The sequence below is a fragment of the Streptomyces albiflavescens genome, from assembly GCF_014645835.1.
GTDB classification, from domain to species: Bacteria; Actinomycetota; Actinomycetes; order Streptomycetales; family Streptomycetaceae; genus Streptomyces; species Streptomyces albiflavescens.
Map to the genome: position 1 here is coordinate 210,907 of NZ_BMMM01000007.1, position 50,266 is coordinate 261,172.

A 50,266-nucleotide genomic window follows, 5' to 3' on the forward strand; every position below is an offset into this window, starting at 1 on the left:
GCCACTCTGCGCTGGGCGCACGCCGATCTGCGGACGCATCGCGGTGAGGCGCTGTTCATCGTGCTGGCCACCGCCGGGATCGTCGCCTCGCTGCTGCTGGCCACGGCGCTCTTCGGGTACGCGACCAACCCCTGGCAACGCGACTTCACCCAGTCGCACGGTGCGCATGCATGGATCCACACCGGCCCGTCGGCCGATGCGCCGAGGCTCGCCGATCTGGACGGAGTCGAGTCCGTGGCGGGCCCGTACCCCACCACCGCCGCCACCGTCGAATCGCGCGGCACCCGCGCCTCCGTGGAACTGCGCGGCGCCGTCGAACCCCCCTCGATGGGTCGCCCACTGCTGACCTCCGGCCGCTGGCTCGACCCCGCGTCGCCGAACGGCGTGGTCCTGGAGAGCAGCCTCGCCCGCGCGCTGTGGGCCGAGCCGGGCGACACCCTCACCGTGCCCGGCACCGCACGGACCCTGACCGTCCTGGGCGTCGCCGACAGCGCCGAGCCGCGCTACAGCCCCGGCGAGCGCTCGGGCCTCGTATGGGCGCTCCCGTCCACCGTGCAGCACACCGCCGGGCGCGCCGGCCAGGTGATCGGGCTGCGGCTGACCGATCCCGACGACACCGACTATGCCGTCCAGCGGGCCGTCACCCTCCTCGGCGCCGGAACGGTCACCGAGGTCTCCAAATGGCAGCAGGCACGGGCCGAGGCACAGGGCGACAACCGGCTGCTGGGGCAGGTGCTGGGTCTGTTCGGCCTCGGCGCGCTGCTCGCCGCCGCGCTCGCCGTGCACGGCGCCATCGGCACCCGTATCCGCGGCCATCTGCGGGACATCTCGGTGCTGAAGGCGATCGGTTTCACCCCCGGCCAGGTGGTGCGCATCTTCCTGCTCCAGCACGTGGCGTTCGCGCTGCTGGGCGCTGTGCTCGCCGCCGCGCTCTGCGAGACGCTGGGCAGCCGGATTCCGGGACGTCTCGGCGACGCGGTCGGCGTATGGCAAGGGCTGCCGGGGCACACCGCGGCCCTCGTCGCGATACCCGTGGGCGCGATGCTGTTCATCGCCGCGACGACCGGACTCGCCGCGTGGCGCGCCGGACGGGTGCCGCCGGTGCCGGCGCTGCGGGCCGCCGCGCCGATCGGCGGGAGGCTGTCGGGCCTGGCGCGCGGGGCACTCGGGCTGCGGCTGCCGTCCGCGCTGGTCCTGGGCTGGCACAAGGCGTTCACGCGACGGCCGCGCTCGCTGGCCACGGTCGCCCGCCTCGCCCTGCCGCTGCTGCTCATCGTGGTGGCCATGAGCGCGTGGACCACCATCGACCGCTTCCACAGCAGGCCCGAGCAGATCGGTCTGACGTCGGCGCTCACAGTGCGGGCCGACGAGACCCTGAGCGATCCCGGCGTACGGGCCCTGCTGGCCCAGAACCCGCAGGTCACCGCCGTCCACCCGGGCGTCGAGGTGGCCGCGCTCGTCCCCGGCCAGACGGGCACGATCGCTCTGCGCGGCCTCGGCACCCGCCAGGATCCCTACCCCTTCTCGCTGGCCGAGGGCCGCCCCGCGCGCGGACGCGACGAGGCGGTGGCCGGTCAGGGACTGCTCGATCTGCTGGACGCGCGGGTCGGCGACTGGGTGCGGATAACGGTGGGCGCTCAGCCGCAGATCCTGCACATCGTGGGCCGCAGCATCGTGCCGGAGAACGGCGGCCGGGTCATCTCGACCTCGCTCGACACCCTCCGCGAGAACGACCCCGACCTCCGGCCGACCCTCTACCAGCTCCAGCTGCGTCCCGGCGCCGACCCGCACAAGGTGGCCACCGAGCTGGCCACGGCCGCGCACGGACGCTTCGACGTGCACACCGTGACCAACCCCGCCGACGGGCTCTCGCCACTGCGCGGCGTCGTCGTCGGGCTGATCGCCGTGCTGGCCCTGATCGGGCTCATCGAACTGCTCACCGCGATCGGCGGCACCGTGCGCGAGGGCGAGCGGGATCTGCTGGCGCTGAAGGCGATCGGGCTGACTCCGCGGCAGATCACCGCGGTCACCGTGACGGCGACAGGGTGCACGGCCTCGGCAGCGGTCGTCGTCGGGACGGCGCTGGGGGTGCCCCTCGCGCACTGGCTGATCGACGCCCAGGGCAGATCGAGCGGCATCGGCGCCGGCATCGCCCAGGGGCCGTCCCCCGCGCTGCTTCTGCTGTTCGGCTCGGCCGCCGTGCTGGGCGCCGCCGGACTCGCCGCCCTGCCCGCGGCGCGAGCGGCCCGACGGCGACTGGCGGACACCCTGAGCGCGGTGGCCTGAGCCCGGTCAGGACCCGTACGGTCCTTGGCCGTAGGGGTACGGGGGCGGGTTCTGCGGCGTCCCCGGCCCATAGGGGTTGCCCGGCGGGTTCGGGGCGTACGGATGTCCCTGTGGCGGGTACGGGGCGTACGGGTTCCCGGGCGGATACGGATTCCCCTGCGGCGGCACGAACCCGTTGGGCGGCGGGTACGCCGGCGGTTGCGCCGGGCGCGGCGCCGGCAGTGTCGCGGGATGGGCGCCCAGCCGGATCCCGTACCGGCGGCGGAGCCGGTTCATCTCCAGGGCTGCTATGGCCGTGACCGTCACCGGCGCACCCAGGATGAAGACGATGCCCAACGTGAAGCTGAGCCCGTGCAGGTCGCCCGTGAGCAGATCCGGCAGCGCCATGAGCCATGTCGTCACCGTGGCGAGCAGCGGCGGCAGGCACCGGTGGACGGCGGCCGTACCGAAGAAGTTCCCGGACACCTGCACCGCTCCGTAGGCCACCATGCCCAACAGCCAGAGCGCGATCATACCGAGCACCACAATCCCGGCGGCCGGGAGCGAGGTCGACCACAGCAAAAGGGACACCGTCCCGACGGCCGAGCCGATGAAGAACAGCAGCAGCTTGAGCGAATTGACGAGGGGCACCCGCAGCTGGCGGACGGTCCCGGTGCGCCGCCACACGAAGAGCATCACGGCGACCGTCAGTGGAGTGATGAGCAGCACGACGGCGCACGCCGTCAGCATGTTCTCCAGCACTTCCTCGAAGTCGAACTTGCGCTGCACGAAGGTGTACACGCCGAAGGCCGCGACCGCTCCGGCGATGATGCGCGCCTTCTTGAGCCGATCCACGGACGGATCGACCGATTCCGGGATCCACGCCGGGTGGTACAACGCCTGCGCCACCTGTTTCGGCTGCAGGATCGAGCGCAGCGTCAGCCTGTCACTCATCCAGTTTCCGCGCATACCGGCCAACTTCCACTCCCCCGAGTCGCCGCTGCGTGACCGACGGGGAGTCTACGGGAAGCGGACGGACTCCCGCCGCCCGCTTCCCACACCCCGGTTGGCCTACCGGCCGCGCAGCTCACGGTACTTGGCGACCAGCGCCTTGGTGGACTCGTCCAGCCCGGGCACCTCCGCGCCCTCGGTCAGGGCCGGCTCGACGCGCTTGGCGAGGACCTTGCCGAGCTCGACGCCCCACTGGTCGAAGGAGTCGATGTTCCAGATCGCGCCCTGGACGAACACCTTGTGCTCGTAGAGGGCGACCAACTGGCCCAGGACCGACGGGGTCAGCTCACGCGCGAGGATCGTCGTCGTCGGGTGGTTGCCCTTGAACGTCTTGTGCGGGACCAGCTCCTCGGCCACCCCCTCGGCGCGCACCTCCTCCGGCGCCTTGCCGAAGGCCAGCGCCTGCGTCTGCGCGAAGAAGTTCGCCATCAACAGGTCGTGCTGGGCGACCAGACCCGGCAGCAGATCGGCGACGGGCTCGGCGAAGCCGATGAAGTCGGCGGGGATCAGCTTCGTGCCCTGGTGGATGAGTTGGTAGTAGGCGTGCTGCCCATTGGTGCCCGGCGTGCCCCACACCACAGGGCCCGTCTGCCACTCCACCTCACGCCCGTCGCGGTCCACCGACTTGCCGTTGGACTCCATGTCCAGCTGCTGCAAGTACGCGGTGAACTTGGACAGGTAGTGCGAGTACGGCAGCACGGCGTGCGACTGGGCGTCGAAGAAATTGCCGTACCAGACGCCCAACAGGCCCAGCAGCAAGGGCACATTGGATTCGGCGGGCGCGGTGCGGAAGTGCTCGTCGACGAGATGGAACCCGTCGAGCATCTCCCGGAAGCGGTCCGGACCGATGGCGATCATCAGCGACAGACCGATCGCCGAGTCGTACGAGTACCGCCCGCCGACCCAGTCCCAGAACTCGAACATGTTGGCCGTGTCGATGCCGAAGTCCGACACCTTCTCGGCGTTGGTCGACAGCGCCACGAAGTGCTTGGCGACGGCCTCCTGACCGGCCTTCAGCTCGGTCAGCAGCCAGTTGCGCGCGGAGGTCGCGTTGGTGATCGTCTCGATGGTGGTGAACGTCTTCGACGCGATGATGAACAGCGTCTCGGCCGCGTCCAGGTCGCGCACCGCCTCGTGCAGGTCGGCGCCGTCCACGTTCGACACGAAGCGGACCGTCAGATCGCGGTCGGTGAAGGAGCGCAGCACCTCGTACGCCATGGCCGGACCGAGGTCGGAGCCGCCGATGCCGACATTGACAACGTTCTTGATGCGCTTGCCGGTGTGCCCGGTCCACTCACCCGAGCGGACGCGCTGGGCGAAGTCGGCCATCTTGTCGAGCACGGCGTGCACCGCCGGGACGACGTTCTCGCCGTCGACCTCGATCACCGCGTCGCGCGGGGCGCGCAGCGCGGTGTGCAGCACCGCCCGGTCCTCGGTGACATTGATCTTCTCGCCGCGGAACATGGCGTCCCGCAGCCCGAAGACGTCGGTCGCCGCGGCGAGGTCGCGCAGCAGCCGCAGCGTCTCGTCGGTGACCAGGTGCTTGGAGTAGTCGACGTGCAGATCGCCGACCTGGAGTGTGTAGCCGGAGCCGCGCCCGGGATCGGTCGCGAACAGGTCCCGCAGACGGGTGTCCCCGAACTCCTCGCGGTGCTTGGCCAGAGCGGTCCACTCGGGCGTCTGGTTGAGCCTGGTACGGCTTTCTGCGTTCATCTCGGACTTCCGCCTCTTTCCTGCGTGTGCTGCGTACCTTGCCCCGCTGCCGGTCCCAACCTAATTGATCAGGGCTTGACGTGAGCTGTCGTCGCGCCGTCGTCCGGCTCAACAACAGATACGTCCGGCTTGAGCGCAGGTATCAGCGAGCTGACGGCAAGGACGAAGAGCGCGGCCGCGCACAGTGCCGGACCGTTCAGCCCGTACGCCGCCGCCACCGTGCCGCCGAGCAGGGCGCCGAGCGGGGCCCCCGAGGTCGAGGCCGTGCGGAACGCGGAGCTGACGCGGCCCACCATGGATTCCGGGCTGCGCTGCTGCATCAGCGTGACCTGGTTGACGTTCCACACCATGTTCATCACGCCGAGCAGCATCATGCCCACAAGGAGAGCGCCCAGATGGCGGACGGTGCCCATGAGCACCAGGGACGCCGTCTGGACGCACCCCGCCAGGAGCAGGCTGCGGGCCCGCCCGATCCGGTGGGCGACACGCTGGGCGACGAAGCCGCCACAGAAGCTGCCCGCGGAGTACGCCGTCATCGCGGCCGCGTATCCCGCGTTCCCCGTGTGCAGCCAGCGCGTCACGGATAGCCGCAGGCCGTCACGGAGGCGATGACGAGCGGATCGTCGGTGAGCCGCACGGCGAGCAGCGGCAGCGCGCAGGGCGTCCCCGAACCGCGACACCACGGCCGCGGTCCACAACCGCCCGAATCCCCCGCGCCACGCGGGTGCCCGCACGCCCGCCACGTCTGCCGTCGTCACAACGCCCCCTACGGTTCCGCCACTTCAAGAACCGTAGAGGGCACCACTGACAATCGGCCCCGGCGGATCCGGTCACGGACGGCCGCGCGCCGCGAGAACCGTACGAAACGGCTCCGGCCAGGCACCCACAGGTGCCCGGCCGGTTCTCAACTTCTAGATCTCGCCCCGCAGTTTGGCGAGCGCCTCGGCGAGGATCGCCTCGCCGTCCGCGTCGCTGCGTCGCTCCCGTACATACGCGAGGTGCGTCTTGTACGGCTCGGTGCGCGGCGGGTCCGGCGGGTTGTCCCGGTCCTGTCCGGCGGGGAAGCCGCAGCGCGGGCAGTCCCAGGTGTCGGGAACCTGCGCGTCGCTGGCGAAGCTGGGCTGCGTCTCGTGCCCGTTGGAGCACCAGAAGGAGATGCGCAGCCGGGGTGCGGACTCGCCGCGCTCGGCCTCGCCCATCGGCCCCGCCCCGACCCGGCTTCCTCGGATCGCGTTGCCACTTGCCACGGTCGTAACTCCCTGCGTGATGGTGCCGCGAAGCGAGTCGGCGTGACGCTTCGCTGCGAGCGCCTCAGTCTACGTAAGGCCCAACGCGCGTCCAGTGATTGGAGTTACACCCCCGCCTCTAGACGCAAGCCCCATGATAGGCCGCGCCCGAGGGCGTGCACCGGACATGGGGCCTTACGTGCGGAATGTGCTTGCTTAATGTGCAGTTGTGCTGCCGTACCGATGTCAGCCGGTGATCAGTTGTTGACCTTCATCAGGATGCCGAGCACGACAATGCACGCGAACCAGAGCAGACCGATCACCAGGGTGATGCGGTCGAGGTTACGCTCGGCGACCGAGGAGCCACCGACGGACGACTGCATGCCGCCACCGAACATGTCGGAGAGGCCGCCGCCCTTCCCCTTGTGCATCAGCACCAGCAGCATCAGCAGCAGGCTGAAGACGATCAGGGCGATCGAGAACCCCAAAACCACGGCTGGACCAACTTCCTCGGAACTGGATGGACGACGGGGGCCGGGTGGTACACCACCTGGCCCCCGCAAGGGTACGACGGATCGTCGCTAGCGCATACTCACTGCTCGGCTCACTGGTCGCGGAACCGGACGATCTTGACGAACTCGTCGGCGTCCAGCGAGGCACCGCCGACCAGGGCGCCGTCGATGTCGGGCTTCGCCATGATCTCGGCGACGTTCCCGGACTTCACCGAGCCGCCGTACTGGATGCGGACCTGGTCGGCCAGCTCCTGCGAGTACAGCTCGGCGAGCTTGCCGCGGATCGCCGCGCAGACCTCCTGGGCGTCATCGGCGCCGCAGACCTTGCCGGTGCCGATGGCCCAGACGGGCTCGTACGCGATCACGATCGACTCGGCCTGCTCGGCCGGGAGGCCCTTGAGACCGCCCTCGACCTGCGCGAGCGTGTGCGTGACGTGGTTGCCCGCCTCGCGGACGTCCAGCTCCTCGCCGACGCACAGGATCGGGGTCAGACCGTGCTTGTAGGCGGCCTTGACCTTGGCATTCACCAGCTCGTCGGTCTCGTGGTGGTACTGCCGGCGCTCGGAGTGCCCGATCGCGACGTACGTGCACTTCAGCTTGGCCAGCATCGCACCGGAGATCTCTCCGGTGTAGGCGCCGGAGTCGTGCGCCGAGAGGTCCTGGGCGCCGTACTTGATCTTGAGCTTGTCGCCGTCGACCAGGGTCTGCACGGAGCGCAGGTCGGTGAAGGGCGGCAGGACGGCGACCTCGCAGGCCTCGTAGTCCTTGTCGGCCAGGGCGAAGGCGAGCTTCTGGACGTGCGCGATGGCCTCGAGGTGGTTGAGGTTCATCTTCCAGTTGCCCGCCATCAGCGGCGTGCGCGTGCTCATTGGGGTCAGTCCTCCAGTGCGGCGAGGCCGGGGAGCGTCTTGCCCTCGAGGTATTCGAGGGAGGCGCCGCCGCCGGTCGAGATGTGGCCGAATGCCTTCTCGTCGAAGCCCAGGATGCGAACGGCCGCGGCGGAGTCGCCACCGCCGACGACCGTGAAGGCCGGGGAGTCGAGAAGGGCCTGGGCGACCGCCTTGGTGCCCTCGGCGTAGTCGGGGTGCTCGAAGACGCCCATGGGGCCGTTCCAGAAGACGGTGGCCGCGTCGGCGAGCTTCGAGGCGTACAGCTTGCGGGTCTCAGGACCGATGTCGAGACCCTCCTGGTCGGCCGGGATGGCGTCCGCGGCGACGGTCGTGGGGTTGGCCGGGGCCTTCGTCTTCAGGTCCGGGAACTCCGTGGAGACGAGGACGTCGACGGGGAGGACCAGCTCGACGCCGTTCTTCTCCGCGCGCTCCATGTACTCCTTGACGGCCGGGATCTGGTCCTCCTGGAGGAGGGAGATGCCGACCTCATGGCCCTGGGCCTTGAGGAAGGTGTACGCCATGCCACCGCCGATGAGCAGCCGGTCGGCCTTGCCGAGCAGCTGGTCGATCACGGCGAGCTTGTCGGAGACCTTGGCGCCGCCGAGCGCGACCACGTAGGGGCGCTGGACGTCCTCGGTGAGCTTCTTCAGGACGCCGACCTCGGTGGCGATGAGGTAGCCGGCGTAGTGCGGCAGGCGCGCCGGGAGGTCGTACACGGAGGCGTGCTTGCGGTGCACGGCGCCGAAACCGTCGCCTACGTAGACATCGGCCAGGGCAGCGAGCTGGTCGGCGAACTCGCCGCGCTCGGTGTCGTCCTTGGACGTCTCACCGGCGTTGAAGCGCAGGTTCTCGATGACCGCGACCTGGCCGGGCTCCAGACCGTTCACGGCGCCGTGCGCGGCGGGGCCGACGGTGTCCTGGGCGAACGCGACGGGCGCGCCGAGGAGTTCACCGAGGCGCTCGGCGGGCTGCAGCAGGGAGAAGGCCGGGTCCGGCGCGCCCTTGGGGCGGCCCAGGTGCGAGGCGACGACCACCTTGGCGCCCGCCTCCGCGAGGGCCTTGATGGTGGGCAGAACGGCGCGGATGCGGCCGTCGTCCGTGATGAGGCCGTCGGCCAGCGGCACGTTCAGGTCGGCGCGGACGAAGACCCGCTTGCCGTCCACGCCTTCGGCGAGAAGTTCGTCGATCGTCTTCATGAGTGGGCTCCTAGGAATGCTCTTGTGATCCGAGAGGGCTGATCGATCAGTACGTGGCACAGGGCCCGGACAGCGCGGCCTTGCGCTGCCCGAGCCCTGTGCTCACATCGAGGTGCCTGCTCTGGGACTTAGAGCTGGTTGCCGACGAAGACCGTGAGGTCGACGAGGCGGTTGGAGTAGCCCCACTCGTTGTCGTACCAGCCGAGAATCTTCACCGAGTTGCCCTCCTGGACCATGGTCAGGGAGGAGTCGAAGGTGCAGGAGGCCGGGTCGCCGACGATGTCCGAGGAGACGATCGGGTCCTCGGTGTACGACAGGTAACCCTTGAGGTCGCCGTCGTCGGAGGCCTTCTTGAACGCGGCGTTGACCTCGTCCTTGGTGACCTCGCGCTGCAGGGTCACGACCAGGTCGGTGGCCGAGCCGGTCGGGACCGGGACGCGCATGGCGATGCCGTCCAGCTTGCCCTTGAGCTGCGGGAGGACCAGGGCGGTGGCCTTGGCGGCACCGGTCGTGGTCGGGATGATGTTCTCGGCGGCGGCGCGGGCGCGACGCAGGTCCGAGTGCGGGAAGTCCAGGATGCGCTGGTCGTTCGTGTACGCGTGGACCGTCGTCATCAGGCCCTTGACGATGCCGAAGTTCTCGTCGAGCACCTTGGCCATCGGCGCCACACAGTTGGTGGTGCAGGAGGCGTTGGAGATGACGTGGTGGTTCGCCGCGTCGTACTTGTCCTGGTTGACGCCCATCACGATGGTGATGTCTTCGTCCTTGGCCGGAGCCGAGATCAGGACCTTCTTGGCGCCGCCGGCGATGTGCTTCTCGGCGTCGGCCTTCTTCGTGAAGATGCCGGTCGACTCGATGACGATGTCGACGCCCAGCTCGCCCCACGGGATGTCGGCGGGGTTGCGCTCGGACAGAACCTTGATGGTGTGGCCGTCGACGGTGATCGTGTCGGCGGTGTGCGACACCTCGGCCTTGAGACGGCCCAGGATGGTGTCGTACTTCAGCAGGTGAGCGGTGGTCGCGGTGTCACCCAGGTCGTTGACAGCCACGATCTCGATGTCAGCACCCTGCTCCAGCAGCGCGCGGAAGTAGTTACGACCGATGCGGCCAAAGCCGTTGATGCCTACGCGGATCGTCACGAACCGATCTCCTCGTTAGGTGCGCCGACTCAGACGCCGGCGAGTTGTATGGGATGTCCCCGACCGCCTACGACCCTACCTCCCTGAGGCGTCTGTGGTGACATCGAGATGCCCCATACACGGCACGGTGTTCCGTACCCACCGGTAGGGGTACGGAACACCTCCGTGTTGACGAGCTCGTCACTCAGGGTCAACGACTCAGGGCCGTGAGCGCCTTCTTGATGAGGGCCGCGCGGTCGGCCGCCGCGGTGACGTGTTCCAGGCCGAAGCCCCACAGCACGGTGTCGTCCGTGGTGACTCCTCCGTATGTCTTGAACAGCTCGCCGTAGCGCGCCCAGTCCTTGAGGACGGCCGGGCTGCCCGCGGGCGGTCCGGGGACGCTCCAGGGACCGAGCGAGGACTCGAAGCCCTCGGTCCCGGTGGCGGTGCCGCCGACGACGAGGGAGGCGTTGTCGACAAGGAGGCCGTGGCCGCCCGCGCTCGGGTCACTGATGTAGCTGAACGAGACCTCGATCGACTTGCCGGCGTACGCGCTCAGGTCGAAGTTGACCTGCTGCCAGCCACTGGAGGCGCCGGTGAAGCTGTTCCACGCACCGCTGGTGCCGGTGCTGGTGCAGCCCGCCGAGTTCACGGTCAGGTAGTGCTTGATCCAGGGGTGTTCCCTGGCGAGGAACAAGGCCTCGCACTCCGTGGGGACGGTGGAGCTGGTGGCTCCGCCCGCCTCGGGGAGTGTCGTCCAGTCGTCCGCCCCGGTCGTGTGGACCTCGACGATCGCGTGGTCGTAGCCGGGCTCGGTGTCCCACAGGAGCTGCGAGCGCAGCGTCGGCTTGTCGGCCGCACTGACACCGGTGAGATCGATGGTCCGGGTGAGGCGCTTGTAGGCGTCGTCGGTGTGGACCGCGGCCGCCATGGAAGAACCCTCGTAGGGCCCGTACGGGTTGACGGTCCCGGCGAACTGCCCCGCTCCCGCGCTCGACCCGAACTGCGGGTACTGCGCGGCGGGCAGCGAGTCCGAGGTGACGCCGTAGGTGCCCGCCGCGTTCAGCGGGTTGCCGGGCGCGTCGCCGAGCGTCCCCGTGACGCCGGCGAGCTTCCCGGAGCCGGTGTAGCCGGTGGCCCCCGGAGTCGACGTACGGGAGTAAGCGCCCAGGTAGTACTGGCTGAAGTCGTTCGAGAAGGTGCCGCCGCCGAGGTCGACGCTGCCGCCGGCCAGCTCGCCCGCCTCGATCAGCTTGCCGCCCTCGTTGAGGAAGGCGCGCAGCTGGAGCTGCGTGGCATTGCCCGGCCGTACGGCGCCCGTGTAGTGGACGACCGTCCTGAAGTGGTCGAGCACGCCGAGCGCGTCCGGCGCGCCCAGGGTCGCGACGTCCCAGACGAGGGGCTTCTTGCCGTTGGCCTTCAACGCGTCGACGTAGGCCTGCGCCTGTGTGGCGGTCGCGCCCTCTTCGGCGACCACGAGCGTGTCGGCACGCGGCCGTTCGGCCACGGTGTACGTGAAGTGCGTGCTGGAGGTGGGCTTCCCGCTCTTCGTCTCGCCGGTGAACCAGACCTCGACCTTGTCGCCCGGGTCGCCGTCCTGGACCTTGGCGCGGTACTCGTCGAAGTAGAGGTTGTCCTTGCCGCCGTAGGTCTCCCCGCCCTTCCAGGCCCCGAGCGCCATGTCCTGTGTACGGCCGCCGTTGACGCGGTACTTGAGCTCCTTGTCACGTACGGACTTGCGTGCGACGACGGAGACCTCCTGGTCGGCGCCGCGGGAGTACGACGTCGAGAAGGCGGCCGGGGTGAAGTCGGGGGCGTCGATGCCGACCGAGGAGGACGGCCGGTCGGGGTGGGCCGCGGTCTCGGCCACGGAGAGCGCGAACGGGATGTTCTTCTCGAACTCCTGCTCAATCAGCTTCTCGTCGTCCGGGAAGGTGAAGACCGAGGCGCAGTCGGCCGCGTTCCAGGCGTCGCCCGGGTCGAGGTTCGACGCGGTCTGGCAGGTCGACATCTCGGGGGTGAACATCGCCAAGCCGTTGACGTTGCCGGCGTGACCGTCCGCCTCGCCGTTGGTGGTGTAGAGCTCCGAGGAGACCTGCGGGTGGTAGCCCGGGATCGCCGAGTTCTCGGGCGTCCCGGCGAGCGACTTGTAGAGCACGTCGTCGGGTGTCGGCGTCGCCACCTGCCAGCCCACTCCGTACAGGAGCAGCTCGGCGGCCGAGTGGTAGTTGATGCCGTACGTGAAGCCGATGCGCTTCTCGAAGGCGTCGAGGGCCTTGGTCTCGGGCTCGGAGGCGGGGCTCGTGCCGCGGTAGGTCTCACTGGTGGGGTTGGGGGACGAACCCTCGTCGTCGTAGCCCCACTTGTAGGCGAAGTTGCGGTTGAGGTCGACGCCGTCGCCGGTGGAGATGGCACCGTCGCCGTTCACGTCCCGCAGGTTCTTGCGCCACTGGCGCTCGTCCGTGCCCTTGAACGTGTAGTCGTAGCCGTCCGGATTGGCCGACAGGACGAACCACAGCTCGGTGGAGTCGACGATCTTCTTGATGCGCTTGTTCGTCGAGTAGTTGTCCAAGTAATAGTGCATCAGACGCCGCGTCATCTCGGGCGTGATCCACTCGCGCGCGTGCTGGTTGGACATGTACAGCACCGACGGCTTGGCGCCGTCCTTGGTCCTCTTCGCGCCCTTGGTCAGCTTGAGCGCCAGGATGTCCTGGCCGTTGACGGTCTTGCCGATGGAGACGACCTTGGTGAGGCCGGGGTGGGCCTCGCCCGTCTTGACGATCTCCTCCTGGAGATTGCCCTTTCCGCTGTAGGGACGGAACACGCCCTGGGCCGCGTCCTCGACGCGGTCCTCGGCCTTGGCGGAGAGCGTGTGCTCGGTGAGCTCGACGCCCTGCTTCTCCAGCTTCTCGGCCTGCTGGTCGGTGACGTAGACCTCGACGGTGCTCTTGCCGTTCTTCCAGGTCGTGTCGCCGAGTTCGTGGCCGTCCTGTCCGGCCGCGAGCAGCAGGGGTATCTGCTGCTTCGTGACCTCGGCGCGGAACACCTTCACGGCGTTCGCGTCGGGCTTGGGTGAACTGCCGCTCTGCGCCTGGGCGATGGGCGCCATGCCCGCACCGCCCAGCAGGAGCGCGCCCGTAGCGAGGATCGCTCTCGCTCTTCGTCTCATGAGCCCCCCTTGCACTGGTCCGCCACAGCAGCGAACAGATGCCAGGCTCATGACACTTCATGATCGAGTCAAGGGTGCCTCACGGACTCGCAAACGCCGGTGCCGACGGTCCAAGTGGGCGTCGGCACCGGCGTGTTGACTTCTTGTGGTCAATCGGGGGATCAGCCTGCGAGGTTGTCCGCCATCTCCTCGGTGAGGTTCGACTCCGTACCGGGGATGCCGAGGTCCTGCGCCCGCTTGTCGGCCATGGCGAGCAGCCGACGGATACGGCCTGCCACGGCGTCCTTGGTCAGCGGCGGGTCGGCGAGCGCGCCCAGCTCCTCCAGGGAGGCCTGCTTGTGTTCCATGCGCAGCCGTCCGGCGGCCGCCAGGTGCTCCGGCACCTCGTCGGCGAGGATCTCCAGGGCGCGCTGCACCCGGGCCCCGGCGGCGACGGCGGCGCGGGCCGAGCGCCGCAGGTTGGCGTCGTCGAAGTTGGCCAGCCGGTTCGCCGTGGCGCGGACCTCGCGGCGCATCCGCCGCTCCTCCCAGGCCAGCACGGACTCATGCGCGCCGAGACGGGTGAGCAGAGCCCCGATCGCGTCTCCATCGCGTACGACGACACGGTCCACGGTGCGCACTTCGCGGGCCTTCGCCGCGATCGACAGGCGGCGGGCGGCGCCGACCAGCGCGAGCGCGGCCTCAGGGCCCGGGCAGGTCACCTCGAGGGAGGAGGAACGGCCAGGCTCGGTCAGCGAGCCGTGCGCCAGGAACGCCCCGCGCCAGGCCGCCTCGGCGTCGCAGGTGGCCCCCGAGACCACCTGCGGGGGCAGACCGCGGATCGGGCGGCCCCGGCCGTCGACGAGCCCGGTCTGGCGGGCCAGCTGGTCGCCGCCCGCGACGACGCGCACGACATAGCGGGAGCCGCGGCGCAGACCGCCGGGCGCCATCACGATCAGCTCGGAGCTGTGGCCGAAGATCTCCAGGATGTCCCGCTTCAGGCGGCGCGCCGCCATCGCGGTGTCCAGCTCCGCCTCGATCACGATCCTGCCGCTCACCAGGTGAAGGCCGCCCGCGAACCGCAGAATGGCGGAGACCTCCGCCTTTCTGCAGCAGGTCCGGGTGACGGGGAGCCGGGAGATCTCGTCCTTCACCGCTGCCGTCATCGCCATGGGCCGATCCTTCCATGCATCCGAAAAATACGGTCGTACGCGGCGGCCAACAGCTCCGGGTCGTGCCGCGGAGATCCATCGGTCCTGGCCACCGGCGCCAGCTCGACCGCGGCGCCGAACCGCTTGGCGGCGTCGGTGAGTGAGTCGCGGTCGGGCACGGCGGCCTCGTCGGCCAGCACCACGTCCAGGGCGAGTTTAGGGGCGTGTCGTCCCAAAACCTCCAAATGACGCTGCGGGGAGAAGCCTTCGGTTTCTCCGGGCTGCGGAGCGAGGTTCAGCGAGAGTACCCGGCGCGCCTTCGTCTGGATGAGGGCGTCGAGCAACTCGGGCACGAGCAGGTGCGGGATCACCGAGGAGAACCAGGAGCCGGGGCCGAGGACCACCCAGTCCGCGTCGAGCACGGCCGCCACGGCCTCGGGGACGGCCGGCGGGTGGTGCGGCACGACGTGCACGGACTGCACCTCACCGGGCGTGAGCGCCACCGTCGCCTGCCCTCGTACCGTCTCCACGTCGTCCGGCCGCTCCGGGTCGTGTCCCTTGACCAGGGCCTGGAGCTCCAGAGGTACGGCCGACATGGGCAGCACGCGGCCGTGCGCGCCCAGGAGCTTGCCGACCAGGTCCAGGGCCTGGACATGGTCGCCGAGCTGCTCCCACAGGGCGACGATCAGCAGATTGCCGACCGCGTGCTCATGCAGGGCGCCCTGGGACTGGAAGCGGTGCTGGATGACACGGGCCCAGGTCTGGCCCCAGTCGTCATCGCCGCACAGCGCGGCCAGGGCCTTGCGCAGGTCGCCGGGCGGCAGCACGCCCAGCTCGTCGCGCAAGCGCCCGCTGGAGCCGCCGTCGTCGGCCACGGTGACGACGGCGGTGAGGTCGCCGGTGATCCGGCGCAGCGCGGCGAGCGAGGCGGACAGACCCATGCCGCCGCCGAGGGCGACGACCTTGGGCTGGGTGCCCCGGCGGCGCGGCTTCGCACCGCGCGCCTCGGCGGGCTTGCCACCGCGCCCTTCGGGGGTGACGCGGCGCAGCCTGCTCAGCCGCGGAGCAGCACGTCCGGTCACTCGCGCCCCATGTCCCGGTGCACGACCACGGTCTCCACGCCCTGGGAGACGAGACGGGCGGCGAGCTTCTCGGAGGTGGCGACCGAGCGGTGCTTGCCGCCGGTGCAGCCGACGGCGATGGTCACATAGCGCTTGCCCTCACGCCGGTACCCCGCCGCGATGAGCTGGAGCAACTCGGCGTAGCGGTCGAGGAACTCCTTGGCGCCGGGCTGGTTGAAGACGTACGCCGCGACCTCCTCGTTCAGGCCGGTGAAGGGGCGCAGCTCGGGGACCCAGTGCGGGTTGGGCAGGAAACGCATGTCCACGACCAGGTCGGCGTCGACCGGCAGGCCGTACTTGAAGCCGAAGGACATGACCGTGGCCCGCAGCTCGGGCTCCTCCTCGCCGGCGAACTGGGCGTCCATCTTGGCGCGCAGCTCGTGCACATTCAGGCTGGAGGTGTCGATCACCAGGTCGGCGTCGCCGCGCAGCTCGCGCAGCAGCTCGCGCTCGGCGTCGATGCCGTCGACGATGCGGCCGTCGCCCTGGAGGGGGTGCGGGCGGCGCACGGACTCGAAGCGGCGCACCAGGGCCTCGTCGGAGGACTCCAGGAAGACGATCCGCCGCGTGACGTGCTTCGACTCCAGGTCGGCCAGGGACTCGCGGAGGTTGTCGAAGAAGCGACGGCCGCGGACATCGACGACGACCGCGATCCTGGCCACGTTGCCCTGGGAGCGGGCGCCGAGCTCCACCATGGTGGGGATCAGCGCGGGCGGCAGGTTGTCGACGACGAACCAGCCGAGGTCCTCCAGACACTTGGCGGCCGTCGACCGACCCGCTCCGGACATACCGGAGATGATCACCAGCTCGGGGATGGCCGCCTCGGGAACCCCGGCCGATTCGTTACCCGTACCCACCTGTGCTCCGTCTTCCTGGGGTGCTTCGTGCTCCAGGTGATCTTCGCCTGTTTCCTTGTGCGCTTCGTGTGCGTCCTGTACTTCCTGGCCCTGTGTCGGGCGTTCCTCTTGGCGCGCGTCGTTCTCGGTCATCTCTCCTGCCCCCGTCGCTCGTCCGAGGCGCCCGCGGTCACGGGCTCCTCTGAGGAGCCCGCCGTCGTTTCGGGCTCCCCGTCTTCCTCGTCTCCCATGATCTCTCCAGTCGCCGTGTTCACGGCGGGTGCGGCCGGGGCCGCCTGGGCGAGGGCCACGGCGATCGTCTCGGCCGTCTTGCGGCCTATGCCGGGAACCTCACAGATCTGGTCGATTGTCGCGGATCGCAGCTTTTTCACCGAGCCGAAGTGCTTGATCAACGCCTGCTTGCGCGTCTCGCCCAGGCCCGGCACCTCGTCCAGCGGGCTCGACCTGAAGCGCTTGGCCCGCTTGGTGCGCTGGTAGGTGATCGCGAAACGGTGGGCCTCGTCACGGACCCGCTGAAGCAGATACAGGCCCTCGCTGGTGCGCGGCAGGACCACCGGGTCGTCCTCGTCCGGCAGCCACACCTCCTCCAGGCGCTTGGCGAGGCCGCATACGGCGATGTCGTCGATGCCGAGCTCGTCGAGGGCCTTCTTGGCTGCCGCGACCTGGGGCTGACCGCCGTCGACCACGACGAGCTGCGGGGGGTAGGCGAAGCGCTTGGGGCGGCCGTCCTCCTCGGTGAGCCCGCTCTCGCCGTCGGCCCACTCCCCCGTCTTCTCCTTCTCGGCGAGGTAGCGTCTGAAGCGCCGGGTGATCACCTCATGCATGGAGCGGACGTCGTCCTGGCCCTCGAAGCCCTTGATCTGGAAACGCCGGTACTCGCTCTTGCGCTGGAGCCCGTCCTCGAAGACGACCATCGACGCCACGACATCGTCGCCCTGGAGGTGCGAGATGTCGTAGCACTCGATCCGCAGAGGTGCGCTGTCCAGGTCGAGTGCCTCGGCGATCTCCTCCAGGGCACGCGAGCGCGTGGTCAGGTCGGAGGCACGCTTGGTCTTGTGCAGCGCGAGCGACTGGAGAGCGTTGCGCTGCACGGTCTCCATGAGCGCCCTCTTGTCGCCGCGCTGCGGGATGCGCAGCGACACGTTCGACCCGCGGCGCTCGGTGAGCCACTCCTGGACGGGCTCCACCAGGTCGGGCAGCGCCGGGACGAGCACTTCCTTGGGGACGGAGTCGCCCGTCTCCTCCCCGTAGAGCTGCTGGAGCGCGTGCTCGACGAGGTCACCTGTGGTGACGGCCTCCACCTTGTCCGTGACCCAGCCGCGCTGGCCGCGCACACGACCGCCGCGTACGTGGAAGATCTGCACGGCCGCTTCCAGTTCGTCCTCGGCGACGGCCATCAGGTCGGCGTCGGTCGCGTCGGCGAGCACGACCGCGTTCTTCTCCATGGCCTTCTTCAGGGCCTCGATGTCGTCGCGCAGGCGGGCCGCGCGCTCGTACTCCATCTCCTCGGCCGCGTCCGTCATCTGCTTTTCGAGTCGGCGGATGTACGTCCCCGTACGCCCGGCCATGAAGTCGCAGAACTCCTCGGCCAGGTCGTGGTGTTCCTCGGCGGAGACGCGCTCGACGCAGGGTGCGGAGCACTTGCCGATGTAGCCGAGGAGGCAGGGGCGGCCGGTGCGGGCCGCGTTCTTGAAGACGCCGGCGGAGCAGGTGCGGACCGGGAAGACGCGCAGCAGCAGGTCCACGGTGTCGCGGATCGCCCACGCGTGCCCGTACGGACCGAAGTAGCGCACGCCCTTGCGCTTGTGGCCGCGCATCACCTGCACGCGCGGGAACTCCTCGTTCATCGTCACCGCGAGGTACGGATAGCTCTTGTCGTCGCGGTACTTGACGTTGAACCGGGGGTCGAACTCCTTGATCCAGGAGTACTCCAGCTGAAGCGCCTCGACCTCCGTGGACACGACCGTCCACTCCACCGACGCGGCCGTCGTGACCATGGTGCGGGTGCGGGGGTGCAGGTTCGCCAGGTCCTGGAAGTAGCTCGCCAGGCGCTGGCGCAGGCTCTTCGCCTTTCCGACGTAGATCACCCGGCGGTGCTCGTCGCGGAATTTGTACACCCCGGGAGAGTCCGGGATCTGTCCCGGCTTGGGGCGGTAGCTGGAGGGATCGGCCATGTCTCACACCCTACTGGCGAGGGCTGACAGCGCGGCGACCCTGTGGACAAGGCCCGGGGCCCTGCCTCAGCGCGACTCCGGGTAGGTCGACTCCGGGTAGGTCAGGGAGGCGAGGACACGACGGTGGTCGTCGGGCTCCTCCTGGAGGCGGAGTTTCCCCAGGATGCTGCGAACGTGCTTCTCGACGGTGCCCTCGGTGAACACAGGCGGCGGCCGATTCCCGCGTTGGACCGGCTCCGGCCATGAGGGCGAGGACCTCGTGCTCTCGGGAGCCCAGGAAGGACAGCGGATCGGCACGGCGCCGGGCGGAGACCAGCTCCTGCACCAGGGAGGGGTCCACGACCGAGCCGCCCTGGTGGATCCGGTCGAGTGTCTCGATGAACTCGTCCACGACGGTGATCCGGCTCTTGAGGAGGTATCCGACCTTGCGGCCGCCGGACAGCAGCTCCAGGGCGCCCTCGACCTCCACGTAGGCGGACAGGACCAGGATGCCGGTGGTGGGACGCTGCTCGGATCGCGGGCCGCCTTGAGCCCCTCGGTCGAGTGGGACGGCGGCATCCTTATGTCGATGATCGCCGGATCGGGGCGCTCGTCGGCGACCAGCTCCAGGAGCCGCGCGGCGTCGCCGGCCTGCCCGATCACCCCGTAGCCGACGCGCTCGCACAGGCTCGCCAGACCCTCCCTGAGAGGACGTCGTCGGCGGCGAGGACAAGCCGTCCCCGCCCGGGCTGCCGCGATGCGTCCGTGGTCCCGGCTCCCCTTGCCCGACCCGTCCGGTGCGCCCCAACAGCCTGCCGGACCCCCGAGGTTACGGCTGGCCGGAAGCCGAAAGGGGTGCCGGCCGTGACGACACGGGGACCTTCCGGCGGGATGCTCGAACCAGTGCGGACGCACGGACCGCCAGTGCAGACGCACCGTCCGCCAGCACGGACCGCCAGTGCAGACGCACGGACCGCGCAGTGCGGACGCAAGGGACGGCCGCCCCGGGCGAGGGGCGGCGGGTCGGACGGACGGTCAAAGGGCTGCGGGAGACATGGCGGACACGGACGGATCGAGAAACGACGGCGGTCGGTCCGTGCCCGCCGTGATCCTCATCTCGTCGCAGTCCCTGGAGGACTTCCAGGAACTCGTCGCGGCCAGTTCGGCCCGCGGCTTCCTCCACAAGTCGGCGCCTTCGGTACGGGCGATACAGGAGTTGCTGGGGCCTGGTCACCACTGCGACCACCGGGCGGAGCGGGGCGAGTCCGCCCGGCAGCAGACGGGGCGCCCAAGGCCGCGCAACGCGTCTCGTCTTCCCCGGTCGCCCTTCTGCTGGGCCCGCATGGTGCTGTTCAGGCGCTTGTACGCGAGGGCTGTCGCAGCCGAGGCCGTGGCGTCCGGACTCTGCGGTGAAGCATGTTGAGCATCAGGTGTTGTCGGGGCTTGGTCAACACGCTTCAATGCGGGGGAACTCGGGGCGTGAACGGCGGCAGACGCCTGTGAACGGACCGCGCGCGCCGGCCTGGCGACCCCGACGACCCCGCACGAACGGCCTGACCAGCCGTAGTGAACATTCACAGAAAGGCCCCTGCATGCGCCACGGCACACAGCACGCGGACGTCGCCACGGCGGAGCTGGAGACGGCTCTGCGGGGCGGCCCCTTCCATGTCGCGCTGCGCGCCGCGATCGCCGCCCGCGGGCTGCCGCTGCAGCGCGTACAGCACCATCTGTCGCGGTACGGGGTCAAGGTCGGGGTCACGAGTCTGAGCTACTGGCAGCAGGGCGCCCGGCGCCCACAGCGCCCCGAGTCGCTACGGGCTGTCCGCGCCCTGGAGGAGATCCTCCAGCTCCCCGACGAGTCACTGATCCGGCTGCTTGCCAAGGCGGACGAGCACTCCGGTCCGGAACGCCCCGCGGGCCGTTCGTACCGCTCCTTCGTGGAGGCCTCCGGGGTCCTGGAGCGGCTCCTGGCCGAATTGGAGTCCCCCCTCGACGGCGGGCTGCACACCCTCGGTCACCACGAACGCGTACGGATCGGCGCGCACCGTGAGCTGCTGGGCCGCGAGTCGCACCACATAGTGCGCGCCCACCGGGACGGCGTGGACCGCTATGTGGCCATCCACCACGGAGACCCGGGATGCGCTCCGGAGCGGATGGCGATACGCGCCCTGGAGAACTGCCGTACGGGACGGGTGCGCTGGCACCACGACACCGGGGTGCTCGTGGCCGAGCTGCTCTTCGACACACGCCTGCGCGCCGGCGATACGTTCCTGTTCCGCTACGGCTTCGACGACGGTACGGCCGGTGCGTCCAGCGAGTACGTCCGCGGCTTCAGCTTCGCGGGCGGGCAGTACGCCCTCCAAGTGCGGTTCGCCGAGGAGGCACTGCCCGCACGTTGCCACCGGTTCACCCAGCACTCGGCGGCGGCTCCGCGCAGCGGCCGCCAGGAACTCATGCTGAGCGGTCGCCACCGCTCGGTGCATCTGGTCGAGGCGCGCGTGCGGTCGGGGATCCTGGGGATCGGGTGGGACTGGGAGTGACCGCTCCCGGGTCGGTGTTGCGCGGGCCTCTTCAGGCGCCCGGGCCCGCGACGATCTTCCCGTCCTTCGTCTCCACGGACAGCTCGTGCAGCGGCACGGTGGCCGGCGCCTGCAGCACCTTGCCCGTCGCGGCGTCGAACTCACTGCCGTGGCAGGGGCAGATGAGCGTCGTGCCCTGAAGCTTGTTGATGGCACACCCTGCGTGCGTGCAGATCGAGCTGAACGCCTTGAGCTCGCCGTTCTCGGTGCGGCTGACCACGACATTCCGATCCCGATACAGCTTGGCACCGCCCTTGGCGATCTCACTCTCCGCACCCAGCTCGACCGGCGCGGTCGGTGTCGCGGGTGTCCCGCCGCCGTCACCGCCACCGGAGCACGCGCTGAGGGCGAGTCCGGCGACCGGGGTGAGCGCCGCTCCCCGCAGGACGGTACGGCGGCTCGCTGACGGACGGCCGGACATGGCATCTCCACTGGTCGGGGGGTGGACACCGACACGGGTAGGGGCGGTGCACACCGACGATACCGGCGTGAATCATTCCGCTCGTGGCGGGGGGCCGCTCCACGATGCGCACGTAAACGCTTATGCAAACGTATGCGTAAACGTATGCGCAATCGCTTGCGCAGTCGCCTGCGTAAACGCTTACGCACGCATTGACGTAAGCGTTTACGTCTGCCGCCGGATGGGATACGTTCCCCTGCTAGCAACCGGTCCCAGGGGAGGCAGCGCCATGGCAACAATGGTCGACGTGGCCCAGCGGGCAGGCGTGTCCACCGCGACCGTCTCGCACGTGCTCAACGACACGCGCCCGGTGCTGCCCCGGACGCGCCAGGCAGTCCTCGACGCCATCGACGAGCTCGGGTACACGCCCAACACCCTGGCCCGTTCACTGGTCACCGCACGCACGCGGTCCATCGGGCTCGCGGTATCGGCTATCAGCAACCCGTACTTCACGGAGATCCTTCAGGGCGTCGAAGCCGGCGCCCTGAAGCACGGTTACAGCCTGCTGATCGCAGATCCGCACGACGATCCGCAGCACGAGCGGAAAGTCGTCCAGCTGCTGCACGAGCGACGTGTCGACGGCATGATCATCGCGCCCTCCGCGGCTCCGGCCGAGCTCCTCGGCTACCTGGAGCAGCACGACGTGCCCACCGTGTTCCTGGACCGACTCGTCGACTCCCCCGCCGAGGGCCCCCTCCGATTCGACCAGGTCTGCACCGAGAACACCGAGCCCATGACAAGGCTGGTCACCCACCTCGCCGAACTGGGCCATCAACGCATCGGGCTGGTCGCGGGCCTGCCCGGGCTCAGCACCACGACCGAGCGGATCACCGGCTACCGTCACGGCCTCGCCCACGCAGGACTCCCGTACGACGAGCGGCTCGTGGCACACGGCAACTCCCAGGCCGATGCCGCCGAGGAGGCCACCCACGCTCTGCTGTCCCTCGCCACGCGGCCCACCGCACTTGTCACCGCCAACAACGCCATGACCATCGGTGCGCTGCGGGCCGTGCGCGAGCGTGAACTGGCCGTGCCGGACGACCTGGCGCTGTGCTGCTTCGACGACTTCTCCTGGGCGGACCTGTTCACACCCCGGCTGACCGCGATCGCCCAGCCAAGCAAGGAGATCGGGGCCCAGGCCGTCCAACTGCTCCTGGAACGGCTGGCGTCGCCCGGCCGCGCGGGCCGTACCGTCCGGCTGCCCTCCGCCTTCGTCCATCGCACGTCGTGCGGCTGCCCCGAGAGCTCCAAGAGCCCCGAGAGGCCCGAGAGCCACAGGAAAGGACCCGAGTCGTGATCGTCGTCGCCGGTGAGGCCCTGATCGATCTGGTACCGCAGGGCGCGGGCGCCCTCGTGGGCCTGCTGCCGCGCCTGGGCGGCGGCCCCTACAACACGGCCGTGGCACTTGGCCGCCTCGGCTCGCCCACGGCCTTCTGCTCCCGGGTCTCGTACGACGCGTTCGGCGAGGCGCTCCTCGGCGGTCTCGGCGAGGCGGGCGTCGATGTGTCGTCCGTGCAGCGCGGAGGGGAGCCGACGACCCTGGCGGTCGCCTCGATCGGCACGGACGGCTCGGCCGCATACTCCTTCTACGTCGAGGGCACGGCGGACCGTCTCTTCTCCGCATCGGACCAACTCCCCGACGCCACCAGGGCGGTGTCCTTCGGCACCTGCTCGCTCGTCCTGGAGCCGGGCGCGAGCGCATACGAGGAACTGATGCGGACCGCCGCCACGCGCGGCGTGTTCACCGCGCTCGACCCGAACATCCGGGCCGGGCTGATCCCCGACGCGGACGCCTACCGGGCCCGATTCAAGAGCTGGCTCCCCTCGGTCTCGCTCCTCAAGCTCTCGGAGGAGGACGCCCGGTGGCTCGGGGGCACCCCACGCGACTGGTTGGCGTCCGGCCCTGCGGCCGTGGTGATCACCCAGGGTGGCGACGGCCTGACGGCGTTCACCCATGACGGGTCGGTCCACTCCGTACCCGGCGAACCGGTCGACGTGGTGGACACCATCGGCGCCGGCGACACGGTGAACGCGGCGCTGCTGCACGGCCTGGCCGCGCGAGACGCCCTGTCACCGGCGGCGATGGCAGCCCTCGGCACCGACGGCTGGACCCAGTTGCTGCGCTTCGCGGCCCGCGCGGCGGCGATCACCTGCTCACGCGCGGGAGCCGAACCGCCGTACGCCTCCGAGCTCGGTGACGTGTAGCGGGACGCTCGGCTCTCCTGGACGTGCAGTGCGACGAGCACAGGGCGGGGGACTGTGCCACGCGCGGCGCCCCACGGGGAGTTCCCGTGGGGCGCCGTATTTCTTGGACTTGTCAGGCCGTGCGCGGTCGTCCGATGGGGACCCTGAAGGCCTGTTCGAGTCAGGCCTTGCGCGCCCGCGTGGTCTTCTTCGCGGGGGTCGCCTTCTTGGTGGCCGTCTTCTTCGTGGCCGCGGCCGCCTTCTTGGTGGCCGTGTTGTTGACGGCCTTCGTGGTCGTCTTCTTCGCCGTCGCCTTGGCCGCCACCACCTTCTTGGCGGCGGTCTTGCTTACTGCCTCTACTACGGGGGCCGCGTCGCTGATCCGGTCGGCGCCGAGGATCTCACGCAGGAACTTGCCGGTGTGGCTGGTCGGAACGCCGGCGACCTGCTCGGGCGTGCCCTCGGCGATCACGAGCCCACCGCCGTTGCCACCCTCGGGACCCATGTCGACAACCCAGTCCGCGGTCTTGATGACGTCGAGGTTGTGCTCGATGACGATGACCGTGTTGCCCTTGTCGACCAGGCCGGACAGCACCGCGATGAGCTTGCTGATGTCCTCGAAGTGCAGACCGGTGGTCGGCTCGTCGAGCACGTACACCGTGCGGCCCGTGGAACGCTTCTGCAGTTCGCTCGCGAGCTTGACGCGCTGCGCCTCGCCGCCGGACAGCGTCGGCGCGGACTGGCCGAGCCGGACATAGCCCAGGCCGACGTCGTTGAGCGTCCTCAGGTGGCGGGCGATCGCCGGGACAGCCTCGAAGAAGCCGAGGGCCTCCTCGATCGGCATGTCGAGGACCTCGGAGATGGACTTGCCCTTGTAGTGGACCTCCAGGGTCTCCCGGTTGTAGCGCGCCCCGTGGCAGACCTCGCAGGGGACGTACACGTCCGGCAGGAAGTTCATCTCGATCTTGATGGTGCCGTCGCCGGAGCAGTTCTCGCAGCGGCCGCCCTTGACGTTGAAGGAGAAGCGGCCGGGCAGATAGCCCCGCACCTTCGCCTCGGTCGTCTCCGCGAACAGCTTGCGGACATGGTCGAAGACTCCGGTGTACGTCGCCGGGTTCGACCGGGGTGTCCGGCCGATGGGCGACTGGTCGACGTGCACGACCTTGTCGACGAGGTCGTCGCCCTCCACACGCGTGTGCCGCCCCGGGACGTTCCTCGCGCCGTTCAGCTCGCGGGCCAGGTGCGTGTAAAGGATGTCGTTGACCAGCGTCGACTTGCCGGATCCTGAGACACCGGTGACGGCCGTGAGGACGCCCAGCGGGAAGGACACGTCGATGTCCTGGAGGTTGTTCTCCCGGGCGCCGTGCACCGTGAGCTTGCGGCTCGGGTCGGCGGGGCGGCGGATGTCCGGGGTCGCGATCTCCTTCTTGCGCGACAGGTACTGGCCGGTCATCGATTCGGCGTTGGTGAGCAACTCCTTCAAGGGGCCGCTGTGCACGACCTTGCCGCCGTGCTCGCCCGCGCCGGGGCCGATGTCGACGATCCAGTCGGCGACCTTGATGGTGTCCTCGTCGTGCTCGACGACGATGAGCGTGTTGCCCATGTCGCGCAGCCGGACCAGGGTCTCGATCAGCCGGTGGTTGTCGCGCTGGTGCAGACCGATGGAGGGCTCGTCGAGGACGTACAGGACGCCCACGAGTCCGGAGCCGATCTGGGTGGCCAGACGGATGCGCTGGGCCTCACCGCCGGAGAGGGTGCCGGCCGCGCGGTTCAGCGACAGGTAGTCGAGGCCGACGTCGACCAGGAAGCGCAGCCGTTCGTTGACCTCCTTCAGGACGCGCTCGGCGATCTTCTTGTCGCGGTCGTTGAGCTTCAGCTCGCCCAGGAAGTCCGCGCAGTCGCTGATGGACATCGCGGCGACCTCGGCGATCGACTTCTCCATGACGGTGACCGCGAGGACCAGCGGCTTCAGGCGGGTGCCCTCACAGGTGGGGCACGGCACCTCTCGCATGTAACCCTCGAAGCGCTCGCGGCTCGCGTCGCTCTCGGCGTCGCTGTGCCGGCGCTTCACGAAGTTCACGGCACCCTCGAAGGACGCCATGTACACGCGCTCGCGGCCGTACCGGTTGCGGTAGCGGATCTGGATCTGTGTCTTGTGGCCGTAGAGCAGGGCCTTCTTGGCGCGCTGCGGCAGGCCCGCGAAGGGGATGTCCGTCCGGAAGCCGAGTGCGTCCGCGAGGGCGCCGATCTGACGGTCGAAGTAGTCCTTGGTGTGCCCGTGCGACCAGGGGTGGATGGCGCCCTCGTCGAGGGACTTCTCCTCGTCCGGGACGATCAGCTCGGGGTCGACCTCCATGCGCGTACCGATACCGGTGCACTCGGGGCAGGCGCCGAAGGGCGAGTTGAAGGAGAAGGAGCGGGGCTCCAGCTCTTCGAAGGAGAGGTCGTCGTACGGGCAGTACAGGTGCTCCGAGTACATGCGCTCGCGCTCGGGGTCGTCCTCGGGGAGGTCGACGAAGTCGAGCACGACCATGCCGCCGGAGAGGCCGAGGGCGGTCTCCACGGAGTCGGTCAGGCGGCGCTTGGCGGAGTCCTTCACCGTGAGGCGGTCGACGACCACCTCGATGGTGTGCTTCTCCTGCTTCTTCAGCGTGGGCGGCTCGGTGAGCTGGATGGTCTCGCCGTCGACCCTGGCCCGGCTGTACCCCTTGGTCTGGAGATCGGCGAAGAGGTCGACGAACTCTCCCTTGCGCTCGCGCACCAGCGGCGACAGGACCTGGAAGCGGCTCCCCTCCGGCAGCTCCAGGACCTTGTCGACGATGGCCTGCGGCGACTGGCGCGTGATGGGGCGGCCGCACTCGGGACAGTGCGGCTTGCCGATGCGCGCGAAGAGCAGGCGCAGATAGTCGTAGACCTCGGTGATGGTGCCGACCGTCGAGCGCGGGTTGCGCGAGGTCGACTTCTGGTCGATGGAGACCGCCGGGGAGAGGCCCTCGATGAAGTCGACATCCGGCTTGTCCATCTGACCGAGGAACTGCCGGGCGTACGAGGAGAGCGACTCCACGTAGCGCCGCTGCCCCTCGGCGAAGATCGTGTCGAAGGCCAGCGAGGACTTGCCCGACCCCGACAGGCCCGTGAAGACGATGAGCGAGTCGCGCGGGAGGTCGAGCGAGACATTCTTGAGATTGTGCTCGCGCGCTCCACGGACGATGAGACGGTCGGCCACGCCGGTCCGCACCTTTCTTGAGAGAAGTGACAGGGGCGGGGCCCCCGTCCTTTTCAGACTAGGGGGAGCCACTGACAGCGCCGGTTGGTTTCCCTGCTTCACAACAATTCCGGGCCATCCAGCATGCCCGACGCCGCGCCCGAGCTTATAGCACGGGTATTCGATTTGCGGGGGTGGTCGACCACCTTCACCCAAACGTGTGGCGGGGCTAGGGTCGGCCTCATGATTGATCATGTGCGCGACCTGGCGTCTGTACGTGACGCGACCGAACGGCTGCTCACCGCAGCCGCCACATTGGACAACGCGTCCGTGGCCGAGCCGTCACGGCTTCCCGGCTGGAGCCGTGGCCACGTCCTCGCCCACCTCGCCCGCAACGCGGACGCTCTCGTGAACGTCCTCGAAGGGCGCCCCATGTACGTCTCCGGCGACGCCCGGGACATCGACATCGAGCGGGACGCGCCACGCCCGCTGGACGCACAGCTCGCGGACGTGCGCGAGAGCGCGGCCCGCTTCCAGGAGGCGGCGGACGCGCCCGCGGACTGGTCACGCACGGTGGAGCTGCGCAACGGGGTCACGGACTCGGCGTCCAGGGTGCCGTTCCGGCGGTGGGTCGAGGTGGACCTGCACCATGTGGATCTGGGGATCGGGTACGAGCTCGAAGATCTTCCGGAGGAGTTCGTGGAGCGGGAGATCGAGTTCCTTGCCGACCGTTTCGCCGACCATCCCGAAGTGCCGACCACGCGGATCACGGACGGCACGCGCGCGTGGAGCACGGGGCGCGACGCGGAGGGTGTCCCTGAGGTCACCGTGAGAGGCCCGGCGCCCGCGCTCCTCGGCTGGCTCGCGGGGCGCCGTGACGGGGCCGATCTGACGGTCGACGGCGGCCTGCTTCCCACCCTCCCCCCGCTATAGGCTGCCGTCATGACGTACAGCGGAGCGGTGAAGGTCGGCGGCCCTGCCGATGTGCATGAGCTGCAGAACCTGATGATCTCCAAGGTGGCCGTGGGCCCGATGGACAACAACGCCTATCTGCTGCGCTGCCGGGCCACCGACGAGCAGCTGCTGATCGACGCGGCGAACGATGCCTCGACGCTGCTCGCGTTCATCGGTGACGACGGCATCGCGTCCGTCGTGACCACCCATCAGCACGGTGACCACTGGCAGGCGCTCGCGGAGGTCGTGGCGGCCACCGGTGCCCGCACCTACGCGGGCCGGGACGACGCCGAAGGCATCCCGGTGCCGACCGACGTCCTCGTCGACGACGGCGACACGATCCGGGTGGGGAACGTGGAACTCACCGCGCGCCACCTGGTGGGGCACACGCCGGGCTCGATCGCGCTGGTCTACGACGACCCGCACGGGCATCCGCATGTGTTCACCGGGGACTGCCTGTTCCCGGGCGGTGTGGGCAACACGCGTAAGGACCCCAAGGCGTTCGCCAGCCTCATCCACGATGTCGAGACCAAGATCTTCGGCGTGCTGCCGGACGAGACCTGGGTCTACCCCGGGCATGGCAACGACACGACGCTGGGCGCGGAACGACCGCATCTGCCGGAGTGGCACGCGCGCGGCTGGTGAGCCCGAGCGTAGGGCGCGTGTCCCTTGGGCACGCGCCCCACGCCTCGCCCATTGGGAGCGCGCCCCCCGCCTTCCCATGAGCGAGCGCCGCGCATGACTCATGCGCCGGCGCCCCTCCGCGTCTCCCAGCCGCGGCCCGCGCATTCAGGTGCACGCGCGTGAAACACGCGCCCCGTGTGAACCGAGCGCACGCGCCGGTGTCACGCGCGCGCTCCCGGCGCAGGCACTGGTGCAGTCCACTGAAGGCAGCCCCGCACAGGATGACGGCTCCTGTGCGGCAACGGGCCGCCGGCCTTCGATCCCCGCCCTCGGCCGGCGGCCCCGGCAGAGCTTCTTGTCGAGCACACGGCTTTGCTTCTCGTGGAGTGTTCACGGGACTGCGACACCCGTTCCCGCGGTGCGGACATGTGCCCGTGTGACCTCGACGGAGTCCGTGTGTCCGCCGCCCACCCCTCCGTCAGGCGTCCGCCTGCCCCGTGCCTGCCAGCGCCGCGACCCGCTCCACCGCGAACGCGTACCCCTGCACACCACAGCCCGCGATGACCCCGTCGGCGCGGAGCGAGACGTACGAGTGGTGCCGGAACTCCTCCCGCTGATGGATGTTGGAGATGTGGACCTCAACCACAGGAAGGCCGTCACAGGTGTTGAGCGCATCCAGGATCGCAACGGAAGTGTGCGAATAGGCGGCCGGGTTGATCACAATTCCCGCGTGGTTCAGGCGCGCTTCGTGGATCCACTCCACCAGTTCGCCCTCGTGGTTGGACTGCCGGAAGTCCACCGTGCCACCGTGTGCGGCCGCCGCCTTGGCACACAGCGCCTCCACGTCCGCGAGCGTGTCCGAGCCGTAGATCTCCGGCTGGCGCTGCCCGAGGAGATTCAGATTGGGCCCGTTGAGAATCATGATCGGGGCGTCGGCGAGGGTGCGGGGCACGGTTCCTCCGGTCCTTCGGGTCTGCCGGTCCGTTGAGGACCGCTGCTCGGACCCGGTTTATCACGGTGCACGGGAGTGTTGGCCGCCCGTACCCTCCCGCCCATGACCACTCCCTCGTACCCTCCCAAGCCGTCGCCCGGCGACCGGATAGCGGTGATCTCGCCGTCCACGGCGCTGCCGGGCCTGCTCCCGCTTCCGTACGAACTGGGCTTGGAGCGGCTGCGCAAGGAGTACGGCCTCGAACCGGTCGAGTATCCGACGACCCGGAAGATGGGCTCGACGCCGCGGGAGCGGGCGGACGACATCCACGCGGCGTTCGCCGATCCCACGATCAAGGCCGTCATCGCGTCGATCGGCGGCGACGACCAGATCACCGTGCTGCCCCTGCTGGACCGGGAGTTGATCCGCGCCAACCCGAAGCCGTTCTTCGGTTACAGCGACAACACGAACCTCCTCGCATACCTGTGGAACGCCGGAATCGTCGGCTACCACGGTGGAACGGTGATGTGCGAGTTCGGCCGCCCCGGCGCCATGGATCCGCTGACCGCAAAGTCGCTGCGGGCCGCGCTGTTCACGTCCGGGCCGTACGAACTGCGCCCCGCCGACCGCTTCCGGGACGTCGACGGTCCCTGGGACGACCCGGCGACCTTCGACTCCGAGCCCCCGACGGAACCGGGCACCGGCTGGACCTGGCACCGTCCCGACCAAGTAGTAGAGGCCCCGTCCTGGGGCGGCAACATCGAGATCCTGTCCTGGCTGCTGATGGCCGACCGTGAGATCGCCCGTGATCCTTCGGTGTACGACGGACATGTGCTGTTCCTGGAGACCTCGGAGGACATGCCCAAGGCAAACGACGTCTTCTGGATCCTGCGCAGCATGGGCGAGCGTGGCCTGCTGCAACGCTTCCCGGCGCTGGTGATGGGTCGCCCGAAGGCATGGTCGTTCGAGCAGCCCAACGACGCGGAGGCCAGGGCCCGTTATGTGCGAGAGCAGCATGAGGCGGTGCTCCGGGCCGTCGACATATATGCCCCGGACATGATGGTCGTCTTCGACGTGGACCTTGGCCACACCGATCCGCAACTCGTCATCCCCTACGGAGGCACGATCCGCGTCGACGGTCCTGCCCGGCGCATTACCGTCACCTACTGAAGCGGACCTCACCACCACGCGCCCCCGTAACCGTTGGTCACCGTGGGTAGTTGACGCGGCATGCACGACGTACGCACCGTAAGGGCGCCTTCCATGCTGCGGCTCGCGGCCGCCTCGCTCGCCGGCACAGCCATCGAGTTCTACGACTTCTTCGTCTACGGGACCGCGGCCGCGCTGGTCCTCGGGCCACTGTTCTTCCCGACGTTCTCACCACTGGCGGGGACGCTGGCGGCCTTCGCGACGTTCGGCGTCGGGTTCGTCGCACGCCCTCTCGGCTCGGTGCTGTTCGGGCACATCGGGGACCGGCGCGGGCGGCGCCCCGTCCTGGTCGCCTCGCTGCTGCTGACCGGCGCGGCGACCGTCGCCGTCGGCTGCGTACCGACGTACGACAGCATCGGTGTGGCCGCTCCCGTGCTCCTCCTTGTGCTGCGTTTTCTGCAGGGGCTCGGACTGGGCGGGGAGTGGGGCGGGGCCGTTCTGCTGACCGCCGAGCACGCGCCCGCCGAGCGGCGCGGGCTGTGGTCGAGCTTCCCGCAGATCGGACCTTCGCTGGGGTTCGTGCTGGCCAACGGCGTGATGCTGGTGCTGTCGGCGACACTGACCGACGCGCAGTTCGCGGCGTGGGGGTGGCGGGTGCCGTTCTGGGCGGCGGGGGTGCTCGCGGCAGCGGGGCTGTGGCTGCGCGGCTCGCTCGCGGAGAGCCCGCGGTTCCTGGAGATGCGGGACCACGCGCGCGTGCCGCTCGCCGAGGTGGTGCGTGACCACTGGCGGCTCGTGCTGCTGACGGCCGGGGGGCTCGCGGTCGGATACGCCGTGTTCTACGCGGTGACGACCTGGGCACTCGCCTACGGTGTCGAGCGGCTCGGTGTGAGCCGCACCGTCATGCTCACCTGCATCATGGCCGCCGTGGTGGTGAAGGGCTCTCTGACGCCCCTGATCGCCCTGCTCGGCGACCGCTACGGGCGGCGGCCGCTGTGCCTGGCGGGCTGCGCGGGCGCCGCGCTGTGGATGTTCCCGATGGTCGGGCTGCTGGCCACCGGCGAGCCCCTTCTGATGTTCCTCGGTTTCCAGGTGGCGCTGATCGCGTTCATCACGATGTTCGCCGTCATCGCCGCGTATCTCCCGGAACTGTACGAGCCCCGGGTGCGCTGCACGGGCGCGGCGGTGGGCTACAACCTGGGCGGGGTCCTCGGGGGCGCGCTCACGCCGATCGTGGCGACGGCGCTGGCGAGCGGAGCGCGCATCCCGTGGGGCGTGGCCGCGTATCTGACCGGGATCGCACTGCTCAGCCTGGGGTGTTTCGCGCTGCTGCCGGAGACCCGGCCCGTGACGCGGCTGGCGGTCGTCCAGGCGGCGGATTGACGGACCACGCCGCGCGAACGCCTGGGTGACCGCGTCAGGGGTTGATCGCCAATTCCAAATAGGCCGCGAAGAGCACCAGATGGACGCCTCCCTGAAGCGGTGTCGCGCGCCCCGGAACCACCGTCAGAGAGCTCACCACCACGGTCAGCGCGAGCAGCACCATCTGGGTGGCGCCGAGGCCGAGAACGAGCGGCCCGGAGAGCCAGACGGACGCCAGGGCAACGGCGGGGATCGTCAGTCCGATGCTGGCCATCGCGGAGCCGAGGGCGAGATTCAGGCTGGTCTGCACCCGGTCGCGGCGGGCCGACCGCAGGGCGGCGATGGTCTCGGGGAGCAGGACGAGCAGCGCGATGATCACGCCGACCACGGAGTGCGGCATGCCGGCCGCCTCGACGCCGGACTCGATGGTGGGCGACACGCCCTTGGCGAGCCCGACCACGCCGACGAGAGCGAGGCCGAGCAGCCCCAAGCTGATCCCGGCGTCGCGGGCGGACGGGACGCCGGCGTGCTCGTCCAGGTCGATCACCTCGCCCTGCCGGGTGATCGGTAGGAAGTAGTCGCGGTGGCGCACAGTCTGGGTCGTCACGAAGAGGCCGTACAGGAGCAGCGAGGCGAGCGCGGCGAAGGCGAGCTGGGCTGTGGAGAACTCCGGGCCCGGCTTGCTGGTGGTGAACGTCGGGAAGACCAGGCTGAGCGTGGCGAGCGTCGCGACGGTCGAGAGAGCGGCGCCGGTCCCTTCCGGGTTGAAGACGGCGAGCCTGTGGCGCAGCGAGGCGACGAGCAGGCACAGTCCGACGATGCCGTTGCACGTGATCATCACGGCTGCGAACACCGTGTCGCGGGCCAGGGTCGCGCTCTTGGCGCCGCCGTCCACCATCAGGGTGACGATCAGCGCGACCTCGATGATCGTCACGGCGACGGCGAGCACGAGTGAGCCGAAGGGTTCGCCGACCCGGTGCGCGACCACCTCGGCATGGTGGACGGCGGCCAGCACGGCCCCGGCGAGGACCAGCGTCACCAGCGCGACGACCGCCCCGGGCAGGTGACGGCCCCAGGTGAGGGCCAGCAGCACCACCGCGACCACGGGCACGACGGCCGTCCACTGCGTCACGGGTGACCGGAGCCGAGCGATCATGCTGCGATCGTCGCAGGCGTACACGGGCCCCGCACTCCGGTGCGCGGGCCCCGCACTCCGGTGGCACGGGGCCCGCTCCGAGACAGCTCCGAAGGAACCCGTTCGGGAACCGGTTCGCTACTTCAGTTCGGTCATCTCGCGTACGTCGCAGTCGGTGAAGGACGGTGGCCGGGTACACAGCGCGGCCATGTGCTCCGCCATCTTGGTCGTCTCGGGGTCGTTGCTGTTGCGCATGGCGTCCTCGTACGAATCGAACTCGATCGCTACGAGATAGCGGTTGGGCTTGTTGCGGTCCTGGAGGACGAGGCGGTGCGTGGGGCCGCCGCTGCGGTCGGCCATACGCTTGTCGGCCTCCTCGACCAGCTTCTGCATCTCATCGATGCGCTCGGTCTCGAAGTCGACGATCTGCACGAACTTCATGGATACCTCCACCCGGCCTGGGCGCCCCCCCGAGCAGGGGAACACACAGCACCCAAGCAAGCACCGGGAGCGGTGGTCGGCAATTCGCCGCGCACCGCTCCCGGGGATGGTTGTTCCTACGTCCGACGTGGTCAGGCGTCGATGCTGTCCTTCGGAGCGCTCTTGGCCTCGTCGAGCGCCGCCTGCCTCTTGGAGGCGATCAGGCTGGTGATCGTGGTGACCACCAGGACCGCGCAGATCACGCCGAGCGAGACCGGGATGGAGATCTCGGGGACATGGACCCCCGACTCGTGGAGCGCGTGCAGCACGAGCTTGATGCCGATGAAGCCGAGGATGACCGACAGGCCGTAGCTGAGATGGACCAGCTTCTTGAGCAGGCCCCCAATGAGGAAGTACAGCTGCCGCAGACCCATCAGCGCGAACGCGTTGGCCGTGAAGACGATGTACGGGTCCTGGGTCAGACCGAAGATCGCGGGGATCGAGTCGAGCGCGAAGAGCACGTCGGTGGTGCCGATCGCCAGCATCACGACCAGCATCGGCGTCATGACGCGCTTGCCGTTCTGCTGGATCCACAGCTTGGTGCCGTGGTACCGGTCGGCCACGCCGAATCGCCGCTCGGCGGCCTTGAGCAGCCGATTCTCCTCGAACTCCTCGTCCTCCTCCTCGGCCCGCGCTTCCTGGATCAGCTTCCAGGCGGTGTATATGAGGAAGGCGCCGAAGATGTAGAAGACCCACGCGAAGCTCGTGATGATCGCGGCACCCGCGGCGATGAACATCGCGCGCAGGACGAGGGCTATCAGCACACCGACCAGGAGCACTCGCTGCTGGTACTGCGAGGGCACGGCGAACTTCGCCATGATCAGGACGAAGACGAAGAGGTTGTCGACGCTCAGCGACTTCTCGGTGATGAAGCCGGCGAAGAACTCTCCGGCGGGATCACCGCCGGAGAAGACGAGCAGTCCGAGTCCGAACAGTGCGGCCAGGACGATCCAGACTATGGTCCAGATCCCGGCTTCCTTGACGGATACGTCGTGCGGCTTGCGGCCGATGAAGAAGTCGACGGCGATAAGGGCGGCAAGGCCCACGATCGTCAGGACCCACAGGGTCAGGGAAACATCCACTGCGCCTCCGGCAGTACGTAACGGCAGATGTCAGCGTCGTCGCTGCCGGAGGTCTCTTCCACCCGTGACGATCACGGGCCGACGCCCCGGGATCTGGCCAGATCCGTATTGACGGGTACGCCGCAGTAGGTAGGGAGTACTCCCCTCCGTACGGAGAACAGTACCCGAATCACCAAGGAAGGGTAAAGGGATTAGTAAAAGAAGAACCAAATCCCCTGGTCAGGAGGCTTTACTGACGCTTGGTGCGAACCCCGGGGTGACCGATGACATGTCAGCGGTTCCAGGGGCGGCGTGCCGCCGCCACCTGTGCGAGCACCTGCTGGAGCACCTGGCTGCCCGCCGGCACGAGCGCGGGCTCGTAGGTCCAGGCGTGCCCGACCCATGGATCGGCGAGGTGGTCGTCAGGCACGGGGGTGAGGCGCAGCAGCGAGCGCCAGAGCGGGTCGAGCAGCGGCCCGTAGGCGGCGGCGTCCTCCCGGTCGGCCACCATCATGAGATGGACGCCGACGGCCGGGCCCTCATCCGCGAGATAGCGCAGCTGGGTCACGGCGCGGTCGTCGAAGCCGTGCGGGAAGTCGTTGACGATCAGCAGTTGCTCGGCGGTATCGAAGCCCGGCGGCAGCGAGTCGGCCGCTCCGCCGCGCATCGCCATCTGCACCAGGTCGACGCGCTGGGTGAGCCGTGCCAGGACGTCGGCCACGCCCGCCGCGCCGGCGGCGGGCGGGCCGTCGAGCACCCCGGACTGCACCAGCGGCATGAGGGACGAGGCACCCGAACCGGCCGGGTCGATGACGTGCACCGTGAACTCACCGGCGGGGTACACGGCGAGCAGCCGCGCGGCATGCGCCACCGCCGTGTCCATGGCGAGGCGGCGCACTTCGTCGGAGTCGACGAGCGAGCCGTCCAGGCCGGCGCGGCCGCTGTCTATCCACAGGCCCCGCTCCAGCGGAAGCCGGACAAGCATAGGAATGCTCAGACCCTCGCTCTCGGGCAGATGGAGGTCGCCGAGGCGCAGTGCCATGGGGATCTCCATCGGTACCCGGTAGCCGTGCCAGACCGGGTTGTCCCAGCGCGCGTACGCCGCGGGCAACGCGGGCTCGACGACGTCGGCCTCGGCGGTGAGCTGTGCGAGGTCACGGTCGAGTGCCGCCCTGGCCTGGTCGACGAGCTGGGCGTGCTTGGCCTGGGCCGCCTCGCGCGCGGCGTCGCCCTGCCCGCCGATCCTGCTGCGCGGGTCGGACAGGACCTTGTCGAGCTCCTGCTCCATACGCGAGTCGGCGAAGTCGACGGCGCTGCGATACGCGGCAGCGGTGCGGGCCAGGTCCTCGAACATGCCCCACACCTGGTTGTAGAGCCGCTCCTCCATGGACCAGCCGGTCGCATCGCCCGCGACGGGCTGTGCGGGCTGCCCGGGCGGGGCCGGTGGCGCGGTCGGCGGGGGCGGGGGCGGGGCCGCGGTCTGCCGGCCGGGGTGGCTGTAGTTGATCGGGTCGCCTGCCGTGGGCGCGGCGGGCTGGGTGACCGCGGAGGGGTCCGGAGCGGGACTTCCCTGCGGCGCCGTGGTGCCTTGCGGACCCGCTGCATCGTACGGGGACGAAGACAGCGGGGCCGGCGCTACGTGTCCCGCGGAGCCCTGGGGCCCGGTGTACGGCTGGTCCGGTCCCGGCGCAGAGGTGGCCGCCTGCCGTGAGCGGTCACCGTCGGGTGTACGCGGCGGGGGTGCCGCCACCGAGCGGGCCAGGCCCTGGACCACCGCTTCGTTGATACTGCCCGCGAGCTGCTGGGCCTCGGGCAGGCCCTGGTCGGTGAGGAGTTCGGCGAGGCCGCCGGCGTATCCCTGGCCGACCGCCCGGACCTTCCAGGCGCCTTGCCTGCGGTAGAGCTCCAGGGCGACGACGGCCGACTCGGCGTCCAGGCCGGTGATGGTGTAGCTGGCGACCTCGGAGCCGTCGAGGCCGGTGACCGCGACGAAGGGGGCGGCGACGGCGCCGAACCGGACCGGGCCGCCGACCCCGGACGGCAGTGCGAGCAGCACACTGACCCGGTGCACGGTCTCCGGCAGGGCGTCCAGGTCGAACGCAAGGCGGTGGTCGGCCGCCGCCTGCTTGGAGACCTCGAGTCCGGGCAGTGTGGGCGCGCCCGGGTGGGCCACCCACTCCACACCGCGGACCTTGCCCTGCTCGTCGCTGAGCGTGGCCCCGGCCACGATCGGCTTGCCGGCCGAAACACGGACCTCAAGACGGACCTGGGAGAGCGAATGGTTCTGCCCCCGGACCAGCTCGGCCGTCATTGCCTTGTCCCCCTATGTCGCTTCTTGTGCTGCGCCGGCTGCCTACAGATGCGGCAGGATCGCGGGCATCAGGTCCTGGAACGTACGGCCGTTGGCCGGCGTGCCGAGGGCCGTCATCTGCCAGCCCGCGCCCGCGCGGTGCACCTTCGCCATGATCTGGGCCGTGTACTGTCCGCCGCCCGCGAGCGTGTAGCGGGCGAGCTCCTGGCCGTTGGTCTCGTCGACCAGACGGCAGAACGCGTTCTGCACTTCCTGGAACGTCTGGCCCGTGAAGGAGTTCACGGTGAAGACGATCTGGTCGATGTGGACCGGGATGCGCTGCAGGTCGACGAGGATCGCCTCGTCGTCGCCGCCCTGGCCCACGCCGCCGACCAGGTTGTCACCCGTGTGCCGTACGGAGCCGTCGTCGCTGACGAGGTGGCGGAAGAACACCACGTCGACGGGCTGCTTGTCCGCGAACAGGACGGCGGAGGCGTCGAGGTCGATCTCCCGGGTGCGCGAGCCGAACAGCCCGCGCCGGGGGGCCGCCTGCCAGCCGAGCCCCATGCGCACCGCGGTCAGGGTGCCCCCGTCGTTCTTCTGCAGACTGATGGCCTGACCCTTGGTCATGTTGACCGTCACGCGCTGTTCCCCTCTCGAACTGTCCCCTGTTGCCGCGGAGTCCGCGGATGACCAGAACCCTACGCAGCGGCACTGACAGTGCCGAACCCTGGGGCGCTCTTTGTGTCGGTCTTGCAACACAGCGCGCATATGCCGAGGTCCGGCACGGCCCGCGCGGGCGTCAGGCCAGGCCCGCTTCCTTCATCTGGCGCAGCTCCTTCTTCATCTCGGACACCTCGTCGCGCAGTCGGGCCGCGATCTCGAACTGGAGATCGGCCGCGGCGGCGCGCATCCGCTCCGTCATCTCCTCGATCTGCTCGGCGAGTTCGGCTGCCGGGCGGTCGGTCGGCACCGTCTCCTTGCCCTTGCCCTTGCCCTTGCCCTTGGCGGACTTGGCCGCCTTGCCGGCGAGCGAGGGCACGGGGGCCTTGGCGCCCTTGCCGTCCTTCGTCTTGCGGTAACCCGAGCCGAGCAGCTGCTCGGTGTCGACGTCCTCGCGGGCGATCTGCGCCACGATGTCGTTGATCTTCTTGCGGAGGGGCTGCGGGTCGATGCCCTTCTCCTTGTTGTACGCGACCTGCTTCTCCCGGCGGCGGTTGGTCTCCTCGATGGCCTTCTCCATCGCCGCGGTGATCTTGTCGGCGTACATGTGGACCTGGCCGGAGACGTTGCGCGCCGCACGGCCGATGGTCTGGATCAGTGACGTGCCCGAGCGCAGGAAGCCCTCCTTGTCGGCGTCGAGGATCGCCACCAGGGAGACCTCGGGCAGGTCGAGGCCCTCCCTCAGGAGGTTGATGCCGACCAGGACGTCGTACTCGCCGGCCCGCAGCTCGCGCAGCAGCTCGACGCGGCGCAGGGTGTCGACGTCGCTGTGGAGATAGCGCACCTGGATGCCGAGCTCCAGGAAGTAGTCGGTGAGGTCCTCGGCCATCTTCTTGGTGAGCGTGGTGACAAGGACGCGCTCGTCCTTCTCGGTGCGCTTGCGGATCTCGTGCACCAGGTCGTCGATCTGGCCCTCGGTGGGCTTGACGACGACCTCGGGGTCGATCAGACCGGTGGGGCGGATGATCTGCTCGACCTGACCGTCGGAGCGGGAGAGCTCGTACTGCCCCGGGGTCGCCGAGAGGTAGACCGTCTGCCCGATGCGCTCCTGGAACTCCTCCCACTTCAGGGGGCGGTTGTCCAGCGCGGACGGCAGTCGGAAGCCGTGGTCCACAAGGGTGCGCTTGCGGGACGCGTCGCCCTCGTACATCGCGCCGATCTGGGGCACGGTGACGTGCGACTCGTCGATGACGAGCAGGAAGTCGTCCGGGAAGTAGTCGATCAGTGTGTTCGGCGGGGAGCCGGGTTCGCGGCCGTCGAAGTGCATCGAGTAGTTCTCGACTCCGGAGCAGGAGCCGATCTGGCGGAGCATCTCGATGTCGTACGTCGTCCGCATGCGCAGACGCTGGGCCTCCAGGAGCTTGCCCTGCTTCTCCAGCTCGGCGAGGCGCTCCCCGAGTTCCTTCTCGATGTCGTTGACGGCGCGCTCCATGCGCTCGGGGCCCGCCACGTAGTGGGAGGCCGGGAACACATAGACCTGATCGTCGTCGCTGATGACCTCGCCGGTGAGCGGGTGCAGCGTGGAAAGAGCCTCGATCTCGTCGCCGAACATCTCGATGCGCACGGCCAGCTCTTCGTAGACCGGGAAGATCTCGATGGTGTCGCCGCGGACCCGGAAGGTGCCTCGGGCGAACGCCACGTCGTTGCGCGTGTACTGGATGTCGACGAAGCGGCGCAGCAGGTCGTCACGGTCGATCTCGTCGCCGACCTTGAGCGAGACCATCCGGTCCACGTACTCCTGCGGCGTACCGAGGCCGTAGATGCAGGAGACCGAGGCGACCACCACGACGTCACGGCGGGTCAGCAGCGAGTTGGTCGCGGAGTGGCGCAGTCGCTCGACCTCCTCGTTGATCGAGGAGTCCTTCTCGATGTAGGTGTCCGACTGCGGGACGTACGCCTCGGGCTGGTAGTAGTCGTAGTACGAGACGAAGTACTCGACCGCGTTGTTCGGCAGCAGCTCGCGGAACTCATTGGCCAGCTGGGCGGCCAGGGTCTTGTTCGGGGCCATCACCAGGGTGGGGCGCTGGAGCTTCTCGATCATCCACGCGGTGGTGGCGGACTTGCCGGTGCCGGTCGCACCCAGCAGGACGACATCCTTCTCACCCGCGCGGATGCGCTTTTCCAGCTCGGCGATGGCCGTGGGCTGGTCACCACTCGGCTGGTAGGGGCTGACGACCTCGAAGGGCGCCACCGAACGTTCGATCTTGGATACGGGCCGCATGGAATCCACCGTACGACCCCGCACTGACAACGGGGCCGGATCACCAGCTCTGCGGGGTGCGGGAGCTGCGGTGCCGCTGGTTCCGCTCGGTGCGGGACGCAGGACGGCGGCCGGGGTGCGGGACGTCGGGGTGGGCCGGGATGCCGGGCCGGTGCTCCTTGGGGGTCCAGTCGGGCCTTCCCATGACCATCAGCGGGTCGAACATCACGACGACGCCCGCCAGACACAGGAAGACCAGGGGGCCGATCATCATGGGCCCGAGGAGGGCGGCGGGCGAGTCGCCCCCAGGGGTGCTGGACGTGCCGTGGAGATGGACGCTGAGGGCGGCCATGCCCGTGTAGTGCATGCCGCTGACGGCGAGCCCCATGACGAGACTGGCGCCCACGCTCCAGAGGAATCCCCTCACTTGTCCCGCCGCCCACAGGGCGGCTGTGGCGGCCACGACCGCTATGACGACCGAAGCGGAAACCGTGAGGGTGTTGTATTCGAGTCTTCCGTTGAGGCGCATGCCGGCCATGCCCAGGTAGTGCATCGTGGCGACTCCCAGACCGGTGATGGTGCCGCCGGTGAAGAGTGCCGTTCCGCGGGCGCCGCGGTAGCCGACGATGAAGATCCCGACGCCGACCATCACGATGGCCACGCCCAGGCTCGCGAACGTCGTCAGCTTGTCGTAGTGGATCGGGGTCTCCTTGATCGTGAACCCCATCATCGCGATGAAGTGCATGGTCCATATCCCCGAGCCGATCGCGGCCGAGCCGAGCGCCAGCCAGCCTGGGCGCCAGGACCGGGCGACGAGCATCGATCTGGTGGTGCAGCGCAGACCCAGCGCTCCACCCAGGCAGGCCATGAGGTAGGCCACCAGCGGTGTGACGAGTCCGTAAGTGAAGCCGTCGACCGTGCCCTGCATGTGCGGCTGCCCTTCCCGCCCTGTTGCTCCTGAAATTCCCTGAAATACCCCCACCCTCGGGGCCGCAAGAGCGGACAGGGTCGAGGCAGAGAGTATGACTCCCACCGGAATGGTCGAACGATTTTCCGGCAAAGAATCACGGCCTCGCCCCACCTGTGCGCTGCCAGTGAGCGGACTTGGACAACTCCATTCAATCTGTGGCCATCTCGCACCCCTTCTCCGTTGACTCTCTGCTGTCACTCTTGTGCTGTCAGTGATCACTCGACGCTAGGAGAAGGAATGCACGCGCGCGTTGCTGCCGCCACGACCGCCGCGCTTCTAGGGGGCGCTGTTGTGATACTCCCCAGCCCGCACGCCCGGGCCGGGTCCCAGAGCACCGGCCCAGTGATCGTCTCCCATCGCGGCGCCTCCGCGTATGCCCCCGAGAACACCCTGGCCGCCATCGACAAGGCGGCGGCAATGGGATTCAACTGGGTCGAGAACGACGTCCAGCGCACCAGGGACGGTGAACTCGTCGTCGTGCACGACGCCACGCTGGCGCGTACGACCGACGTCGAGCGGGTCTATCCGAACAGGGCTCCCTGGAAGGTCAAGGACTTCACCGCCGCGGAGATCGCTCGCCTGGACGCCGGGAGCTGGTTCAGCTCCCGGTACACGGGCACGCGCGTGCCGACACTGAAGCAGTACATGAACCGTGTCTCGCACAACCACCAAAAGCTCGTCCTGGAGATCAAGAATCCCGCTCTCTATCCCGGCATCGAGCGAGAGACTCTCAAGCTCCTGAGCAACGAGGGCTGGCTCGATCCGGCGCATCTGAGGAGCAGCCTGCTCGTCCAGAGCTTCAGCGCGGACAGTGTGCGAACCGTCCACGACCTGCGCCCGGGCATCAGGACGGCCTTCCTGGGCAAGCCGTCGATCGCACAGCTCCCCCAGTACGCCCGATTCGCCGATCAGATCAACGCGGATCACACCTCCCTCTCGTCCGCCTACATTTCCGCGGTCCACGGAGTCCGGGGACCGCACGGCAGTCCGATGAAGGTCTTCGCCTGGACCGTGAATGACGCGAGCACCGCCAGGCGCCTGGCCGGATTCGGTGTGGACGGCATCATCACGAACGTGCCCGACGTCATCCGGAGGACATGGGGGTAGCGCCACGCAGCTCTCCCGCTCGTGGTGCGGACGTCTGCCCGCGTCCGCACCACGAGCGCTGTCAGTGGCGGGTCGTACGGTGGAGCGCATGGACAGCCCTGGGCAGTACGAGCAGCCGGTCGTGTGGACCGTCGTAGGCACGGACATCGGTCCACTGATGCTGGCGGCGACACGCCACGGCCTGGTGAACGTGGTCTTCCACGCCACGGACGAAGTGCGCGACAAGGCGCTCGACCGGCTCGCCTCCCGTCTGGGCACGGAGCCCGTCGAGGCGCCCGGATCGCCTCTGCTGGCCGAGGCGATACGTCAGGTCGTGGCGTACTTCGCCGGCGAGCGGCGTGACTTCGAACTGCCGCTGGACTGGTCGCTGATCTCCGGGTTCAACCGCCAGGTGCTGCGCGAGCTGGCGTCCGGCGTCCCGTACGGCGCGGTCGTGGGCTACGGCGACCTGGCCGGGCGGGTCGGCCAGCCGGGCGCGGCGCAGGCCGTGGGCGTGGCCATGGGCTCGAATCCGCTGCCGGTCGTCGTGCCGTGCCATCGGGTGGTCGAGAGCGACGGTGGTATCGGCGGGTTCGGAGGCGGTCTGGAGACGAAGCGGAAGCTGCTCGCGCTGGAGGGAGTGCTTCCGGAGCCGCTGTTCTGACAGCGGCCCCGAGAGCCGGGTGGTGGTGTCTCACCGCTGAGCCGGTGAAGTACACCTCGCTGCTGCGCCGGTGACCGCGTCAGAGGCTGATGTGGTACGCCTTGCGGAGCGTCTCGTGCACGGTCCAGGTGGTGCGGTCGCCCTCGCGCAGGATCGCCGCGTCGCCCGGGCCCACCTCGATGACGTCGCCGCCTTCGACCTCGATCGTGGCGCGGCCGCTCACGACGACGAAGAGTTCATTCGCCTCCGTGTCGGTCACCACGCCGGGCGTGATCTGCCAGACGCCGCGCAGCTGCTTGCCGTCGGCCGACTCCCACAGCACCTTGCCCGTCACGACCGGGTCGCCGGAAACGATCTGCCCCGCGTCCAGGGGCTCCGGTTCGAGCTCGGCGTCGGGGATGTGCACGGCGAAGGACGGGGTGGCCTGGGAGTTCATGGTCATGAGCGGTCACCTTAAGGGCATCCGGGAAAGACCTCACGCGGAGGGTGGCCGGAACGCGCGGCCGGTAGCAGACTCCGCCCTGCGCACAGCCGCTGGCATCCGAAGTCACGGAGCGTGAACCCGGCCCGTCCGGGGGCGGCCTATGGCTATGTCGACATGGGCGGCTGGGTCGGGGGTCAGGCCGAATACGCCATGGTCCCGTACGCCGACTTCAACTTGTTGAAGTTCCCCGACCGCGACCAGGCGCGCGAGAAGCTCCTGGACCTGACCATGCTGTCGGACATCTTCCCGACCGGCTTCCACGGTGCGGTCACCGCGGGCGCCGGGGTCGGTTCGACGGTCTACGTCGCCGGGGCGGGCCCGGTCGGTCTGGCCGCGGCCGCATCGGCGCAGCTCCTTGGGGCCGCCGTCGTCATCGTCGGGGATCTCAACGCCGAACGCCTCGCCCAGGCAAGGAGTTTCGGCTGCGAGACCGTCGATGTCTCACGTGGCGGCGTGGAGGACCAGATCGCGGAGATCCTCGGTGAGCCCGAGGTGGACGCGGCCGTCGACGCGGTCGGCTTCGAGGCCCGGGCCCACGGCCCGAACGCTGCGGAGGCACCCGCGACCGTGCTCAACTCGCTGATGGGCATCACGCGCGCGGGCGGTGCCCTGGGCATCCCAGGGCTGTATGTCACGGACGACCCCGGCGGGATCGACCAGGACGCACGGGCCGGAACGCTGAAGGTACGGCTCGGCCTGGGGTGGGCGAAGAGCCATCGCCTCACCACGGGCCAGTGCCCGGTGATGCGGTACCACCGGGGGCTGATGAAGGCGATCCTGCACGAGCGCGTGCACATCGCCAAGGCGGTCAACGCGACCGTGATCGGTCTGGAGGACGCACCGCGCGGCTACGCCGAATTCGACCAGGGTGCCAGCCGCAAGTACGTACTCGATCCGCATGGGGCGCTGGAGGGCGTGCGGCCCGTCTGACCTCGCGCCTGTCTCGCGAAGGAGGGGTGCTCCCGCGCGGGTGAGCACCCCTCCTCCACCTCCGAGGGCTACTCGTAGTGCCGTGCCTCGAAGACGTTTCCGTCCGGGTCACGGAAGTAGAAGCTGCGCTTGGCCATCCCACGGGCGCCGTAGGAGTCGTACGAGAAGCCCGAGAGGGGGACGGACCGCTCCTCCAGACGTGCCCGTAGCGCTTCGAATTCGCGTCCCGCCAGCGATAGGCATACATGGTTGACCGGGTGCCCGGCACTTTCGGCGCCTTCAGGGACCACGTTCATGTATTCGGCCAGAGGAAGGGGCGCGAGGTCGAAAATGGTCTCCTCATTGAGGCGTACCGAGGGGAACGACGCCTTTCCGGCGGCGAATTCGGTGACCCTCAGAGGCTCCAGGCCGACCGCCTTCTCGTAGAAGTCGGCCGAGACGACCGGATCGCGCACCCACAGGACGACATGGTCGAGACGTGTCGAATTGTCCGTCATGCCCCCAGGCTGGTGTTGTACGCCGCAGGTCGCAAGGGTTTGACCGGGCGCGCCGCTCGCCAGAGATGAGGAAAGACGACCGACAGGAGGCAGACGCGTGATCGTGGTGTCCGAAGAGGTGCGGGAGGCGCTCGACGCGCGTCGGCCGGTGGTGGCCCTGGAGTCGACGATCATCGCGCACGGGCTGCCCCGCCCGCGCAATCTGCAGGTCGCGCTGGAGCTGGAGGATGTCGTACGGCGGGAGGGTGCCGTCCCCGCGACGATCGCCGTGCTCGACGGGCGGCCCCATGTCGGTCTGGACAAGGAGCAACTGGAACGGGTCGCGAACGAGGACGGGATCCGCAAGCTGGGTCACCGCGATCTGCCACTCGCGGTGGCGGCGGGTGCGAGCGGGGCGACGACGGTGTCCGCGACGGCGCTGCTGGCCGCCCGTGCGGGCGTACGGGTGTTCGCGACGGGCGGGCTCGGCGGGGTGCACCGTGAGTGGACGGTGACGCAGGACGAATCGGCCGACCTGGGTCTGCTGGCGCGTACCCGGATCACCGTGGTCTGCGCCGGCGTGAAGTCGATCCTGGACGTGCCCGCGACGCTGCAGCGCTTGGAGACGCTGGGCGTGGCGGTGGCGGGGTACGGCACAGAGCGCTTTCCCGGCTTCTACCTCTCGGACTCGGGGTATCCGGTGGACTGGAGGCTGGACTCCCCCGAGCAGGTGGCGGATGTCATGCGGGCGCAGGACGCGCTGGACGCTCCCGAATCGGCGCTCATCGTCGCGAACCCCGTCCCCGAGGAGGAGCAGCTCGATCCCGGGCTCCACGCGCGCGTGCTCGCCGACGCGCTGCACGCGTGCGAGGCGGAGGGCGTGACCGGGCAGGCCGTGACGCCGTTCCTGCTCGACTATCTGGTGCGGCACACCGACGGCGCCTCGCTCAGCGCCAACCTGGCGGCGGTGCGCGGCAACGTACGGCTCGCGGGGCGGATCGCGGCGGCCTGGGCCGGGGCGTGAGCGGGGCGGACCACGGGGGTGCCGGGCGGAGTGCGGGGGTGCCTGCGGGCGCTCTGCTCGTCGTCGGGGACGTGGTCACGGACATCGTCGCCCGGCACCGCGGACCGCTCGCGACGAGCACCGACACGGCCGCCGCCATCCACATGCTGCCGGGCGGCGCGGGCGCCAACGTCGCGTGCTGGGCCGCGCACCGGGGCTGCTCGGACGTACGGCTGCTCGGCCGGGTGGGAGCGGAAGCGGCCGGGTGGCACGAGCGTGAGCTCGCGGCCTGCGGCGTACGTCCCCTTCTCGTCGTTGATCCGGAGGCGCCGACCGGGACGGTGATCTGCCTGGTGGACACGGGCGCTTCCGCGGAGCGCACGTTCCTCACGGACAGCGGGGCCTCTCTGCGGCTCGACCCCGGCGACTGGTCGCCCGCGCTGCTCGACGGTGTCGCGCGGTTGCATCTGTCGGGCTACTTGCTCTTCTCCGAGCCGAGCCGGGCGCTGGTGTCGGTGGCGCTGGAGTCGGCACGCGCGCGTGGCGTGCCGGTGAGCCTGGATCCTGCGTCGACAGGGTTCCTCACCGAGCTGGGTGTGGACCGCTTCCTCGAACTCGCCGAGGGCGTCGACATCCTGCTGCCCAGCCGTGACGAGGCGTACCTGCTGACCGGGCTGCCCGATCCGGCGGACGCGGCGGCCAAGTTGAGCCGCCATGTCCCCCTGGTCGTCGTCAAGCAGGGCGGTGCCGGGGCCCTGGTGGCGCGCTCGGGAACGGTCCGGGCCCATGTCCCGGCCGTGCCCGCCACACCCCGCGACACCACGGGCGCGGGCGATGCCTTCACCGGAGCGTTCCTCGCCGCCCTGCTGGCGGGCGCGGAGCCCGATGCGGCGGCGGCCGAAGGGTGCGGGGCGGGGGCGATGGCGGTGGAACGGGTCGGGGGGAGGCCACCGGTGGGCGCCTGACGTCGGCCGGACGAGGCACGTGGGTGAGCCGACGACGCCGGCTCGTAGGGCCGCTACGGAAGTGGGCCGATGGCGCCGCGGCGCGGTGCGTGATGCAGGCGGCGGCCGGGCGGGCGAAGCCCGACCGGGTGCGGCGGCACCCGGGGGCGACGACAGCCCGGCGCGGAGAGGCGACACTCGCGCGGGCAAAGACCGACCCGGTGCGGCGGCACCCGGGGGCGAAGTCCGACCCGGTGCGGCGGCACCCGGGGGCGACGACAGCCCGGCGCAAAGGCGATACGCGCGGGCGAAGCCGCGGGCGCCGCACCCCGGCGGCGCCGACCAGCCGGCGGACATGCAGGCGGGTAGGCGAGGCCGAGGCGGCGGCCGCGTCGCCGACCGCAAGCGATCGGCCGGCGGGCCGACTGGCGGCGGCTGGCTGGCTGGCTGGCCGGTCGGCTGGCTGGCTGGCTGGCTGGCTGGCTGGCTGGCACCACCGAACGCTGGGCCGACACCCGGGTCGACGGCCATACTCATGGCGCCCCGGGCCGCCTCCCCTCCCCCGATTACCCCTTGCGCCCCCACGCCGAGATCATCGGTGCCGTCGCCAGGTCCATGGAGCCGGTGGCGACGTTGGCCAGGTGGCGGTCGATGTCCTGGTGGGTGGCCAGGCCCGCGGTGACGAGCTGGTCGCGGATCTGGCGGATTGTCGCGGACTCCAGGGCGTCGCAGGCGGGCGAGGCGACGGGGAAGTACGCCTCGGCCTCCACGCCGCGCAAACCCGCCTGGCGGAGCAGCCGCGGGAGTTTGCGGCCGTACGCGAGGTCGGCGCCGCGCTCGGCGAGCAGGCTGCGAAAGCCGTTGCGCAGCCGATTCGCGAGCTGTTGCTCGGGGCCGTACTCGTCGGGGCAGAGCAGGGGCTGCAGCGCGGGGTCGGCGTCCTCGACGAGGAGCCGGCCACCGGGCCGCAGGGCCTTGACCATCGACTGCAACGCCCGCTCCCGGTCCGGCACATGGACCAGCACGAGCCTGGCATGCACCAGGTCGAAGCCCTCTCCCGGCGGTTCCTCGGTGCCCACGTCGTGGACGCGGACCTCGACCGGCGGGCGGGCGGCGGAGGCCGCCCAGGAGGTGTCGATGTCGGTCGCGACGACCCGCCCGGTCGGACCGACCTTCTTGGCGAGCCAGGACACCACGGACGCGCCGCCCGCGCCGACCTCCCAGCAGCGCCAGCCGGGGCCGATGCCGAAGCGCTCGATGTGCCGGAACGTCGTGGGGTCGAAGAGAGTGGCGAAGGCGTCAAAGCGCTGTCCCGCCTCGTCCTGCTGGTTGTCGAGGAGATACCCGTCGGATCGCGTCATGGGGCGATCATCCCAGTTGACCTTCTTGTCCGTAATCGCCGACGCTCCCGTTGTCGCCACCCGCGCGATCGGGAGAGGCCGGCCCGCACACTCGGGCGAGCGCCATCCGCAAACTCGGGCCGACGCCGTCCGCACACTCGGGCCGGCGCCGCCTGCGTGCTCAAGCACGTACGCCGGAACGGAATATTCCGTTCCCACAGGCTTTTCCGGCACTCGATCAGGCCTGGCAGACTGGCGCGCCAAGGCGCAAAGTGCGGCGCGAGGGGATCCACGCAAGGAGATCCAGATGTCCATGGCAGGGAATCTGCGGAAGGTCACGGCCTTCGGCGCGGTCGGCGGCCTCCGCAAGGTGGCGCAGCTGACGCGGCGGCGCGCCCGTGTCGACCTGAGTCACCCCGCCCGGTCTCCGCTGGGCTCCGCGGTGGTGAACTGCGTGGCGTACCAGGACGGCGCCCGCGTCCCGGGCGGCCGCGATCTGGTCGACACCGTGGAGCGGATCCGCAAGAGCGACGAGGGGTTCGTCTGGCTCGGGCTGCACGAGCCGACGGACCGGGAGTTCGCCGGCATCGCCGAGCTCTTCGACCTGCACCCACTGGCCGTCGAGGACGCGGTGGAGGCCCATCAGCGCCCGAAGCTGGAGCGATACGGCGAGACACTGTTCGCGGTGTTCAAGACGGTCTGCTACGTCGAGCACAAGGAACTGACGGCGACCAGCGAGGTGGTGGACACCGGCGAGATCATGGTCTTCGTCGGTCCCGACTTCGTCATCACCGTGCGGCACGGACGGCACGGTTCCCTGGGCCCGCTGCGCGAGGAGTTGGAGGCCGACGCGCAGCAGCTCTCCAAGGGACCGGCCGCGGTACTGCACGCGATCGCGGACCATGTGGTCGACGACTACGTGCACGTCACGGACTCCGTCCAGGCGGACATCGACCAGGTCGAGGCCGATGTGTTCGCGGAGAACGGCGCGCGGACGGACGCCGGACGCATCTACCAGCTCAAGCGTGAACTCCTGGAACTGAAGCGGGCCGTGGTCCCGCTCGCCCGCCCGGTCCAGGAGCTCTCCACCCGGCCGATACGGGTGGTCGACCCGGAGATACAGGCCTACTTCCGGGACGTCTCCGATCATCTGCTGCGGGTCACCGAGCAGATCGCCGCCTTCGACGAGCTGCTCAACTCGATCCTGCAAGCGCACCTCGCACAGGTGACGGTGGCGCAGAACGAGGACATGCGGAAGATCACGGCATGGGCGGCGGTCATCGCCGTCCCGACCATGGTCTGCGGGGTGTACGGCATGAACTTCGACAACATGCCGGAACTGCACTGGAGGTTCGGCTACCCCCTCGTCATAGGCGTGATATCCGTCGCCTGCCTCGTCCTGTACCGAGGATTCAGGCGCAACGGCTGGCTCTGACACGCATCTCGCCCGGCACGGCCGGCCGGACGAGAGCGCGCACACCAGGGAACGGCTGGACTGGGGGAACCATCGAATCGAGTGGGCAGGAAGGACGAGCCGGGTCAGCCCGTCCCGCTCCTCGAGTAGACACTCTCGACCCAGCCGGCGAGCTGTTCGTCCGTCAGGTGCTGAGCCAGGTCGGCCTCGCTGATCATGCCGACCAGTCGCTTGTTCTCGATCACGGGAAGCCGGCGGATCTGGTGCCCCTTCATCTCCTGGAGCACCTCGCCGACATCGGCGCCCGAGTCGATCCAGCGCGGTGTGCCCTGAGCCATCTCACCCGCGGTGATGCGCGCCGGGTCGTGACCCATGGCCACACAGCCGACGACTATGTCGCGATCCGTGAGGATGCCGCAGAGTCGTTCGTTCTCGTCACTGATGGGCAGGGCGCCCACGTTGAGCTCGCGCATCAGCTGGGCCGCGCGGTCCAGGGTCTCGTGGGCGGGAATCCACTGGGCACCACGGTGCATGATGTCTCCGGCGGTGGTCATGAAGTACCTCCCGGTGCCGGACGGCCGGCGCGGCGCGGAACACACCGCTAGTCCCGGCGCCCTACATTCTTGTCGTGTCCCCAGGGATACGCACCCGGAAGTCCGCGGTTACCGAGGTTGCCCGCCACGTCGGCCCGCCCCGGGATCAGGCCGAGAACCCGACGATCTTCTGCGGGACGACACGGATGATCACGCGGACCTCGTCGTCCTTCTCCGCCGGAGGGTCGATGCCGAGGTACTTGTGCGAGAGCTCGTAGGGGAGGCGCTTGGCATCGTCGGGGAGGATCTCGGCGGTACCGCGGATCTCGACCGAGGTGTAGGGGTTGGCGAGGTCGAAGACCGAGAGGCTGATGCGGGCGTCCCGTTGGAGGTTGCGCACCTTCTGTCGTCCGGCGGTCGAGGAGAAGAGGACGGTGTCGCCCTCGCGCTTGATCCAGACCACCGAGTTCTGAGGAGCGCCGCCGGGGCCGAGGGTGGCGACGCTGGCGAAGTTCTTGCCGTCGAGGAGGGCACGGACGGAGCCGTCGAAGGCGGCCGGGTTGTCGGCGGAAGTCGTCATGGACTCAGCGTAACTATATGCACATACACATAAAAGTGTCTGGGGAGCGGCACTTTCCCTCAGCCGTTCCACGCCGGGTGGCGCGGATCGTCGGCACGCACCAGGACGTCGGCCGTGCCACCCGGGTCCACCTCGGCCTCGTAG

Annotated in this window: 44 protein-coding genes and 1 pseudogene; 15 read left to right on the plus strand and 30 right to left on the minus strand. The window is 69.6% G+C overall.

Going from position 1 to position 50,266, the window contains the following annotated elements:
• The coding region (locus tag IEY95_RS20770) for an ABC transporter permease (RefSeq protein ID WP_189187570.1) at positions 1-2,286 on the plus strand (2,286 nt) is incomplete at its 5' end.
• Positions 2,287-2,292: 6 nt separating this feature from the next.
• On the opposite strand, the gene IEY95_RS20775 is transcribed toward IEY95_RS20770, so the two are convergent.
• From IEY95_RS20775 to IEY95_RS49135, 14 genes are all read right to left on the minus strand, one after another.
• Positions 2,293-3,219: a hypothetical protein gene (locus IEY95_RS20775; protein WP_189187571.1), complete on the minus strand. Its 927-nt coding sequence runs from the start codon at positions 3,217-3,219 to the stop codon at positions 2,293-2,295.
• Positions 3,220-3,336: 117 nt separating this feature from the next.
• Positions 3,337-4,989, minus strand: coding sequence for a glucose-6-phosphate isomerase (gene pgi / locus IEY95_RS20780; RefSeq protein WP_189187572.1), 1,653 nt, complete (start codon positions 4,987-4,989; stop codon positions 3,337-3,339).
• 68 nt (positions 4,990-5,057) lie between these two features.
• Positions 5,058-5,747 (minus strand): MFS transporter, encoded by a 690-nt coding sequence (locus tag IEY95_RS20785; protein ID WP_189187573.1) that lies wholly within the window; start codon positions 5,745-5,747, stop codon positions 5,058-5,060.
• 153 nt (positions 5,748-5,900) lie between these two features.
• A complete protein-coding gene (locus IEY95_RS20790; protein ID WP_003957010.1) occupies positions 5,901-6,236 on the minus strand; it encodes an RNA polymerase-binding protein RbpA in 336 nt (111 codons plus the stop codon).
• A 236-nt stretch (positions 6,237-6,472) separates the two neighbouring features.
• On the minus strand, positions 6,473-6,703 hold the full coding sequence (gene secG, locus IEY95_RS20795; RefSeq protein WP_028805949.1) for a preprotein translocase subunit SecG: 231 nt from the start codon (positions 6,701-6,703) through the stop codon (positions 6,473-6,475).
• A 116-nt stretch (positions 6,704-6,819) separates the two neighbouring features.
• Entirely contained in the window at positions 6,820-7,596 is a 777-nt protein-coding gene (gene tpiA, locus IEY95_RS20800) for a triose-phosphate isomerase (RefSeq protein WP_189187574.1), read from the minus strand.
• Positions 7,597-7,601: 5 nt separating this feature from the next.
• On the minus strand, positions 7,602-8,813 hold the full coding sequence (locus IEY95_RS20805; protein ID WP_189187575.1) for a phosphoglycerate kinase: 1,212 nt from the start codon (positions 8,811-8,813) through the stop codon (positions 7,602-7,604).
• 128 nt (positions 8,814-8,941) lie between these two features.
• Complete coding sequence (gap, locus tag IEY95_RS20810) at positions 8,942-9,952, minus strand: type I glyceraldehyde-3-phosphate dehydrogenase (protein ID WP_189187576.1); 1,011 nt, start codon at positions 9,950-9,952, stop codon at positions 8,942-8,944.
• Between the two features lie 190 nt (positions 9,953-10,142).
• On the minus strand, positions 10,143-13,100 hold the full coding sequence (locus IEY95_RS20815; protein WP_189187577.1) for a M14 family metallopeptidase: 2,958 nt from the start codon (positions 13,098-13,100) through the stop codon (positions 10,143-10,145).
• A gap of 161 nt (positions 13,101-13,261) precedes the next feature.
• Positions 13,262-14,251, minus strand: coding sequence for a DNA-binding protein WhiA (whiA, locus tag IEY95_RS20820; RefSeq protein ID WP_189187578.1), 990 nt, complete (start codon positions 14,249-14,251; stop codon positions 13,262-13,264).
• A complete protein-coding gene (locus tag IEY95_RS20825; protein ID WP_189187579.1) occupies positions 14,242-15,312 on the minus strand; it encodes a gluconeogenesis factor YvcK family protein in 1,071 nt (356 codons plus the stop codon). The genes whiA and IEY95_RS20825 overlap by 10 nt, the downstream gene beginning before the upstream one ends.
• Complete coding sequence (rapZ, locus tag IEY95_RS20830; protein ID WP_189187580.1) at positions 15,309-16,340, minus strand: RNase adapter RapZ; 1,032 nt, start codon at positions 16,338-16,340, stop codon at positions 15,309-15,311. Before rapZ ends, IEY95_RS20825 begins: the two co-directional genes overlap by 4 nt.
• A complete protein-coding gene (gene uvrC / locus IEY95_RS20835) occupies positions 16,337-18,382 on the minus strand; it encodes an excinuclease ABC subunit UvrC (protein ID WP_189187581.1) in 2,046 nt (681 codons plus the stop codon). The genes rapZ and uvrC overlap by 4 nt, the downstream gene beginning before the upstream one ends.
• 66 nt (positions 18,383-18,448) lie before the next feature.
• Positions 18,449-18,586: a hypothetical protein gene (locus IEY95_RS49135; protein ID WP_229703181.1), complete on the minus strand. Its 138-nt coding sequence runs from the start codon at positions 18,584-18,586 to the stop codon at positions 18,449-18,451.
• Here IEY95_RS49135 and IEY95_RS49140 point away from each other — a divergent pair.
• Positions 18,579-19,031: a hypothetical protein gene (locus tag IEY95_RS49140; protein WP_229703183.1), complete on the plus strand. Its 453-nt coding sequence runs from the start codon at positions 18,579-18,581 to the stop codon at positions 19,029-19,031. The two genes, IEY95_RS49135 and IEY95_RS49140, sit on opposite strands and share 8 nt — an antisense overlap.
• 922 nt (positions 19,032-19,953) lie before the next feature.
• Entirely contained in the window at positions 19,954-20,901 is a 948-nt protein-coding gene (locus tag IEY95_RS20845) for a hypothetical protein (protein WP_189187582.1), read from the plus strand.
• Positions 20,902-20,932: 31 nt separating this feature from the next.
• Here IEY95_RS20845 and IEY95_RS20850 read toward each other — a convergent pair whose 3' ends face one another.
• Entirely contained in the window at positions 20,933-21,361 is a 429-nt protein-coding gene (locus IEY95_RS20850) for a Rieske (2Fe-2S) protein (RefSeq protein ID WP_189187583.1), read from the minus strand.
• Between the two features lie 268 nt (positions 21,362-21,629).
• Between IEY95_RS20850 and IEY95_RS20855 the strand changes: the two genes are divergently transcribed.
• Together IEY95_RS20855 and IEY95_RS20860 are read left to right on the plus strand one after the other, a co-directional pair.
• Positions 21,630-22,697, plus strand: a complete 1,068-nt coding sequence (locus IEY95_RS20855; RefSeq protein WP_189187584.1) for a LacI family DNA-binding transcriptional regulator — start codon at positions 21,630-21,632, stop codon at positions 22,695-22,697.
• On the plus strand, positions 22,694-23,605 hold the full coding sequence (locus IEY95_RS20860; RefSeq protein WP_189187585.1) for a carbohydrate kinase family protein: 912 nt from the start codon (positions 22,694-22,696) through the stop codon (positions 23,603-23,605). Before IEY95_RS20855 ends, IEY95_RS20860 begins: the two co-directional genes overlap by 4 nt.
• 160 nt (positions 23,606-23,765) lie before the next feature.
• On the opposite strand, the gene uvrA is transcribed toward IEY95_RS20860, so the two are convergent.
• Complete coding sequence (uvrA, locus tag IEY95_RS20865) at positions 23,766-26,810, minus strand: excinuclease ABC subunit UvrA (protein ID WP_189187586.1); 3,045 nt, start codon at positions 26,808-26,810, stop codon at positions 23,766-23,768.
• A 222-nt stretch (positions 26,811-27,032) separates the two neighbouring features.
• On the opposite strand from uvrA, the gene IEY95_RS20870 reads away from it, so the two are divergent.
• Both IEY95_RS20870 and IEY95_RS20875 read left to right on the plus strand, forming a co-directional pair.
• Positions 27,033-27,722 (plus strand): maleylpyruvate isomerase family mycothiol-dependent enzyme, encoded by a 690-nt coding sequence (locus IEY95_RS20870; RefSeq protein WP_189187587.1) that lies wholly within the window; start codon positions 27,033-27,035, stop codon positions 27,720-27,722.
• A gap of 9 nt (positions 27,723-27,731) precedes the next feature.
• Positions 27,732-28,388, plus strand: coding sequence for an MBL fold metallo-hydrolase (locus tag IEY95_RS20875; RefSeq protein WP_189187588.1), 657 nt, complete (start codon positions 27,732-27,734; stop codon positions 28,386-28,388).
• A gap of 457 nt (positions 28,389-28,845) precedes the next feature.
• Here the strand turns inward: IEY95_RS20875 and aroQ are convergent, their stop codons facing one another.
• A complete protein-coding gene (aroQ, locus tag IEY95_RS20880) occupies positions 28,846-29,319 on the minus strand; it encodes a type II 3-dehydroquinate dehydratase (protein WP_189187589.1) in 474 nt (157 codons plus the stop codon).
• A 102-nt stretch (positions 29,320-29,421) separates the two neighbouring features.
• Here aroQ and IEY95_RS20885 point away from each other — a divergent pair, with 102 nt between their 5' ends.
• A complete protein-coding gene (locus IEY95_RS20885; protein ID WP_189187590.1) occupies positions 29,422-30,468 on the plus strand; it encodes a S66 family peptidase in 1,047 nt (348 codons plus the stop codon).
• A gap of 93 nt (positions 30,469-30,561) precedes the next feature.
• Positions 30,562-31,830, plus strand: a complete 1,269-nt coding sequence (locus IEY95_RS20890) for an MFS transporter (protein ID WP_229703185.1) — start codon at positions 30,562-30,564, stop codon at positions 31,828-31,830.
• Between the two features lie 34 nt (positions 31,831-31,864).
• Here IEY95_RS20890 and IEY95_RS20895 read toward each other — a convergent pair whose 3' ends face one another.
• The 7 genes from IEY95_RS20895 to IEY95_RS20925 form a co-directional block, all read right to left on the minus strand.
• Entirely contained in the window at positions 31,865-32,965 is a 1,101-nt protein-coding gene (locus IEY95_RS20895) for a calcium:cation antiporter (protein ID WP_189187592.1), read from the minus strand.
• A 117-nt stretch (positions 32,966-33,082) separates the two neighbouring features.
• Positions 33,083-33,385, minus strand: a complete 303-nt coding sequence (locus IEY95_RS20900; RefSeq protein ID WP_189187593.1) for a hypothetical protein — start codon at positions 33,383-33,385, stop codon at positions 33,083-33,085.
• Positions 33,386-33,516: 131 nt separating this feature from the next.
• On the minus strand, positions 33,517-34,506 hold the full coding sequence (locus IEY95_RS20905; protein WP_189187594.1) for a TerC family protein: 990 nt from the start codon (positions 34,504-34,506) through the stop codon (positions 33,517-33,519).
• A 271-nt stretch (positions 34,507-34,777) separates the two neighbouring features.
• A complete protein-coding gene (locus IEY95_RS20910; protein ID WP_189187595.1) occupies positions 34,778-36,796 on the minus strand; it encodes a TerD family protein in 2,019 nt (672 codons plus the stop codon).
• A 42-nt stretch (positions 36,797-36,838) separates the two neighbouring features.
• Positions 36,839-37,417 (minus strand): TerD family protein, encoded by a 579-nt coding sequence (locus IEY95_RS20915; RefSeq protein WP_189187596.1) that lies wholly within the window; start codon positions 37,415-37,417, stop codon positions 36,839-36,841.
• A gap of 160 nt (positions 37,418-37,577) precedes the next feature.
• Positions 37,578-39,719, minus strand: coding sequence for an excinuclease ABC subunit UvrB (gene uvrB / locus IEY95_RS20920; protein WP_189187597.1), 2,142 nt, complete (start codon positions 39,717-39,719; stop codon positions 37,578-37,580).
• A gap of 40 nt (positions 39,720-39,759) precedes the next feature.
• A complete protein-coding gene (locus IEY95_RS20925) occupies positions 39,760-40,626 on the minus strand; it encodes an MHYT domain-containing protein (protein ID WP_189187598.1) in 867 nt (288 codons plus the stop codon).
• A gap of 279 nt (positions 40,627-40,905) precedes the next feature.
• Here IEY95_RS20925 and IEY95_RS20930 point away from each other — a divergent pair, with 279 nt between their 5' ends.
• Together IEY95_RS20930 and IEY95_RS20935 are read left to right on the plus strand one after the other, a co-directional pair.
• Positions 40,906-41,775, plus strand: coding sequence for a glycerophosphodiester phosphodiesterase (locus tag IEY95_RS20930; protein WP_189187599.1), 870 nt, complete (start codon positions 40,906-40,908; stop codon positions 41,773-41,775).
• An 88-nt stretch (positions 41,776-41,863) separates the two neighbouring features.
• On the plus strand, positions 41,864-42,418 hold the full coding sequence (locus IEY95_RS20935; RefSeq protein WP_189187600.1) for a methylated-DNA--[protein]-cysteine S-methyltransferase: 555 nt from the start codon (positions 41,864-41,866) through the stop codon (positions 42,416-42,418).
• A gap of 79 nt (positions 42,419-42,497) precedes the next feature.
• Here the strand turns inward: IEY95_RS20935 and IEY95_RS20940 are convergent, their stop codons facing one another.
• Positions 42,498-42,860, minus strand: a complete 363-nt coding sequence (locus IEY95_RS20940) for a cupin domain-containing protein (protein WP_189187601.1) — start codon at positions 42,858-42,860, stop codon at positions 42,498-42,500.
• A 114-nt stretch (positions 42,861-42,974) separates the two neighbouring features.
• Here IEY95_RS20940 and IEY95_RS20945 point away from each other — a divergent pair, with 114 nt between their 5' ends.
• Positions 42,975-43,832, plus strand: coding sequence for a zinc-binding dehydrogenase (locus tag IEY95_RS20945; RefSeq protein ID WP_229703187.1), 858 nt, complete (start codon positions 42,975-42,977; stop codon positions 43,830-43,832).
• Positions 43,833-43,900: 68 nt separating this feature from the next.
• Here IEY95_RS20945 and IEY95_RS20950 read toward each other — a convergent pair whose 3' ends face one another.
• Entirely contained in the window at positions 43,901-44,329 is a 429-nt protein-coding gene (locus IEY95_RS20950) for a VOC family protein (protein ID WP_189187602.1), read from the minus strand.
• Positions 44,330-44,426: 97 nt separating this feature from the next.
• On the opposite strand from IEY95_RS20950, the gene IEY95_RS20955 reads away from it, so the two are divergent.
• Positions 44,427-45,332, plus strand: a complete 906-nt coding sequence (locus IEY95_RS20955) for a pseudouridine-5'-phosphate glycosidase (protein ID WP_189187603.1) — start codon at positions 44,427-44,429, stop codon at positions 45,330-45,332.
• Between the two features lie 38 nt (positions 45,333-45,370).
• Positions 45,371-46,276 carry a carbohydrate kinase family protein gene (locus tag IEY95_RS20960; RefSeq protein WP_373294500.1) on the plus strand — a complete coding sequence of 302 codons (906 nt, stop codon included), beginning with the start codon at positions 45,371-45,373 and terminating at the stop codon, positions 46,274-46,276.
• 545 nt (positions 46,277-46,821) lie between these two features.
• On the opposite strand, the gene IEY95_RS20965 is transcribed toward IEY95_RS20960, so the two are convergent.
• Positions 46,822-47,616 carry a methyltransferase domain-containing protein gene (locus tag IEY95_RS20965; RefSeq protein ID WP_189187605.1) on the minus strand — a complete coding sequence of 265 codons (795 nt, stop codon included), beginning with the start codon at positions 47,614-47,616 and terminating at the stop codon, positions 46,822-46,824.
• 286 nt (positions 47,617-47,902) lie between these two features.
• Between IEY95_RS20965 and corA the strand changes: the two genes are divergently transcribed.
• Positions 47,903-49,030 (plus strand): magnesium/cobalt transporter CorA, encoded by a 1,128-nt coding sequence (gene corA, locus IEY95_RS20970; protein WP_189187606.1) that lies wholly within the window; start codon positions 47,903-47,905, stop codon positions 49,028-49,030.
• 104 nt (positions 49,031-49,134) lie between these two features.
• On the opposite strand, the gene IEY95_RS20975 is transcribed toward corA, so the two are convergent.
• The 3 genes and pseudogenes from IEY95_RS20975 to IEY95_RS49145 all read right to left on the minus strand — a co-directional run.
• Complete coding sequence (locus IEY95_RS20975) at positions 49,135-49,563, minus strand: CBS domain-containing protein (protein WP_189187607.1); 429 nt, start codon at positions 49,561-49,563, stop codon at positions 49,135-49,137.
• Positions 49,564-49,708: 145 nt separating this feature from the next.
• On the minus strand, positions 49,709-50,122 hold the full coding sequence (locus IEY95_RS20980; RefSeq protein ID WP_189187608.1) for a PPOX class F420-dependent oxidoreductase: 414 nt from the start codon (positions 50,120-50,122) through the stop codon (positions 49,709-49,711).
• Between the two features lie 59 nt (positions 50,123-50,181).
• Positions 50,182-50,266: pseudogene (locus IEY95_RS49145) on the minus strand (uridine kinase); the annotation flags it as partial.

Coding starts and splice junctions, on each gene's coding strand:
- IEY95_RS20775 (WP_189187571.1), bottom strand. CDS start 3,219: ATGAGTGACAGGCTGACGCTGCGCTCGATCCTGCAGCCGAAACAGGTG.
- pgi (WP_189187572.1), bottom strand. CDS start 4,989: ATGAACGCAGAAAGCCGTACCAGGCTCAACCAGACGCCCGAGTGGACC.
- tpiA (WP_189187574.1), bottom strand. CDS start 7,596: ATGAGCACGCGCACGCCGCTGATGGCGGGCAACTGGAAGATGAACCTC.
- IEY95_RS20805 (WP_189187575.1), bottom strand. CDS start 8,813: ATGAAGACGATCGACGAACTTCTCGCCGAAGGCGTGGACGGCAAGCGG.
- IEY95_RS20815 (WP_189187577.1), bottom strand. CDS start 13,100: ATGAGACGAAGAGCGAGAGCGATCCTCGCTACGGGCGCGCTCCTGCTG.
- whiA (WP_189187578.1), bottom strand. CDS start 14,251: ATGGCGATGACGGCAGCGGTGAAGGACGAGATCTCCCGGCTCCCCGTC.
- rapZ (WP_189187580.1), bottom strand. CDS start 16,340: ATGACCGAGAACGACGCGCGCCAAGAGGAACGCCCGACACAGGGCCAG.
- uvrC (WP_189187581.1), bottom strand. CDS start 18,382: ATGGCCGATCCCTCCAGCTACCGCCCCAAGCCGGGACAGATCCCGGAC.
- IEY95_RS20845 (WP_189187582.1), top strand. CDS start 19,954: ATGCGCCACGGCACACAGCACGCGGACGTCGCCACGGCGGAGCTGGAG.
- IEY95_RS20850 (WP_189187583.1), bottom strand. CDS start 21,361: ATGTCCGGCCGTCCGTCAGCGAGCCGCCGTACCGTCCTGCGGGGAGCG.
- IEY95_RS20855 (WP_189187584.1), top strand. CDS start 21,630: ATGGCAACAATGGTCGACGTGGCCCAGCGGGCAGGCGTGTCCACCGCG.
- IEY95_RS20870 (WP_189187587.1), top strand. CDS start 27,033: ATGATTGATCATGTGCGCGACCTGGCGTCTGTACGTGACGCGACCGAA.
- IEY95_RS20875 (WP_189187588.1), top strand. CDS start 27,732: ATGACGTACAGCGGAGCGGTGAAGGTCGGCGGCCCTGCCGATGTGCAT.
- IEY95_RS20885 (WP_189187590.1), top strand. CDS start 29,422: ATGACCACTCCCTCGTACCCTCCCAAGCCGTCGCCCGGCGACCGGATA.
- IEY95_RS20890 (WP_229703185.1), top strand. CDS start 30,562: ATGCTGCGGCTCGCGGCCGCCTCGCTCGCCGGCACAGCCATCGAGTTC.
- IEY95_RS20895 (WP_189187592.1), bottom strand. CDS start 32,965: ATGATCGCTCGGCTCCGGTCACCCGTGACGCAGTGGACGGCCGTCGTG.
- IEY95_RS20900 (WP_189187593.1), bottom strand. CDS start 33,385: ATGAAGTTCGTGCAGATCGTCGACTTCGAGACCGAGCGCATCGATGAG.
- IEY95_RS20910 (WP_189187595.1), bottom strand. CDS start 36,796: ATGACGGCCGAGCTGGTCCGGGGGCAGAACCATTCGCTCTCCCAGGTC.
- uvrB (WP_189187597.1), bottom strand. CDS start 39,719: ATGCGGCCCGTATCCAAGATCGAACGTTCGGTGGCGCCCTTCGAGGTC.
- IEY95_RS20925 (WP_189187598.1), bottom strand. CDS start 40,626: ATGCAGGGCACGGTCGACGGCTTCACTTACGGACTCGTCACACCGCTG.
- IEY95_RS20930 (WP_189187599.1), top strand. CDS start 40,906: ATGCACGCGCGCGTTGCTGCCGCCACGACCGCCGCGCTTCTAGGGGGC.
- IEY95_RS20935 (WP_189187600.1), top strand. CDS start 41,864: ATGGACAGCCCTGGGCAGTACGAGCAGCCGGTCGTGTGGACCGTCGTA.
- IEY95_RS20940 (WP_189187601.1), bottom strand. CDS start 42,860: ATGACCATGAACTCCCAGGCCACCCCGTCCTTCGCCGTGCACATCCCC.
- IEY95_RS20950 (WP_189187602.1), bottom strand. CDS start 44,329: ATGACGGACAATTCGACACGTCTCGACCATGTCGTCCTGTGGGTGCGC.
- IEY95_RS20965 (WP_189187605.1), bottom strand. CDS start 47,616: ATGACGCGATCCGACGGGTATCTCCTCGACAACCAGCAGGACGAGGCG.
- corA (WP_189187606.1), top strand. CDS start 47,903: ATGTCCATGGCAGGGAATCTGCGGAAGGTCACGGCCTTCGGCGCGGTC.
- IEY95_RS20975 (WP_189187607.1), bottom strand. CDS start 49,563: ATGACCACCGCCGGAGACATCATGCACCGTGGTGCCCAGTGGATTCCC.
- IEY95_RS20980 (WP_189187608.1), bottom strand. CDS start 50,122: ATGACGACTTCCGCCGACAACCCGGCCGCCTTCGACGGCTCCGTCCGT.